This window comes from Mannheimia sp. (assembly GCF_056854775.1).
On the sequence record NZ_JBXGGI010000149.1, the window covers coordinates 1 to 57,671 of the forward strand.

Consider the following 57,671-nt stretch of genomic DNA (forward strand, 5'->3'; position numbering starts at 1 on the left):
ATGGGCGTTTGCGTGGGCAGCTCTACACATCTCAAGCTATCTATTGTTAGAATTAAGCCTTGATGTCAAATTATTTTTTAGCGAGCTTGCCGGTCGCCCATATTTAATTTTAGGAGCAGCTGCTTTTTTCATTCTAAGCATAATGGCAGTAACTTCGCTGCCTATGCTAAAACGAAAATTAGGAACACGCTGGGGGACGATTCACCAGTGGGCTTATCCTGCATTAGTATTGGCAATGATGCATTATTATTGGTCGGTAAAAAGCGTAACATTCGATCCAATTATCATTGGAATCTTAGTACTGTTTATTGTTGCTCATAAAATACAGGCTAAATTTGCAAAAAAATAGCAAAATCACACCGCTTGCAGCAGTCAAACCACATACAAAAAATAATGGCATAAGTTTACTCACTTATGCCATTTTTTATATGCTTCAACCTTTATTAAAAATCCTCAAAATATTGCTGAATAGTTTTGATATCTTTCGTTTGGGTTAAAGCTAATTGCAATAACACACGAGCCTTTTGCGGATTTAACGTGCCGGAAGCAGCAAAGCCATATTTACTGTCATCAACCTCCGCATCACGAGTAGTATAGCCAGTTGGTACACGAGAAGAACGTACCACCGCAACGCCTTTTTTCGCTGCTTCCTCTAATAATGCAAGATTTTCCGCATTCATATTACCATTACCAACACCTGCCACCACAATGCCTTGATAACCCGCATCTAACAAGGCTTTAAGCGGCTCTGTCGGCATATTCGCATAAGCATAAATAATACCGACTTTAGGTAATTCATTTAATTCATTCACATTAAATGGGGTATTAACGGTATGTTTGCTTTCCGGAGAGCGTTCATAGTCTACTTTACTATTATGGACGTAACCTAAAGAACCAAAATTCGGCGAACTAAATGTTTGCACCGCAGTCGTGCTGGTTTTGGTAACATCTCTTGCACCAAGTACCGCATCGTTCATTGCCACTAACACACCACGTCCGGCAGATTTGGGATCTTTTGCCACTACAATTGAATTATACAAATTCAATGGACCATCCGCACTTTTTTCTGTTGCCGGACGCATTGCACCAACTAATACAACAGGTTTCTCACATTTCACCGTCATATCAAGAAAATAAGCGGTTTCTTCCATTGTGTCTGTGCCGTGTGTAATGACAAAGCCATCTGTTGCTGCACATTGTTGATTAATCGCTTTAACCAGTTTTAACCACACGCTATCCGACATATCTTGTGAGCCAATTTTCACAATCTGCTCACCTTTGATATTCGCCAATGTTTTCATTTCTGGTACAGCTTCAATTAAGGTTTCAATATTCAATTGCCCCGCTTGATATGCACTGCTATTCGCATTCTGCTGACTACCGGCAATAGTTCCGCCTGTCGCTAAAATAGTGATATTAGGTAATTCTGCCGCATTGGCTGTTACAAATAAGCCACCTAACATTGCTGCTAATGCTAATTTTTTGAATTTCATATAAAGCTCCTTAATTAAAAAAACTAAAGAGATCATACCGATAAATCAGTGTAAATAATTTGATCTGGTACATAAAATAGGGGATTAATTGCTGGGTAGAAATAGGTTACATTTGGTTTTTTTGACTCATAGAATATCTTTATTTCTTGCAGACACCTGGACAATCATCATTTCTCAACAAAGAGAGCAAAAATACAAGCGGTCAATTTAAATTTATTTTTTGCAAACTTGAAAGGATAGCACTTATTCCATCAAGGAGACTTTTCGATTATTTTGATAAACTTCATTCTATAATGTAATTCAAGGTTATAAAAATAATAAATGAAACTCTACAAAACCAAACCTCTTACTAGTAATACTCCTCTTTTTTGTCCTAAAGAATGGATGAACAACCATAATGAAAATGGAATGCTGTTAAGACTAATAGCTAATATGCGATTATTAGGTGAGTTTTTAAGAAAAACCCATCCTACATTTTTTAGTATCTCTGACTATAAGGGAGTTTTAGCAACTATACTTATCCCTTCTAAAGAACTGCATCAAAACTTAAATAAGCCGGGTGATATTGATATGCTAATAATTCCTTATACTGAGGATAATATTATATTTTCAGAATCTCTTGCTGTAGAAGCTAAAGTCATAAGAGCATCATACGAACAGCAAGGAAAATCGCCCAAGAAATTCGGTTTTACTCAAGCTCAGGGGCTATATGATAGGTTTCCCATATGTAGTAGTTTGCCATTTTATTGTGTCAGATATTAGTCCTTCACACACTTGGGAAAAAATGCTAGTTGGTACCGTAGGAAATAATGATACTATTCATTCACTTAGAGAGTGTTTTATCGATAGGCTACCACTTTCATTAATTGAAAGAGCACAAGGTAGATTACTAAATAATAGAAAGAACCCTCATATTGGTGTATGTAGTTGCTATATGAATTCCGATTATCATTCTAATGATGAGCTTTTTATGCCTGATGGTTATCCTTGTACCAAGAATGTGAGTAATTTAGAATTTATTACTTATATAGAAGAATATTATAGAAAAAATTGGAGAAGATTTTTTAATATACTTAAAAATAAACCTCAGGAATAAAAATGTCTATCCTATATACCGTTGCAAAACTCACAAAATAAGCCCCATCGCTATTTCTCATTTTGTATTTTCTACTCATAGAATACCTTCAACTAAAACATAATAAGCTGAATTTACTCAAAATCTCACAGCAGACAAGCAATAAATCACAAATTTTCGACAGAGATCGCAAAAATACAAGCGGTCAATTTCACCTCATTTTTTGCAAATAAGAAAGATAGCGCTCGTCTCCGACGAGTGCTGTAATTTAATAGAAGGAAAGTTACGTTTAACAGAGAAGAAAAAGGCACTCGTCAGAGACGAGTGCTATCGGGGAAAAGAATATTCATCTCAAATAAATTGGTGTGGTTTAAAACTACTTTAAAATAAAAAGAAAAAGGCACTCACCAAAGTGCCTGTACCATAAGGAAAAGAGACTAAATTAAAGGTTGAAATTCAGTACCATTATTAAAGCTTAAATTACTGCCTGTAGGAAATTTACCTGTCAATAGACATTTTAATCTATATTGTAAAGGAGCATCTTTATTCACGATATCAACTTCTAATGAAATTGCATTTGGATCTTGAACTAGTAATTTTGCTACTGTTTCAGATAAATACCGAGGACAATAACCAATAATTTCTTTTGGATCCTTAGTCCTAATTAAAACAGCATTTGGATCAAATTCATTTTGCGGATCTAAACAGAAATATAATTTTTCTTTTGGCGCTAATTGGGAAATCTTTTCTAATTGATAATGTGTTAACCAGCTTAAGCTATGAATAAAAAATGAATGACTAAATTCTCCATTCTCTTTTGTCTCAACTTTACCAAAAGTTTGTAAAGTATCTGTAATCCTTTGTCCTCCAGACACGGACAAAATATCTAATGGATTAGCTTTTTGGTTTAATCCCAGCCATTCAATAAATTGAGAATATTCTGGTCTTTTCTCATATAAAATTCTATTCTTAAATAGAGGATATAATTCTTGTGATTCATACTCTTGATATAAATCTTCCATACCATTAAAAGGCCTAAAGTTAGTATCCTCAAGCACACCATTAGTATATTTAAATGAGTAAAGATTGGTTTGATCATTATAAGAAAGGATACCAATAACATGCCATGTATTACACGGTAAGCTTTTCTTATATGCAAGATAAACTGATTTAGTTGACATTTTCTAAGATCCGTTTTTTATTTTATAAAATCATTTTACACACAAAATTTTTGGTTTTAGTGTCCATTATTTCATCTTTAATTTTATCTAAAATATTGTGTATAACGCTTTCGGAAAGAGAAATAATTTTTCCTATCCAGTATTTTTTTACTTCATCAGATTGAAATGATAAAGCGAGCTTAAAAGCATCAATAGTTAGTAATGGTTTATTATCTTTTTCATTTTTAAAAATTTCTGAGCGTGCTTTAGCTACAAATGTAGATAATTGCTGCCCTCTATCCTTACTCGTGAGTAATATTTCCCTTCTTTCTGGGGTTAATTCTCTACCTAGACTAGCAGCATGATCATATGTTTCACATAAATAATATAATTTTGTTTCATCATGATATAGTACAGCCCAATTTTCATGATGACGATCTTGATTACTAATTAACGCATCTAAAAGTAAGTAACCGCAAAAAACATCAAATGATGAAAAATTTTTGGGGAATCCCCATTCATCTTTTATATGAACATTATCTAGGCTTGACTTAATCATTGAAATTGTGTGATTTTTTCTCTAGAATTTGTGCTTATCTCTGGAGTTGGATATATACCAGGAAAACATCTGTACAGAAATTCATTACCCATGATCATCGTAAATCCATTCTGTACTAAATTATCAGACACAACAGCCATACGTGGAGGTTCTGACTCTGTCTTGCTCTTACAAGGTAATATCTCATATTGAGCACAAGGAATTCCAAGCTCTTGGCAAATTTTGCAAGCTATATATTCAGACCAATGTTCCCCTGTATTTGCTCTAGATATTTTTAATAGATATTGTTCGGAAGGCTCATCAGGAATCGTAAACCACATTTTTTCTTTAGTCCCTAAAGGCTCTAGTGCCACATAATTTAGAACTTTGTCTGTAAATCGACTAACTGCCACTAATATTCCCTAAATGTAGTTTAATGACTTGTACAACTATAGATTAACATAAATTGATTGTCATAAATAAGTATAACTTGAGAAATTTAGAGTGTTTTATACATTATTCATAAAAAAACACTTACCTAGAGGTAAGTGTTTTTTTAACTTAGATTAAATTGCCACTCTTGCACTTCTAAACAATCTCATCCAAGCCCCATCCTCAGTCCAATCTTCCGGACACCAAGAGTTGCTGACCGCACGGAACACACGTTCTGGGTGTGGCATCATAATTGCCACACGGCCATCTGTGTTACCGATAGCAGTGATACCAAACGCCGAGCCGTTCGGGTTGGCTGGGTATTGTTCGGTTGGGTTGAGGTGGCTATCCACATATTGTGCAATCACGAGATTTTGCTGTTGCAAGTTCGCTAATTGCTGTGGATTTTTGAACTCAACCTGTCCTTCGCCGTGTGAAACCGCAATCGGCATATGGCTGCCTGACATTCCGTTGAACCAAAGTGAGTTGGTGTCGTTGATTTTCACCATCGCGGCACGGGCTTCAAAACGTTCGGATTTGTTACGAACGAAACGTGGCCAGTTTTCTGTACCTGGAATTATCTCTGCAAGGTTCGATACCATTTGGCAACCGTTACACACCCCTAATGCTAACGTGTTCGGGTTGGCGAAGAATTGGCTGAATTGATCACGCAACATTGGGTTGAATAGGATCGATTTCGCCCAGCCGCCGCCTGCACCGAGTACGTCGCCGTAGGAGAAACCACCACAAGCGACCATTGCGTTGAAGTCGTTTAGGTTACGTCTGCCAGCGATTAAGTCGGACATATGCACGTCAATCGCATTGAAACCGGCACGGTCGAACGCTGCCGCCATTTCGTAGTGGCTATTTACGCCTTGCTCACGCAAGATTGCAATGCTTGGTTTCGCCCCTTTGTTGATAAACGGTGCGGCGATGTCTTCATTCACATCGTAGGTTAAAAATGCAGATAAGCCTTTGTTTTCCACATCTTTTTTCGCGGCGAACTCTTGGTCTGCACACTCTGGGTTGTCACGCAAACGCTGCATTTGGTGGGTTAGTTCCGCCCAAATGCCACGCAATTCGGAGCGTTTTTCGCTTAACAGTTTGCGAGAGCCTCGGCTGATTTCAAAGCGGTTGTCGGCATTCACCGCACCTAATTCTTTGGTTACGTGAATCAAGTTGTGAGCTTTTAACACCTCACGCACCGCATTGAGTTCGCTGTCAGCGACTTGGATTACTGCACCTAACTCTTCATTGAATAGCACCGCTAAATCATTGTCGCCAAGAGCGGAAATATCCACATCTACACCGCAGTTGCCGGCAAATGCCATTTCTGCAAGAGTTGTGATTAAACCACCGTCTGAACGGTCGTGGTAGGCTAATAATTTATCTTCTGCCACTAAGGCTTGCATTGCGTTGAAGAAATCTTTTAAGGTTTGAACGTTTACTACATCCGCAGGTTTGTCGCCTAGTTGTTTATAAACCTGTGCTAATGCTGTTGCCCCTAAGCGGTTGTTGCCTTCGCCTAAGTCAATTAAGAGTAAGCGTGAGGCTCCTTTGTCGGTACGAAGTTGTGGCGTAACCGTTTTACGTACATCTTCCACACGGGCAAATGCTGAAATCACGAGGGAAAGTGGAGCGGTAACCGTTTTCTTCTCACCGTTTTCTTCCCAAGTCGTTTTCATTGACATTGAGTCTTTACCCACTGGAATAGTAATGCCAAGTGCAGGGCAAAGCTCTTCGCCCACCGCTTTCACCGCTTCGTATAAGCCTGCGTCTTCGCCCTCGTGTCCTGCTGCCGACATCCAGTTCGCAGATAGTTTAATGCGTTTAATGTCGCCGATGTTGGTTGCAGCGATGTTGGTAATGCTTTCCGCCACCGCTAAGCGAGCCGATGCTCCGAAGTCTAGTAGTGCAACCGGTGCACGTTCGCCCATTGACATCGCTTCACCGTGATAGCTATCAAGCGATGCAGTTGTTACCGCACAGTCCGCTACGGGAATTTGCCACGGACCGACCATCTGATCACGAGCCACCATACCGGTTACCGAGCGGTCGCCAATCGTAATTAAGAAGGTTTTTTCGGCAACCACAGGCAAGCGTAATACACGGTGTAATGCTTCTTTCAGGTCGATACCATCCATTGCAAGCGGTGCATTTTCAACGGTTTTTTGCGAAACCTCACGGTGCATTTTCGGGGTTTTGCCGAGTAACACGTTCATCGGTAAATCAATCGGATCATTGCCAAAATGCTCATCGTGTAGGGTTAAATGTTTCTCTTCGGTCGCCTCACCAATCACCGCAAACGGGGCACGCTCACGCTCACAAAGTGCGGTGAAAAGTTCGAGTTTTTCAGGGGCAACCGCTAACACATAACGCTCTTGCGATTCGTTACACCAAATTTCGAGTGGCGACATCCCTTTTTCATCGCACAGGATTTTGCGTAAGTCGAACTTACCGCCACGCTCGCCATCGTGTACCAGCTCAGGCATTGCGTTAGATAAACCGCCTGCACCTACGTCGTGAATAAATAAAATCGGGTTCTCATCGCCCATTTGCCAACAACGGTCGATCACCTCTTGGCAACGGCGTTCCATTTCCGGGTTTTCACGCTGTACAGAAGCGAAGTCTAAATCTTCTTTCGATTTACCCGATGCCATTGACGATGCCGCACCGCCGCCCAAGCCGATATTCATCGCCGGGCCACCAAGCACGATTAACTTCGCCCCCACAGGGATTTCGCCTTTTTGCACGTGTTCAGCACGAATGTTACCGATACCGCCTGCCAACATAATCGGCTTGTGGTAGCCACGCACTTCCTCGCCTGCAAAGCTATTTACTTTTTCCTCGTAAGTACGGAAATAGCCAAGCAACGCTGGGCGACCAAATTCGTTGTTAAAGGCAGCACCACCGAGTGGGCCTTCGATCATAATATCGAGTGCTGACGCAATACGGCTCGGTTTAGACAGTGGATTTTCCCAAGGCTGTTCAAAGTTTGGAATCACAAGGTTAGATACCGAAAAGCCTGTCAAGCCCGCTTTCGGCTTCGCCCCACGTCCTGTCGCTCCTTCATCACGAATCTCACCGCCTGAACCGGTCGCCGCCCCCGGGAATGGCGAAATGGCGGTTGGGTGGTTGTGGGTTTCCACTTTCATCAAAATGTGGGCTTGTTCTTGGTGGGCGCGGTATTGACCGTCTTGATCCGGGAACCAGCGACCAACGGTTGAGCCTTCCATTACCGCTGCATTGTCTTTATAGGCAGAAAGCACATAGTCAGGGGTTTTCTCGAAGGTGTTTTTAATCATTTTGAACAGGGATTTTTCCTGTTTCACGCCGTCAATCGTCCAGTCTGCGTTGAAAATTTTGTGGCGGCAGTGTTCCGAGTTCGCCTGAGCAAACATATATAGCTCAATGTCGTTCGGGTTACGCCCTAGTGCGGTGAAATTTTCCACCAAATAATCAATTTCATCTTCCGCCAACGCCAAGCCTAAATTGACGTTTGCTTCTTCTAACGCTTTGCGACCGCCGCCTAAAATATCCACGCTGGTGAATGGTTTTGGTTCTTGTTGTTTGAATAACACCGCTGCATCATCTGCATTGCGAATCACAGTCTCCATCATACGGTCGTGTAACAAGGTAGCAAGTTTGCTTTCTTCTTCAGCGGTTAAGCCTCGCTCAAATTCAAAATAGTAAGCTAAACCACGCTCCACACGGGCAATATTTTCTAAGCCACAGTTATGGGCGATGTCGGTTGCTTTTGATGACCACGAAGAAATCGTGCCTAAACGAGGAATCACGATAAAGGTTTCACCAACAGGCTCGTGCTCCGCAAGGGTTGGACCGTAGTGTAATAACTGAACTACTTTATCTTCTTGCTCTGCCGAGAGTGGTGCGGTTAAATCTGCAAAATGCAGATATTCTGCGTAAATCGATTTCACCGGCAGATTGGCGGCGACAAATTTTTGTTGAAGTTGATTTAAACGAAATTCTGAAAGGGCAGGCGAGCCACGAAAGATTTGCATAGTCATTGGTGAGATTTTCCTATCTAAAATGAAAATTTGTGTTGATTATAATTCATTACGCAAACGGTTGCTAGCATTGAAAAATAAGGGAAAGCAATCTTTAATGGAAAATATTCGATAGGATTGAATAAATTTATTCATTAGTACTGAATAAATTTGTTCGTTAGTATCAAACAAATCTGTTTAATACAGATAAGTTATCAATAGCTGTGAATTTGCAAAAAAACTGGAAAATTTGACCGCTTGTAATATAAAAAATGCCCGATTGAGAATGTTAGTTCAATCGGGCACTTTAGTCTAATTTAAGAATTAGAACGTGTAGTTCACACCTGCACGGAATTCACGTCCACGAGCTGATAATTGACCACGCTGACCGTGTGCGTTGTATTTTTTATTCGCCACGTTATCCACTGCGAAGTTTACATTCACGCTATCATCTTTAAGTGGTTTCCAGTTTAAGGTGATATCAGTTACATTGTAGCTGTCTTTACCCGTGCCTGTATTTGTTTGTAATGTTCCGCCTGTAACGAAGAAATTATCTTCAGGTTTCACTTTCTCAACAATACGGTGGTGTACGCCAACTTCTAAATTTGGTTGTTCAAAGCGATAGCTTAAAGAAGCTGTCCAAGTACGACCGATAGCTGATGCGTATTCCGGGTTACTGCTTAACAATGCAGTTTCAGCTAACTGACCTTGATTATTACGTTGCATCACGGTTTGTGTGTAGAAACGAGGTTTGCTATGAGCAACACCAACACGAGCCGTAAAGCCGTTATTGTGGTAGCCTGCATTTAACTCATAACCACGATTTTTAATTTTACCGCCATTCACAATCGCTTGTGCTGCATTACCGTGGTTATCACGACCATTTGTTGTACCTAAAGCATCTTTGATATGTTGCCAGAAGTAGCTACCGTCAAAGCTAAATGTGCCGTCATTATAGTTGAAGCCGATTTCAGTATTGCGAGCTTTTTCTGCTTTGGTGTTATCACCAATTGTTACCATACCACGCTTACCGTGTGCCATTAACGCATCGTGCAGACGAGGGCTACGAGTTGCATAGTTGTGGCTTGCACTTAAGCTTAAGTGTTCAATTGGCTCATAGATAAGACCAACGCTTGGGCTGAATGCACCATTACTACGCTCTTTACCATCCATTGCTTTGAATTTGAAGTGGTCGTAACGTACACCGGTAGTTAAAGTTACTTTATCTACTGGAGCAGTAATTGCTTCAACATACACGCCGGTATCGGTTTTCTCTTGGTTTTTCACAAGAGGGTTAAATTTAGTGTGTGGTTTAGCTTCTTGGTGGCGATAGTTCACACCGTATTTTAATAATACATTTTCGTGAATGGCAGAATCAAAGTTTACATTCGCACCGTGAGTAACAACTTTAGTTTTCGTTGCATAATCTACATTACCTGCGTAGCCGTTACCTTTTTCGTGTTCAGACCAACGACCTTGCACTAATTGATAAACGTTAGCTGTCGCTTCTTGAGCAAAGCCTAAGTTTTTACCAGTCCATTCTAAGTTAGTTCTTTGAACTGTAATTCTACGGTTAGCTGGAGCTTGGCGTTCTACAGTTAAGCGGTTGTACGGAGAAACCTTTGTGCCGTTAGGTGCTACATCAAATTCTTCACGCACTAAACGCTGACCTTCATTTCGCTCACTTGAATGGCTTAATACAAAACGGTGATCTCCCAATGTTGCACCTAATTTAGCTAAGAAGCTGGTTTTATCCAATGCACTATACGGAACACGGTTTGTGCCGAATTGGTTTACGTAATCTTTACCGCCTTTATAGTCGCGATCTCTCACAAGATTACCTGAAACTAAAGCATCAAAGATTTCACCTTTACCATATAAGGTTGCATTGAAATTGTGAGCGTGGTTTGTGCTGAAGCCAGTACCTAATTTTGCACCGAAGTTTTTATCGCTGTTTTTTAATAAATCTAATGCATCAACGGTTTTAGCAATTACTGCACCATTAGTTTGACCAATACCGGCTGAAGCACTGCCTGCACCTTTTTGTACAGAAACAATTTTCACCAATGCCGGATCTAACATATGACGACCTTGGTGATACAAAATTTGGCTATCTGAGTAAGTGTTATCTACTTTTACATCAATTGAGTTTTGACCCATACCACGAATATAGAGATATTGTGATGTACCGTTACCACCACCTAAGCTAATTGCCGGCTCATCTTTTAATAAACCACGCAAGTCTGTTTGTGTGCTCTCATCTTTTTTCTGTGTTGTTACCACATTGCTTTGCACTTTTAAGCCTTGATTGTCAGTTACAGTAACAGTATCTAATGCTACTGTATCTGTTGAAGCAGTTTGAGCCATTGCATTTGCAGCAAGTACGCTCAATACTGCAGCTGAAACAGGAAGTAATTTAAATTTTTTCATTCGAAACATTTCCTTAGGTAAGTTATTTAAGAGGATTACCAAATTTTGATATTAAAAACAATTCTCAACATCAAACAAAGCGAATTTTACAGAGATAAAAATGGTTGTCAATTAGTCTGAAATGAAATTTCACAAAATATATTACAAATTTTACAAAAAGTTCCCTAAATTTAACCGCTTGCAACACAAAATGTGATCGCCTTCTAAAAATCAAATTTGCTTGCTCGACAGCAACGCTACAAGCGGTTAAATTTGGAGAAAAATTTACAAAAAGGATAGATTATGCAGCTGCGACACAAACAGATAATGGAATATATAGAACAGTTTGATGAAGCTAACGTTCAAGAATTGGCGGAACATTGTGGGGTTTCTATTGAAACTATCCGCCGAGATTTAAATAAGCTAGATAAAGATGGATTATTACATCGCACTCACGGCGGAGCGGTAAGCCACAAAAAGCGAGATATTGGTCGCTCATTTACCACCCGACAACGACTGAACAGTGAGGCGAAACGCAGTATCGCAGAAAATGTGTTGGAATATTTACAACCAGAATCGGTGATTGCTTTAGATGCCAGCTCAACCTCTTGGAATGTGGCACAGCGTATTCCAAATATTCCCTGCACCGTTGTCAGCAGTTCAATGCGGATTATCTACAGCCTTTCACACAAACCGCACATTAAAACGATTGCCACCGGTGGTATTTATTCCGAAAAATACGATGCCTTCTATGGTCCATTATCCGAGCAGTTACTGACCCGTTTAAAAATTGATTTGGCAATTCTTTCTTGTACAGGCATTGCAGACGGTGCGATTTGGGAGTCTAACGAAATTAATATTTCCCTTAAACGTAAATTAATTGCGAACAGTAAACAGGTTTTTTTATTAGCCGATCACAGTAAATTTGAGCGTAAAGACTTGTTTCGTATCGAAGATTTATCTTGCATTGATAAATTATTTATCAACCAACCCCCACCGGACTTTCTCAAAAATTATTGCTTAGCACATCAAATTGAAATCATTATTTAGTGTTTTTTGCCCGAATTTGCCCGATTTTTTCAGAAATAAAACAAAATCGGGCATTCTTTTTTCACTCATTTTTACCAAAATCCCCCATTTTTTGTGATCGCACTCACAAAATTTAAACTAAATTCGCATTTTTCTTCATAACTCATATTGCGTATGCATAATAAATTCAATCACGAATTTTTTTAACCAATCGGGAGAACTATTTATGACAACGTTGAAATCTACCCCTGTAAAAATTGGTATCCGCCCAACCATTGACGGTCGCCGTTTAGGAGTGCGTGAATCACTTGAAGATCAAACAATGAATATGGCAAAAGCCGTTGCACAATTAATTCAATCTGAAGTCCGCCACCCAAATGGCGATTTCGTTGAATGTGTGATTGCTGATTCCACCATCGGTGGCGTTGCCGAAGCTGCAGCTTGTGCCGAAAAATTCAAACGTGAAAATGTCGGAGCGGTGATTACCGTAACCCCTTGCTGGTGCTACGGTTCTGAAACCATTGATATGGACCCACATATGCCGAAAGCGATTTGGGGCTTTAACGGCACAGAACGCCCGGGTGCAGTGTATTTAGCGGCAGCCTTAGCAGGTCATAGCCAATTAGGTTTACCGGCATTCTCTATTTATGGCACAGAAGTGCAAGAAGCGGGCGACCAATCCATTCCGGCTGATGTGCGTGAAAAATTATTGCGTTTTGCTCGTGCAGGCTTAGCGGTGGCAACCCTGCGTGGCAAATCTTATTTATCTATCGGTTCAGTTTCAATGGGGATTGCCGGTTCAATCGTAAACCAACAGTTCTTCCAAGAATATTTAGGTATGCGTAATGAATATGTAGATATGACGGAAATTAAACGCCGTTTAGATCGTAACATCTACGATGAGGCAGAATTTAAATTAGCGATGGAATGGGTAAAAACCTATTGCAAAGAAGGTGTTGATGTGAATGCACCGGAAAACCAACGTAGCCCAGAAGAACGTGCCAAACTTTGGGAAGATGTGGTGAAAATGACCATCATCGCCCGTGATTTAATGGTCGGCAACCCACGTTTAGCAGAATTAGGTTATGGCGAAGAGGCATTAGGTCATAATGCGATTGCAGCCGGTTTCCAAGGACAACGCCAATGGACAGACCATTTACCAAACGGCGATTTCTTAGAGGCAACACTCAACTCAACCTATGACTGGAACGGTGTGCGAGCACCATACATTATGGCAACCGAAAACGACAGCTTAAATGGCGTGAATATGTTGTTCGGTAACTTATTAACCGGTCAAGCCCAAGTGTTTGCGGATGTGCGTACTTACTGGAGCGAAGATTCTGTTGAGCGTGTTACCGGCTGGCGTCCGGAAAGTGGCTTTATCCACTTAATCAACTCAGGTTCAGCAGCATTAGATGGCACAGGTCAGCATACCGATAAAGACGGCAAGCCTGTTATCAAGCCGGTTTGGGAAGTCACAGAAGAAGACGGCAAACGCTGTTTAGAAAACACCCGTTGGTGTCCAGCAGTGCACGAATATTTCCGTGGCGGCGGTTTATCTTCTCAATTCTTAACCAAAGGCGGAATGCCGTTTACGATGCACCGCATCAACCTCATCAAAGGCATCGGCCCTGTATTACAAATTGCGGAAGGTTGGTCAATCGACTTACCGGAACACGTTCACGATACCTTAAACAAACGCACCAACGAAACGTGGCCAACCACTTGGTTCGTGCCTCGCTTAACAGGTAAAGGTGCATTCGCAGACGTGTATAGCGTGATGGCAAACTGGGGGGCAAACCACTGTGTAGCCACTTTCGGTCACGTGGGGGCAGATTTAATCACCCTTGCATCAATGTTACGCATTCCGGTTTGTATGCATAACGTGGAAGATAAAGATGTGTTCCGCCCAAGTGCGTGGAACGGTTTCGGTCAAGACAAAGAAGGTCAAGACTACCGTGCGTGTGCAAACTTCGGACCTCTTTATAAATAATATGACTCATGTAGGGACGCACTGCGTGCGTCCATTATCACAAGCGGTTATTTTTTCTTATATTTTTGCGGACGCACACAGTGCGTCCCTACAAGGAAATAACAAGGGGAAAATCTATGTCTATTGCCCTTATTTTTGACTGTGGCGCAACAAATCTTCGCACTATTGCAATCGACCAAACAGGTCAAATTGTGGCGGCACATCACTTACCGAATAATACGCAACCGGGTGCGGAAAATCCTGAATTCCATATTTGGGATATTGAAGAAATCTGGTCAAAACTGATGACCTGTGCCAAACAAACGCTCTCTCAACTTTCAGAACAACAACGAAAAGAGATTGTTGGGATTTCAGTTACCACCTTTGGCGTGGACGGTACACTTTTCGATAAAGCCGGCAATCAACTTTATCCGATTATTTCTTGGAAATGTCCGAGAACTCTGTCGATTATGGAAAATATCGCTAACGATATTGATGTGGAGGCACTATATCACCGTAACGGGGTTGGACATTACAGCTTTAATACCTTATTCAAACTGTTATGGCTTAAACAAAATAAACCAGAAATTTACGCCCAAGCAGACAGTTTCTTATTCATTTCTTCTATCTTAACGTATCGCTTAACAGGTGTAAAAAGCACAGACCGCACAATGGCAGGAACCTCAATGATGACAAACATTGAAAGCGATCATTGGGATAAAGAAGTCTTGGATTTACTGGGTTTAAACGAAAACCAATTCCCACCGATGAAAAGTGCGGGAGAGGTTGTGGGAACATTAAAAGGAGACATTTCCCACGAGCTTGGTTTAAGCGGTCAAATTCCTGTGATTTCTTGCGGACACGATACCCAATTCGCCATCTTTGGCTCAGGTGCAGGTTACAACCAGCCTGTACTGAGTTCAGGCACTTGGGAAATTTTAATGGTTCGTACCCCACAAGCGAAACCGGAATGGCAATTCGTTCAAAACGGTTTAACCATTGAATTTGACAGCCAAGCTGGCTACTTCAACCCGGGCGTGCAATGGGTTGCCTCTGGCGTGATGGAATGGTTTGGTAAACGTTTCTTCTCTGATGTGGCAGGTACACCAAACTACTACGCCACAATGATTAACGAGGCTAGCGAAGTGCCAGCCGGTTCAAACGGCGTGAAATTAGTGGGTAACTTTGACGGTACAACCGGACAGACAGGCTCGATTATCGGCTTATCTATGCACACCGCACGTGGCGAAATTTACCGTGCAGGTTTGGAATATATGGCGTATCGCTTAAAAGCAGGGCTAGATGTGTTGCAACAAGTTGGCAACTTCAATGCGGAGCGTTTAATTTGCGTGGGTGGCGGTTCTAAAAATGCGTTATGGAACCAAATCCGAGCCGATGTTTTAAATTGCCCGATTGATGTGGTGGATTTCCCTGAAAGTACCGTGTTGGGTGCAGCAATGTTTACCTTTGCCGGTGCGGGAGTGTTTAAAAATCCAAATGCCGCACAACAAGCAATGAAACCGAATGTAAAACGGGTTGAGCCATCAGAGAACAGCAATTTTTATAAATAGGAGTTTGAAATGTTAAAAGGTATCCACCCGGCAATTTCTCCGGAATTACTAAAAACTTTAGCGGAAATGGGGCACGGCGATGAATTAGTGCTTTCAGATGCTCATTTCCCTGCTCACTCGATTCATCACAAAGTGATTCGTGCAGACGGTTTAAGTGTTGAGACTCTATTAGAAGGCATTTCCGCTCTGTTTGAATTTGACCAATATGTAGAAGCCCCACTTGCGATGATGCAAGCCGTGCCGGGCGATTCTCTCGACCCAAGCGTGGAAGAGCGTTATCTCGCTGCGATTAAAAAAGTAAATGGTGTAGCACCGAAAGTCGAACGAGTGGAACGTTTCGCTTTCTACGACAGAGCTAAAACCGCTTATGCTGTGGTAATCACAGGCGAATTAGCGAAATACGGCAACATTATTATTAAAAAAGGTGTAACGCCAGTGCCTTAATCGCCCACTACAAGCGGTTCAAAAGACAAAATTTTTTACAAATTAAAAGGAGTTTATTATGAACAGACAGCAACTCTCAAGACAAATCATTGATACCTGTCTTGAAATGACCAGACTGGGATTAAACCAAGGGACAGCAGGTAATGTCAGCGTACGTTATCAAGACGGAATGCTTATTACCCCAACCGGCACCCCTTATGAAGAAATGACTGAAGATTCTATCGTGTTCGTTGATGCCAACGGTAAACACGAAGAGGGCAAACTACCTTCAAGCGAATGGCAATTCCACTTGGCAGTGTATGAAGCCCGCCCCGAATTAAATGCAGTGGTCCACAACCACGCGAAAAACTGTGCGGCAGTGTCTATTTTCGGTGAACCGATTCCGGCAATCCACTATATGATTGCTTGCACCGGCACAGACCATATTCCTTGCGTACCTTATGCCCCATTCGGCACAAACGAATTGGCAGGTTATGTGCGTGAAGGCATCAAAGGCAGCAAAGCAATTTTACTTGCCCACCACGGTTTAATTACTGCAGACAAAACCCTTGATAAAGCTTTAGGTGTGGCACATGAAGTGGAAGTGATCGCCGAATGGTATTTAAAACTTCTTGCTACCGGCAAGCCAATTCCAACCTTAAACAAAGCACAGATGGATATCGTATTAGAAAAATTTAAATCCTACGGCTCTTGGGTTGAAGGCGAAGACTAAGACTAAAACAACAAGCGGTTCTTTTTTGAAAGAAATTTACAAACGGAGTGCAGTATGTCAAACGAAGTAATACTGACGATGAAAAACATCAGCAAATCTTTTGCCGGTGTGAATGCATTAAAAAATGTTGAACTCACCTTGCGTAAGGGCGAAGTTCACGCCCTAATGGGGGAAAACGGTGCAGGCAAATCGACATTAATGAAATGTATGATTGGTGTGCATAAAGCGGATCAAGGCGAAATTGTGTATAAAGGCAAACCTGTTCAATTTGAATCGGTTTTAGAGGCACAAAAAGCCGGTATCAGTATGATTTTCCAAGAGCTGAACCTCATTCCACATTTAACCGTGGCAGAAAACATTTTCTTTGCCCGTGAGCCTTTAAAACACGGCTTGGTCGATAAAGAGAAAATGATTGAGGAATCGGCAAAATTATTGGCATTATTTGATATTGATGTGGACCCGACTGATGAAGTGAGAATGTTATCAGTGGCAAAACAACAAATGGTGGAAATTGCCAAAGCCCTCTCTTTCGATGTTGAAATTCTGATTATGGATGAGCCAACCTCAGCCTTAACAGAAAAAGAGATCGATAAACTCTTTGAATTAGTGGATAAGCTACGTTCTAAAGGCGTGAGTATTGTTTACATTTCTCACCGTATGGAAGAACTTAAACGCATCTGTAACCACATTACGATTTTCCGTGACGGAACTTATGTATCTAACCATAAATTTGATGAAATCACGATGGATGAAATCATCACTAAAATGGTAGGTCGTTCATTGGATAACCACTTCCCACCAAAAACTGCTGTCGTAACTGATGAAATTATTCTTTCGGTAATGAACGCAGAACGCCACGGCGTGTTTGAGCCGCTTAACTTTGACTTGCGTAAAGGTGAGATTTTAGGTTTCACAGGCTTAGTGGGGGCAAAACGTACTGAATTAGCTCGTGCGATTTTCGGTGCAGACCCACTTGATGGCGGTGAAATTTTTATTCACGACCAAAAAGTGAGTATTAAAGACCCAAGCGATGCGATTCAAGCAGGTATCGCCTACTTATCTGAAGACCGTAAACTTAACGGTGTAGCAGTAAGAATGTCAATTCGTGAAAATATCACTATGGCATCGATGGATAAAGTCTCTAACGGACTTGGTGTAATTTCCTACGAAGAGGAAGAAAAAGCCTCAAATACCTTTATCGACAAAATGGAAATCAAAACACCAACCATTGAACAAAAAGTACAAAACTTAAGTGGTGGTAACCAACAAAAAGTAGTTATCGGCAAATGGTTGTTCCGTGAAGCGAAAGTGATGATCTTCGATGAACCAACCCGTGGTATCGACGTTGGGGCGAAATACGCTATCTATCAGCTCCTTGATGAGTTAGCGGCAAGCGGTGTCGGGGTAATTGTGATTTCATCAGAATTACCGGAAGTATTAGGTATTTCAGACCGTATCATCGTGATGCGTGAAGGCAGAATGACCGGTATGCTTGAAACCAAGAAAACCAACCAAGAAGAAATTATGCATTATGCAACAGGTGTGAAAAATATGTTTGCTAAAGAATATGGGGTGGCAAAATGAGTGAAAAACAAAAAGAAATGTTACGCAAAATGGCAGCATTAGCAGGTTTAGTTCTGTTAATCATCTTCTTCAGCGTAACCAATGAATACTTCTTTACCTCTAACAACATTATGACGGTAGGTTTACAAACCTCTACCATCGCCTTAATCGGTATCGGGGCAACCTGCGTAATCTTAACCGGCGGGATTGACTTAAGTACCGGTTCAGTTGTAGCACTTTCCGGTGTCGCAGCGGCAATGATCGTAAACGCAGGCGTACCGGTACCACTTGGTATGATTTTCGGGATTATCGTAGGCGGTATCTGCGGTTTAATCAACGGCGTATTAGTCACTCGTATGAAACTCCCGCCATTTATCGCAACCCTTGGTATGATGATGGTGGCTCGTGGTTTAGCGCTTTATGTCACCAACGCAGCGCCTGTATCAGGTATGCCGGAATCCTTTGCTAACTTAGGTAACGGTGCGTTATTTAAAATTGTTGAAGAAGGAGCAAACGGCTTACCGAAAGTGGTGTTTGCCGGTATTCCATACCCTGTAATCATCATGATCTTCATTACCATCTTGTTCACTTTCGCTTTAGCTAAATTGAAAGTTGGACGTTACTTATACGCAATTGGTTCTAACGAAGAAGCAGCTCGCTTATCCGGTATCAAAACCAATATCGTAAAACTTTATGCCTATACTGCCAGTGGTTTACTCTCTGGTTTAACAGGTGTAATTCTAGCCTCTCGCTTAGTAACTGCACAGCCAAACGGTGGTGTATCTTACGAGCTGGATGCTATCGCCAGTGCTGTTGTTGGGGGTACATCACTTTCAGGTGGTATCGGTACAATCCCTGGCACACTGATTGGGTCATTCATTATCGGTGTACTCCGTAATGGTTTGAATATGAATGGCGTCTCTTCATTTGTTCAAATGATTGTCATCGGGCTTGTGATTATCGTAGCGGTTTCTCTTGACCAACTACGTCAATCTAAAAAAGCCGGTAAAAAATAATCAACTCTCATAGGAGAATTTAAAATGAAAAAAACCGCATTATTCACTGCAACTATCTTAGGTTTATCAACCCTATTTGCAGGCTCAGCGTGGGCAAAATCCGATGAAATCGCTGTAATCGTAAAATCAGCTAACTCTACCTTCTGGCAAAACGTACGTAAAGGTGCGGAAGTTGCAGGTAAAGATATTGGTGGACAATACAAAGTGACTTTCCAAGGTCCTGAAGCTGAAACTGCGATTGACGCCCAAGTAAATATGGTGGACAACGCTGTAAACCGTGGTGTAGCAGGTATCGTACTTGCCGCATCTGACCCGGTGGCATTAGTACCGGCTGTGAAAAAAGCTTATGAAAGCGGCATTCCAGTGGTATTAATTGACTCAGGTATCAACAGTGACGGCAAATACTACCAATCATTCCTAGCGACCGATAACCGTGCGGCAGGTAAATTAGCAGCTGAAAAATTATTGGCAAAAGTGAAAGGTGGCAAAGTGGCAGTCATGAGCTTCACCCAAGGTGCAGCGTCTGCGATTGAGCGTACCGGTGGCTTTGTTGATGAAATCAAAGCGAAAGCAGATTACAAAATCGTCGGCCCATACTACTCAGACTCTGATATGACCAAAGCATTGAACCAAACTGAAGACGTTTTAGGTTCTAACCCAGACATCGCAGCGATCTTCGGTGCGAACGAACCAACCGCAGTCGGTATGGCACGTGCAGTGAAACAAAAAGGTTTCGCAGGCAAAATCGTTGCTGTTGGCTTTGACGGTAACTCAGACTTACAAAACTTCGTACGTGATGGGACTTTAGACGGCATCGTGGTGCAATCTTCTTACCAAATGGGCTACAAAGGCGTGGACACCATCGGTAAATTGATTAAAGGCGAGAAAGTTGAAAAAGTGATCGATACCGGGGTGGTGTATGTCACGAAAGAAAACATTGATAGCGAAGAAGCGAAAGGTGTTCTTTACTAAACACCAAGTTAAACAGGGTGGGGCAACCCACCCTTTAACCAAAAAGGAAAACTCTATGTCAAACTCTCTTACCGATAAAGCTCTTGTTGTGATTGCAGCCCTTGGTGGCAAAGAAAATATTGTTGATGTTTACGCCTGTATCACACGCTTGCGTGTTGAAGTCAAAAATACCCAAATCGTAGAATGGGACAAAATCAAATCGGTGGGTGCTTTAGGTGTAGTTACTTCAGGCTCCGTGATTCAATCCATCTTTGGTAGTGAAGCAGAACACTATCGTGATGAAATAAAACGTATTTTAAATATTTAGTTTTAACTGCTATTCCTAATGCATTATCAGCCGAATTTATTATTACAAGCGGTGAAATTTTTATAAAAATTTGCAAAAAATCGCCATAATTTTACCGCTTGCAAGTTAACCGAATTGTTTAACTTTTAAGAAGGAAAATATTATGTCAAATCGTCTGATCCTTAACGAAACCAGCTATCACGGTAAAGGAGCAATTCAACACATTGTTCACGAAGTGAAAAGTCGCAGTTTCAATAAAGCTCTTGTCGTTACAGACAAAGATCTTATCAAGTTTAATGTTGCACAAAAAGTAACTGACTTACTTGATGCAGAAAATCTACCTTATGAAATTTTTGATGAAGTGAAAGCCAACCCGGCAGTTGATGTGATCAAAGCTGGCGTAGAAAAATTTAAAGCCTCCGGTGCAGACTATTTAATCGCTATCGGTGGTGGCTCACCAATTGATAGTGCGAAAGCGATTGGTATCATCATTAATAACCCTGAATTTAGCGATGTGCTTTCACTCGAAGGCGTTGCCCCAACCCACCAAAAATGTGTACCGATTATCGCAGTGCCAACCACCGCAGGTACTGCAGCGGAAGTAACCATCAACTACGTTATCACAGACGAAGAGAAAAAACGTAAATTCGTGTGTGTGGACGTACACGATGTACCGGCAGTGGCATTAGTCGATCCGGATATGATGGAATCTATGCCGAAAAGCCTTGCAGCAGCAACCGGTATGGATGCACTTACCCACGCCATCGAAGGCTATATCACCAAAGCCGCTTGGGAATTAACGGACGCCCTACACTTAAAAGCGATTGAACTTATCAGCCGTTCACTACGCGGTGCGGTAGAGAAAAATCCAAAAGATATTGAAGGAATGGCTCTCGGTCAATATGTGGCAGGTATGGGGTTCTCAAATGTGGGCTTAGGCGTAGTGCATAGTATGGCACACCCACTTTCAGCTTACTACGACACCCCACACGGTATTGCGAATGCGGTGCTATTACCGTATGTAATGGAATTTAACAAAAACTACACCGGCGAAAAATACCGTGAAATTGCCCGAGCAATGGGCGTCAAAGGTGTTGATGAAATGAGCCAAGAAGAATATCGTAATGCTGCGATCAAAGCGGTTCAACAACTTTCACAAGATGTGGGGATTCCACCAAAACTTCACCAAATTGGCGTGAAAGAAGAAGACTTACCGGCACTATCGGTAGATGCTTTCAATGATGTCTGCACCGGTGGTAACCCTCGTGATTGCACCCCTGAAGAATTGTTAGAAGTGTATAAAATTGCATTCTAATTTTCTACACAGCAAACAAAATCTAGTTTATAAAAATGCCCGATTTTTTCAATTTTATGGAAAAATCGGGCATTTTTATTGGTTTTTAATCAGAAATAAATGTGATCTTATTCACATTTATTTATCAAGCTTAACATAAAAACAACAATTCATTTGCAAAACTTGACCAATTAGCAAATGATAAGTATGAATTTTCCATAGCGGATATAAAAGGAGCAAATGATGGTAAAACAGTATCAAATGTACATTAACGGTGAATTCGTCCCAGCATTAGACGGACGCACATTAGCGGTTTACAACCCAGCAACCGAACAAGCAATTTCCGAAGTACCACGCGGTGGTGAAGAAGACGCTAAAATTGCCATTGATGCAGCCGAAGCCGCACAAGAAGCGTGGGAACGTTTACCGGCTGTACAACGTGGGCAATATCTGCGCAAAATTGCGGTAGGCATTCGTGAGCGCGCCGATGAAATCGCTCGCACCATTTCCGAAGAGATGGGGAAAACCCTTTCTCTCGCCACTATTGAAGTGCATTTCACGGCCGACTATTTAGATTATATGGCAGAGTGGGCTCGCCGTTATGAAGGCGAAATTATCCAAAGTGACCGCCCGAACGAACATATTTTCCTCTACAAAAAAGCGATTGGTGTGACCACCGGTATTCTGCCGTGGAACTTCCCGTTCTTCCTTATTGCGCGTAAAGCTGCTCCTGCATTGGTAACAGGTAACACTATCGTGATTAAACCAAGTGAAGATGCACCAAACAATGCGATTTTATTCTCTGAAATCGTGCATCAAATCGGCTTACCGAAAGGCGTATTTAATGTCGTCACTGGCTACGGCAACGAAGTTGGCCCAGAGCTTTCTGGCAATGAAAAAGTGGGCATGGTGTCATTCACCGGTAGCCAATTCGCTGGTCACAAAGTAATGGAAGCGGCGAGCAAAAACATCATCAAAGTGAATTTAGAATTAGGCGGTAAAGCCCCTGCGATTGTATTGGATGATGCGGATTTAGACCTTGCTGCGACTGCGGTGGTGAACTCTCGTGTGATCAACTCAGGACAGGTATGTAACTGTGCAGAGCGTATTTACGTGCACAGCTCTATCAAAGAGCAGTTCGTACAAAAACTCGTTGAGCGAATGAAGGCGGTCAAATACGGCAACCCGTTAGAGCGCGATGATATTGATATGGGCCCGATGGTGAATGAAAAAGGCTTACACAAAGTGCAAGAAATGGTGAGTCACGCGATTCATCAAGGCGGTAACTTAGTATTAGGCGGTAAAGCGGTGGAAGGCACCGGTTACTATTTTGAACCGACGATCATCGATAATGTGGACAACACCATGGATATTATGCGCCACGAGATTTTCGGGCCGGTTATTCCAGTTGCCACCTTTGAAACCATTGATGAGGCGATTAAACTCGCCAACGACTGCGAATACGGCTTAACCTCTTCGGTTTACACCCAAAACATTAACAAAGCAATGAAAGTGATCTCTCGCCTGAAATTCGGTGAAACCTATGTAAACCGTGAAAACTTTGAAGCAATGCAAGGCTACCACGCTGGCTGGCGTAAATCGGGTATTGGCGGTGCAGACGGTAAACACGGCTTAGAAGAGTACCTCCAAACTCAAGTGGTTTACTTACAGTTTGATGATAAAGTCTAATTTTTAAGATAAAAATTCAAAACCCCACTCATTTTTGAGCGGGGTTATTTTTAATCAATTTTGTATCCAAATTGAAAACAATAAGAATGAAATGTTATTCAATAGTTAAATAATTATTTATGATTACCTCATCTTGATTATTTAATTTGCTATTTGAATTAATTAGGTGCAAAATGCTCTTGCCATTGTGAAATAACGTTTCATAAAATGGAGTAACACAATAATTCTTTCAAATTAGGATTTCATTATGAGTATTTTCCAACAAACAAACCCAAACCGTCGCCGTTATGGTTTAGCTGTATTTATCGGTATTATTGCAGGTATTATCTCAGCATTTGTAAAATGGGGAGCAGAGCATCCATTCCCACCGCGTAGCCCGATTGATTTATTCACCGCAGCTTGTCCACAACCTGTTTTAGATGCAATGAATGCCGCAGCAGATCAAGTTGCCGCCAAAACAATTGCATTACAAGAGTGTTCACGTGCGTTTTTAAACCCACCGGCGGTGTTCTTGCGTGATTATATCGGCATCGACCCTTACAACACCGTTGCCTTTACCTTTGCAGATCACCCATTCAACTCAATCGGTGTAACTCATATGATCTTCTCTTTAGTATTTGCGATTGGTTACTGTATCGTTGCGGAAATTTTCCCAAAAATTAAATTCTGGCAAGGTATTGGTGCAGGTATTATTGCAAACATCTGTGTTCACTACATCACATTCCCTGCTTTAGGATTAACACCACCTGTTGCTGAATGGCCTTTATACGAACACATTTCAGAATTAGTAGGTCATATTTTCTGGTTCTGGACCATTGAGGTTATCCGCCGTGATTTGCGTAACCGCATTACACGTGAACCTGATGCAGAAGTGCCGTTAGATCAACCTTTCCGTTAATCAACTACAAGCGGTAATATTTGCTTAAAAATTTGCAAACGAAAAAGAGCATTGCTTTAAAACAATGCTCTTTCTTTTATAAGAAAAACACCCCAATTTGGAACAGTTTTTCAATTTCGTCTATTTGTTTCTTATCGTTTACAAAAATAATAACTCGGTCGTTTTCTTGAATGACGGTAGATTTGTGGGCAATAATAACTTCTTCGCCTCGCACTACCGCACCTACAATTGCACCTTGTGGCAGTTTTATTTCTCGGATTTGTCTGCCTACCACTTTTGAAGAGCTTTCATCGCCGTGAGCGATGATTTCTACCGCACCGGCAACACCTAATTTTAACGAGGAAACTTGTAAAATGTCGCCCTTTCTAACATAACTTGCTAACTCTGAAATAGTAGCTTGTTGAGGAGAGATTGCAATATCAATAGTACCACCTTGAATAAGGTGTAGATAAGCCGAACGCTGCACTAAAATAATCACTTTTTTTGCACCTAGCCGTTTTGCCAGTAGTGCGGACATAATATTGGCTTCGTCATCGCTCGTTACCGCAAGGAATAAGTCGATATTTTCGATATGCTCTTCAAACAGCAATTCTTCATCAGAAGCATCACCAGTTAAAACAAGTGTGTTGGAGAGTTTCTCAGCTAACTTTTCGGCTAGTTTTGGATTGCGTTCAATAATTTTAACTCGATATTGATCTTCCAAATCTCGTGCCAGAGACGAACCAATACTCCCACCACCTACAATCATAATGCGTTTATGGGGCTTATCTAGGCGTTGTAATTCCCCCATTACCGCTCGGATATGTTGAGTGGCACAGATGAAAAAGACTTCATCGCCTGCTTCAATAATGGTTGAACCTTGTGGCACAATTGCTTTATCTTGTCGGAAAATCGCCACAATACGAGCTTCAATGTGTGGGAGATGATCTCGCAATGCGGAAATCGGGTAGCCCACTAGCGGTCCACCATAATAGGCTTTTACGTTTACAATACTCACTAATTCATTGGCAAATTGGGTAATTTGCAATGCTCCCGGATAGTGAATAAGGCGTAGAATATCTTCTTTTACTAAAATTTCCGGAGCGATAATATGATCAATTGGCAACACATCATTATTAAATAGTCGCTCTCTTTCTCTCACATAATCGGCATTACGAATACGAGCAATTTTGGTCGGAACATTAAATAGCGTATAGGCAATTTGGCAAGCAATCATATTTACTTCATCGCTACTGGTAACGGCAACTAATAAATCTGCATCATTTGCTCCCGCATCTCGGAGTGTTCGAGGAGAGGCAAATTCACCACGAATAACTTGTAAATCGTGCTTATCTTTTAACTTGTCTAAGCGTGCAGGATCGTTGTCGATTAAAACAATATCGTTATCTTCACTCACTAAATTTTCTGCCAGTGTAGAGCCTGCTTGTCCTGCACCTAAAATGATAATTTTCATTTAATTTGCCACTTTTTGTAATTTTGCGTAGAAGAAACCATCGCCACCATTTTGGTGTGGAAAAAACTGCTTTTCCAATACTTTTTCACCGTTAAAATCCATTTCCATTAATTTTGCATTTGGCGTTTCTTGTACAAATCGTTGAATTTGTTCGCTATTTTCTTCAGGTAATACCGAACAAGTTGCATAAAGCAAAATACCGTTGGGTTTCAGTCTATCCCATAATGCTCTTAAAATATTACCTTGTAATTGTGCCAGCTCCGGAATGTCGCTTTCTTGGCGTAGCCATTTAATATCAGGGTGGCGACGAATAACCCCTGTTGCGGAACAAGGGGCATCTAATAAAATACGGTCGAACATTACATCACCGTCTAACCATTCTTGAGGCTTTGAAGCATCACCACAAATCACAGTTGCACTTTGCTGAAGTCTGACTAAATTTTCTCGCACTCGGTTTAAACGGCTTTCTTCAATATCTAATGCGATAACTTTTGCATTCGGTGCTTTTTCTAAAATATGAGTGGTTTTTCCGCCCGGAGCAGCACAGGCATCTAAAATAGTTTCACCATTTTCTGCTCCCAACAATTCTGCCGACCATTGTGCGTGAGCGTCTTGCACCGTTGCCCAACCTTGCTCGAAATTGTGTAGTTGATTTACGCTAACCGGCTTATCTAATAGCAAGGCACAATGAGGGGAACAAGCGGTCAGATTTGCTGAATTTTTTGCAACTACATCGCCAAGTAATACGGCATAGTCTTTTGCTTTGATATGTTGCTGATTGACCCTAATCCACATTGGTGGACGTTGGTTGTTTGCCTCCACAATTTCTCGCCAATTTGGATAGACCTTTTTGAGTTTGTTCACCAGCCATTCAGGGTGTAACGTTTGCCAATGTTTATCTACCTTTGCCAACATTTCGTCCTGCTCTCGCAAGAAACGACGAAGCACACCGTTGGTTAAGGCTCGGAAGCTATCTAATTTTAGCGATTTGGTTGCATTAACTACTTCATCAACCGCTGCGTGGGCGGGCACTCGCATATAAAGCAATTGATATAACCCGACCAGCAATAAGCAATGTACTAAACGGGTTTTGTCTTTTAGGGGTTTTTCTACCAATAATTTGATGATCGATTCAAGGCGAGGCAACACTCTGCACACCCCAAAAGTAATTTCTTGTACCAAAGGTAAATCTTTTGGGTCAAGCTGTTTTTGAGCTTCAGGAATAAGGGTTGAGAGCGATTTCCCTTGATCTAAAACTTGTAAAATAATAGTTGCACTCACTGCTCGAGAAGAAAGTGCTTTTGTAGATTGTTTTTTCATAAATAAAAATGCCATTCGACAGAATGGCACTATTGTAACTGAATGCGAGATTATCTTAAAACTAAAATTGGCTTGTTTGTATTACGAGCAACTTTTACCGTATTAGAGCTTAATCCTTTTGCTTCCGGCTTACTACTTGCAAGCATTAGGATTAAATCAACCGCTTTCTCATCAGCAATACGGCAAATTTCTTCGTAAATTGTGCCATACGCAACAATGTGCTGCACTTTTGAACCTTCAGGAAAATATGCCTCCGTAAACTCGTGCAATTTCTGATTTGCTTCCTCAACAACCGCTTTATCAAAGTTTTTTGGTAAAAACGCTGAAATGAGACTGTTATCCACAGGTTCAATAATAGAAGCCACACGATAAACTGCATTTGGATTATTTGCAGTCATTTTTAACGCAGTATCTACCACATATTTCGCACTTTTAAGATCTGCTAAATCAATAGCTATCAGTATTTTGTTATACATAATAAATCCTATAGGGAGGGAATGCCCTCCCATTTACTTATGATTTTTTCACACGACGACGTTGGTTTAGCACCACGCCAAACACCACTAACAAGGCTGGAATGAAAATCCAATCTTTCGATGGTGCATCTTGTGGAACTGCAACATAGTGAATAGTTTGATCCCAGTTTAAGCCTGCTTTAGCCGCTGGGGAATCAATCTCAACCATATCAATCACCACTTTTGGTGTTTCTACGCCATCAACTTCGATTTTTTCATCAGTTTGAATAAGCGTTAAACCTAAGTTTTTCAAACGTTCTTCGCCGGTTAAACCTTCCGGTACAGGTAATTGAGCGTAGAACTCAATTTCTTTACCGTAAGGGTTCAAACCTTCCACTTTTAAAGTAACGCTTTGACCCACTTTGCTCTCAAGTAATTGTTCTTCAAACTGCACCGGCTCAATATAGCGTTCTGACGGATAAATTCTATCCATAAAGAAGCCCGGACGGAACAAGGCAAATGCCGCAACTACAAGCAACACCGTTTCCCACCATTTGTTTTTGGTAACAATATATTGCATTGTTGCAGAGGTAAAGGCGAGAACCCCAACGGTTGCAGTAATAAAGACTACCCAGCCGTGCCCCGGATAACGCAGATCAATTAATAATAAGTCGGTATTAAAAATAAATAAGAACGGTAAAATTGCTGTTCTTAAGCTATATTTAAACGCAACCATACCTGTATTAATCGGGCTACCGCCTGAAATTGCCGCTGCTGCGAAAGAAGCTAAACCAACAGGTGGGGTAACGTCAGCCATAATCCCGAAATAGAACACAAATAAATGCACAGCAATCAATGGCACAATTAAACCGTTTTGGCGACCAACTTCCACAATCACCGTTGCCATTAATGATGACACCACAATGTAGTTTGCTGTAGTTGGTAAGCCCATACCTAAAATCAAGCTGAAGATAGCAACTAAAATCAACATTAGTACAATGTTGCCCATTGATAGTAACTCAATCACACTTGAGAGCTGCACACCGAAACCTGTTAATGCAACAACCCCCACAATAATACCTGCGGTTGCAGTTGCAAGGGCAATACCCGTCATATTACGACCGCCAGCCTCAAGGCTATCTACCACATCTCGAATACCTTGCTTGATAATCTCTTTCGTTACCGTCTCCTTACGGAAGAAATTGAGTAACGGACGTTGGGTTAATTGAATGAAAATTAATGTAATTGTTCCCCAGAATGCAGATAAACCCGGCGAAAGCATTTCCACCATTAAGCACCAAAGCAACACAACAACAGGAATGAGGTAATGTAAGCCTGCATTTACGGTTGGTTTTCTTTTTGGTAGAGAGACAATCTCTGAATTTGGATCGTCCGCTTCTAAATCAGGGTAGTTTGCTACACGGCGAATTGCCAGTAAATACCACAAGCCTAAGAAGACGCAAACGATAATGAAGGCATAATCTTCAGCAACATTACGAATCCAACCTAAACCGTAGTAAACCCCGATAGCCAGACCAACAATCACTAAAATTGAAGCAACAGTTCTTAACAAGAAAACTAAAATCGGGCTTGGTTCTTCCGCTCTTGGTAAGCCTTGTAAATTCATCTTACAAGCTTCTAAATGCACGATATAAACCAATGCGATATAAGAAATCAATGCCGGTAAGAAGGCGTGCGTAATCAATTGACTATATGGCATATTCACATATTCAATCATCAAAAATGCCGCTGCTCCCATTACCGGTGGCATAATCTGTCCGTTCACGGAAGATGCCACTTCCACCGCACCCGCTTTTTCTTTAGTAAAACCAACACGTTTCATCATTGGAATAGTGAACGTACCTGTGGTTACCACATTCGCAATTGATGAACCTGAAATTAATCCTGTTAATGCAGAAGAGACTACCGCTGCTTTTGCAGGACCACCACGCAAATGCCCTAAATAAGCAAAAGCGGTCTTAATGAAATAGTTACCTGCACCGGCTTTGTCTAACAATGCACCAAACAACACAAACAAGAACACATATTTCGTTGAAACACCGAGTGCAACACCAAACACCCCTTCGGTGGTAATCCATTGTTGGTTAATAATTTGGGAAAGTGAACCTGAGCGATGGCTTACAATCCAATCAGCAGGGAAATATTGCCCGAAGAAGTTATAAATCAGGAACACAATCGCAATAATAACAAGCGGCAAGCCTAAGCTACGACGAGTAGCTTCAAGCACTAATAAAATCCCTAAGCAACCTGCGATAATATCTTGTGTATTAGGTGCACCAAAGCGTTTTACCAAGCCTTCATAGAAGAAAATATAGTACAACGCCAAGCAAGCTCCGACTATCGCAAACACCCAATCAATCTTTGGAATACGATGTTTTGGCGAAGTTGCAAAGGCAGGATAAGACAGGAAAGCCAAGAACATCGCAAAGGCTAAGTGGATAGAACGAGCTTTGGTGTCATCTACCACCACATTCAAGTTAATACCTGCTTGGGTAAGCCATTCTTGGAAAACAAATGGCAATGGAGAAGCGTAGTAAATTTGGAAGATAGACCAAAGAATAGCGACATACACAATGGCTTTTTTCGCCAAACCGGACGGAGTTCGACCACCTGTATCGTTTGAAGCGACCATATCTTGTAGGTCATCATAATCAGCTTTAGATTCAACCGACATAATAATTCCTCAAAAAGACAAGCGGTCATATTTGATAAAAAATTTGCAAATTTTCTCGAAAAAACCACCGCTTGCTAAACAAAATACTATGGATAACTTATAGATCAAAAGGAAAAATCGATAAATTATCAACAGCCTTATAAACGCAAAAAACCAGCACGCCAAAAAACGTGCTGATTACGCATAAATCTAAGATAAAAGCGGACTATTTAATCCAACCTTTCTCTTTGTAGTAACGCACAGCCCCTTCGTGTAACGGAGCAGAAAGTGCATTTTTAATCATTTCTTCTTGTTTTAAATTTTCAAACGCCGGGTGTAAACGTTTGAAACGGTCGAAGTTATCAAATACCGCTTTAGTTACGTTATACACTTTATCTGAATCAACATCGGCAGAAGTTACTAAGGTTGCATACACACCGAAGGTTTCTGTTGGTTCATCAGAACCTTTATATAAACCGCCCGGAATAGTTGCTTTTGCATAGTATGAGTGATCTGCCACTAATTTATCGATTTCAGGACCGGTTACCGGTACTAATTTTGCATCACAAGATGCTGCTGCTTCTTTTAACGCACCGTTCGGATGACCTACATTATAAGTGATTGCATCTAAGTTGTTATCACACATTACCGATGCCATTTCAGCCGGTTTTAACTCAGAAGCCACTTTAAAATCTTTATCCGTCCAACCTTTTGCAGCTAAGATAACATTCATTGTTGCACGAGTGCCGGAACCAGGATCACCCACGTTTACACGTTTTGCTTTTAAATCATCGAAAGATTTGATATTCGCATCAGTACGAGCCATTACGGTGAATGGTTCAGGGTGAAGTGAGAAAATAGCACGGATCTTATCGTTTTTCTTACCTTCAAATGAGCTTGAGCCATTATATGCGTGATATTGCCAGTCTGATTGTGCAATACCCATATCCATTTCTTTCGCTGCAATTGAGTTTAGGTTTGCAACCGAAGCTCCGGTTGAAGGTGCATTACATTTTAAACCTGTTTTCGCTGAATCACGGTTTACTAATTGGCAGATTGATTGACCTACAACATAATAAACCCCGGTTTGACCACCTGTACCGATAGTTACGAACGTTTCAGCCGCTTGAACTGAAGCAGTTCCCATCACAAGGCTTGCAAGGAAAGAAAGTTTGACTAATTTTTTCATTTTTTAGCTCCTAAATATTAAGAGGGAAAATAAGAATTTTTGTTTTTGAGCCACCGCTCCAAACACCATAAGAGATACGAAACTTCTTTGAGTTGCATTTGCCTCTTGGATTTTGAGTTTTAACATAGATTTTTAAATTAGTAAATTTATTTTTAATAATAAAAAATTCTATTCTGAATTAATTTGATGCAAAAGTTTCACAATCTCGTAACAAATGTACATCACCTTTGCGTCTCAAAAAACCGGAACGGTCGAAATATTCAATTAACTGAACTGTTAATTTTCGCCCATAACCTAACTCATCACGCAATTGATTCACCGAAATCGAGCCATTTTCCGCTATAAATTTCTTAATCAATGCGGCAAATTCGCTAATTTGCTCACTTAATAAGAAGCGGTCTTTCACAATCGGGATCAAATAACCTAACTTTCCTGCTTTATACAGAAGATTACGCATTTGGGTTTCATCAATAGAGAGCGAGCTCGCAATATCTCGCACCCAAAGTGCTTGATTAGTTGCTTCAAAAAGCGGTCGAATTTGTTGCCAAATTTGCAATTCGCTCGCATTAAACTCAATGCGATGTTCAGGCAAGTGCAACCAACCTCGGCTATTTGCCAAGACTTTTTGCTCCACCAAATCATCAATAAATTGATTAGCCAAATGTTCAGGCAAATCCAATAACGCAATGCGATATAAACGGGCTTTGGTTACACCGATTTGATCTTGGTGCTGCTGATGATATTCCGCCATTTTTTCCAACACTCGTTGCTGAGCTTGGGCTTTAAAATCGGCATTGAATAACCATTTTGAAGAAACATCAAAGCCAAGTTTTGCAATATCTTCAGCAAAACATTGCTCCGCCCATAATAGTAACGGCAAATCCATTGCTCTGTTTTGCAGATAAAGATCAATGCGTGCTGAAAAATCATTACAAGCGGTCGTTTTTGCTAAATTTTTTACCAATGCTAAACGCTCATCCGTGCGTTTATGGCGTTTCGGCGAGTGGATTTCCAACACTTCCGCCCCCGCTAAAGTTTGGCTGTCATCGCCACTGCGGATAATCAACTTATCATTTACCGCAATATGCAATGGCTCGTCTAAAATCACTTCTGCAAAATATTGCTGATTTTTGACCGCTTGTTTGCCCTCAAGCAAATTGAGTTTGCCTGTAATATGCGAGGCGAAGTGGTACAAATGGACAATGCTATTCTCTTTTAAGGCTTGATTTGCCGTAAGTAAAACCGTAATACGGTCGGTGGCAAATCTCGGCTCAAGCTCGGTAATCCAATCGCCACGCTTGATTTCTTCTTTTTCCACGTTTGCAATATTTAACGCCAAACGTTGCCCTGCTACTCCCATTTCCGAAGGTGTATTTTGGGCGTGAATGGCTTTCACACGCACTTTTTTACCGTTCGACAAAAACAACTCAGAGCCAACGCTAACTTTGCCTGCCACCGTTGTACCTGTTACCACCAAGCCCGCTCCTTTCACATTAAATACACGGTCAATCGCATAACGGAACGGCTTATTTATTTGGTGATTTTGCTGATTAAGCTGAATTAAATGAGCTTTTAATTCTTCAATACCTTGCAATGTTTTGGCTGAGGTAACAAAAGTTTTCGCCTCCGCTAAAAACGGGTAAACGGTTTTCACTTGTTCGATTAGCCGGCTAATTTGCGATGCGTCAACTCTGTCCGCTTTGGTAAGCACAATCATAATATGCTGGAAATTCAGCAAACGCAAAATTTCCAGATGTTCTTCTGTTTGTGGTTTAATGCCTTCTTCGGCAGAAATAACCAATAATGCGTGGTTAATACCGCCCAAACCTGCCAACATATTGGATAAAAAACGCTGATGCCCCGGCACATCAATGAAGCCTAAAATATCGTTATCTATCGGCAAGTAAGCATAGCCTAAATCAATGGTCAGCCCCCGTTTTTGTTCTTCGGGAAGATGGGTTGTATCTGTGCCGGTTAAGGCTTGTAAAAGAGAGGTTTTGCCGTGATCGACGTGCCCTGCGGTTACAAAAATCATTCTTTCTCCAACATTGTTAGTAATTGTTCAAACTCCGCCACCGATCTTAAATCCAACCAAAATTTCTGTGCTGAAAATCTGCCGATAATCGGGCTTGGGAAGGTTTTAAATTGTTTTTCCAATGCGAGTAAATCGCTCTGTTTTTCGGCGGAAATGGTTACCGCTACCGAAGGTAAGGTTTCAGACGGTAACGCACCACTGCCGATTTGTGCGATGCTGGGTTCAATTTGCAAAGTATAAGTGGAATTTAACCGCTTGCTTAATGCGGCTTTTAGTCGTTCGGCTTTATGTTGTAGTACTTCGACCGATTGGGTGAGTAAGTTTAAAGTCGGTAAATCTTGTGTGATTTTGTCAGGGAATAAATAGTGGCGAAGTGTTGCTTCAAGAGCGGATAAAATTACTTTATCGCAACGTAGCACCCGTTTTAATGGGTGTTGTTGCAACTGTTCAATCATCGCTTTGCTCCCCACAATAATACCGGCTTGTGGACCACCTAATAATTTATCACCCGAAAATGAAATCAAACTCACACCCGCTGCCACTTTTTGTTGCACCATTGGTTCAGCAGGTAGATTTAACGCTCGCATATCGGTTAGCGAGCCGCTGCCTAAATCGCTAATTACAGGCAAGTTAAACTCTTTGCCTAATGCAACCAATTCTTCTTCCGACACCGAGCTGGTAAAGCCTTCAATGTGGTAATTACTGGTGTGGACTTTCATTAAAAAGGCGGTATTTTCGGTGATCGCATTACGATAATCTTTCAAATGGGTACGGTTGGTTGTACCAACTTCCACCAACTTACAGCCCGCTTGAGCCATAATATCAGGAATGCGAAATGCTCCACCAATTTCCACCAATTCGCCACGAGAAACAATCACCTCTTTACCTTGAGCAAAAGTGGCAAGCATTAACAACACCGCTGCGGCATTATTATTTACTACGCAAGCCGCCTCAGCACCCGTAAGCTTTTGCATTAATTCAGAAATATAATTATCACGGTGCGAGCGTTTGCCCTCCGAAATATCAAACTCTAACGCCACATTATTTCGCATTGCGTTGGTGGCTGCTTCAACCGCTTTTTCTGACCATAATCCACGCCCCAAATTTGTATGCAGCACCGTGCCGGTAAGGTTAAAGACGGTTTGAATTTTTACTTCACTCAATGCTTGAAGTTGATTTGCCAAGCAAGCAAAAAATTCATTTTCATCAGTAATAAAAGAGGGAACAGCGTGATGATTGACAATAAATTGCCGAGCCTGTTCAATCAGTAGGCGTGATTGTTCCACCACCGCAGAATGTGTAAATTTTTGGCATAATTCGACCGCTTGCGGTTGCTTTAAGAGATGGTCTATGGACGGAATTTGGCGAAATAGTTGCTGCATAATAGGTTTCTTTAAGAGAATAATTTGGATAATTCTAATAAATAAAGTAGAATATTGCCACATATTCGGAAGTGCGTCATCTCCGGTGAGGTGGCAGGATTTCAAATCCTGTTGAGGACGCCAGCGTTCTCGGGTGGGTTCGACTCCCATTCACTTCCGCCAAATTCTAAAAGCCGTTAGCAATAACGGCTTTTTCGTTTTTACACATCACATAGCTAAATTTTTATCAAAAATGCGACCTATCTCACATTTTTTCACTTTTCTATTTGTAGTAAATATTTATTAAAGTATAATTATTTGGAGTATTTCTTCACACCAAAATCTAGTCCATTGACTACCTTTTGAAATCTAAAAAAGGAAACGTTATGTCAAAACTATCTCGTGATACTATTTTAAACAAAATTCAAAACGGGCTGATTGCCTCTTGCCAACCGGTGGACGATGGTCCGATGGATAAACCCGAAATTGTTGCTGCAATGGCAGCCGCCTCTGTGATTGGGGGTGCAAAAGGCATCCGCATTGAGGGTGTGGATAATTTAAAAGCCACCCGTCCTGTGATTAATGTGCCAATTATCGGTATTGTAAAACGTGATTTACCCGATTCGCCAGTTCGTATTACTCCATTCTTAGAAGATATTGATGCTCTCGCTGATGCCGGTGCCGATATTATTGCCGTGGATGGTACGTTCCGTACTCGCCCTGTGAGTATTGAAGATGCAGTAAAACGCATTCACGAAAAAGGCTGTTTAGCGATGGCAGACTGCTCAAACCTAGAAGAAGGCTTACATTGCCAACAGTTAGGTTTTGATATTGTAGGCAGTACAATGTCGGGCTACACAGGCGGACCAATTCCTGACGAGCCGGATTATCAATTAGTAAAAGATTTAAAAGCTGCAGGTTGTAATGTGATGGCGGAAGGTCGTTACAACACTCCGGAACTAGCCAAAGTCGCGATTGAAATCGGTGCCGATTATGTAACGGTGGGTTCAGCTTTAACACGCCTAGAGCATATCGTCAGTTGGTTTGCAGATTCGGTGAAATCTGCTCAAAAATAGAGGTAACGTATGCGTTGTTTAGCTATAGATATTGGTGGTACGAAAATTGCGACGGCGATTGTTCACAACAATCAAGTGGAACAACGTAAGCAAATTCAAACCCCAACCGATAGACCTCAAGAAGATCAGGCGGAAAGTTTACACCAAGCTATTTCAGAGATTATGCAAGGCTACCAAGGGCAATTTGATTTTATTGCGGTTGCCTCAACCGGCATTATCAACCAAGGGGTTTTAACCGCCCTAAACCCTAAAAACTTGGGCGGATTGGCAGAATTCCCACTGAAAGAGAGCATCGCTCACCACACCGATAAGCCGATTGGTTTATTAAATGATGTACAAGCAGCGGTATGTGCGGAATATTTATTTGAGAACGCACAAGCGGTCAAAAACTTTGTATTTATTACCGTTTCCACCGGCGTAGGCGGCGGTATTATTTTAAACGGCGAGTTACAAACCGGTCCGAACGGCATTGCCGGTCATATCGGACACACGCTTGCTGATCCAAACGGTCCTGTTTGCGGTTGTGGTCGAGTGGGTTGTGTTGAAGCCATTGCTGCCGGCAGAGCGATTGAGGCAGTTTCCAGCAAATGGGCGGAGCCTTGCTCACCTAAGGAAGTATTCGAACGCTTTAGACAAGGTAATCAACAAGCGGTCGAATTAGTAGAAAAATCTGCAAAAGCCATTGCTAATTTAATTGCAGATTTAAAAATCAGTTTAGATATACAAAAAGTGGTTTTAGGTGGTAGTGTGGGCTTGGCGGAAGGGTATTTGCCGCTTGTTCAACGCTACTTATCAGAAATGCCTACTGTTTATCAGTGTGCATTAGAAAATGCAAAATCTGGACAAGATGCCGGCTTAATCGGTGCAGCATATTGGGCGGAAAATCGCATTAAACAAGGATTAACTCTTTAACCAAACTCTTATTTTGGAGATTCAAATGAAAAATTTAAAAGGTATTTTTAGTGCGTTACTCGTTTCTTTTAACGAAGACGGCACGATCAACGAGAAAGGTTTACGTCAAATCGTCCGCTACAACATCGACAAGATGAAAGTGGACGGTTTATATGTGGGCGGCTCAACCGGTGAAAACTTTATGCTTTCAACCGAAGAGAAAAAAGAAATTTTCCGTATTGCGAAAGATGAAGCGAAAGACGAAATTGCATTAATCGCTCAAGTGGGTAGCGTAAACTTAAAAGAAGCGGTAGAGCTCGGTAAATACGCAACCGAATTAGGCTACGACAGCCTATCAGCGGTAACACCGTTCTACTACAAATTCAGCTTTGCGGAAATCAAAAACTTCTACGAAACCATTATTCGTGAAACCGGCAACAAAATGATTGTTTATTCCATCCCGTTCTTAACAGGGGTAAACATCGGTGTGAGCCAATTCGCAGAATTATTTGAAAATGAAAAAATCATCGGTGTGAAATTCACCGCTGGCGATTTCTATCTATTAGAGCGTCTGCGTAAAGCGTTCCCTAACCACTTAATCTATGCAGGTTTCGATGAAATGATGTTACCAGCAACCGTATTAGGTGTAGACGGTGCAATCGGCTCAACCTTCAACGTAAACGGTATCCGTGCGCGTCAAATCTTTGAATTAGCACGTGAAGGTAAAATCAAAGAAGCATTTGAAATCCAAAACGTAACCAACGATTTAATCGAAGGCATTTTAGGCAACGGTTTATATCAAACCATCAAAGGCTTATTGGAAGAAGAAGGTGTTGAAGCTGGTTACTGCCGTGAGCCAATGACGAAAGAACTCAACGCACAACAAAAAGCAGTTGTGAAAGAGTTAAAAGCGAAATTCCTATAATTTCTTATAAAACTACAATAAAGCAATAAAACTTTGCACCTTGATGTAACCAACTACTCAAGGTGCTTTTTTATATTTGCAAAGCCTCCCATCTTCGCTAGAATACTCCAACTATTTCTAACAAGAGATTTACTATGACATCAATTTGCATTATTACCGGCAGTACCTTAGGCGGAGCGGAATATGTTGCCGATCACCTTAATGATGTATTAAGCAGCCAAGGTTTTGAGGTGGAGTTATTTAACCAAGCGACCCTTGCCGATATTGAAGGGAAATCGCATTTAATTGTGGTAACTTCTACCCACGGAGCAGGAGAGCTACCGGATAATATCCAACCGCTTTTTAATGATTTAGCCGCAAGCTCTGCCGATTTCAGTGCAATGAAATTTGGTGTGATTGGCTTAGGCAGTTCCGATTACGACACTTTCTGCAATGCGGTCAATATTGTCGAAAATGCGTTGAAAGCTAAAGGTGCAAACCAAGTGTGCGAATCGCTACGCATTGATGTGGTGAATAATTTTGACCACGATGCAAGTGCTGAAGAGTGGTTACCTAATTTTTTGGAAAAACTATAAAGGCTGCCAAATGAACAAAGCAAAATGGATTAAAGTTGCCATTATTTTAGTTTATCTGTTTAGTCCGGTGGATATTTTACCTGAGGCGATTTTAGGTCCGCTTGGCTTAGTGGATGATGCCGCCGCAATTTTATTACTGATTCAAACCCTTCTGAAAAAATAACTTGCAAAAAATTGATAAAAAAAGACCGCTTGTAGAGGTTACAAGCGGTCTTTTTTCGCTAGAATTTTGCCAATTATGCTTTCACGTTTTCTTTTAAGAAATCAAGTAAGCTCTCTTTGGCTATCATCTGTTTCTCACCGTTGCGGCGGTTTTTGTATTCAATCTCGCCATTTTCAAGGTTTTTCTCGCCAATTACTACCATATGTGGCACACCGATTAATTCCATATCCGCAAACATCACACCCGGGCGTTCTTTACGATCATCAAAAATCACATCAACACCTTGTGCTTTTAAGGTTGAATATAACTCTTCTGCAAAGGCTTGAACGCTTTCTGATTTGTGCATATTCATTGGCACAATTGCTACCGTAAATGGTGCAATTTCATCGCTTGGCCAGATAATACCACGCTCATCGTGATGTTGCTCAATCGCAGCCGCAACCACACGGGTTACACCGATACCGTAACAACCCATTGTCATCACTAGCGGTTTACCGTCTTCGCCTTGAACGGTTGCTTTCATCGCTTCGGAATATTTTTTCCCTAATTGGAAAATATGCCCTACTTCGATACCACGCTTGATTTGAAGCGTACCTTTACCGTCCGGGCTTGGGTCGCCTTCCACTACATTTCGCAAGTCAAACGTTTCCAGCATTGCCACATCACGTTCCCAGTTCACGTTGAAGTAGTGTTTACCATCAATGTTTGCACCACAACCGAAATCTGACATCAACGCTACAGAGCGGTCGATAATCGCCGGAATTGGTAAGTTAATTACGCCTAATGAACCCACGCTCGCCCCGATTTTGGCTTTAATCTCCGCTTCATCAGCAAATTCAAGAGGGTCTGCCACTAACGGATGTTTTTGGGCTTTGATTTCGTTTAAATCGTGGTCGCCACGAATCACTAATGCGATTAATGGTTGTTCTTCGGTTGAACCTTTTACGATCAAGGTTTTCACCGTTTTTTCAATCGCTAAACCGTGATTTTCCACTAACTCATTGATTGTTTTTGCATTTGGCGTATCCACTAATTCCATTGCCGCCGTTGGTGCTTGGCGTTCACCCACCGCAACCGCTTCCGCCAATTCAATATTTGCCGCAAAATCTGACTCAGTTGAGAACACCACATCATCTTCGCCACTTGAAGCTAACACTTGGAACTCGTGCGAAGCCGAGCCACCAATTGAACCGGTATCCGCTTGCACCGCACGAAAATCTAAGCCAAGACGGGTAAAGATGTTGCTGTAAACTTGGTACATCACATCATAGGTTTCTTGTAGGCTCTCTTTGTCTGTGTGGAAAGAGTAAGCATCTTTCATCACAAACTCACGAGAACGCATTACGCCGAAACGAGGGCGAACTTCATCACGGAATTTGGTTTGGATTTGGTAAAGATTCAGCGGAAGTTGTTTGTATGAAGAAACTTCTCGGCGAACTAAATCGGTAATCACTTCTTCGTGTGTTGGACCAAGCACGAAATCACGCTCACCACGATCTTTAAAACGTAGCAATTCCGGACCATAATCGTTCCAACGACCGGATTCCACCCACAATTCCGCAGGCTGAACCACCGGCATTAATACCTCAATCGCCCCGCCTTTGTTCATTTCTTCACGAATGATATTTTCCACTTTTTTCAACACACGAATCCCGGTTGGCAACCAGTTATATAAACCGGAAGCCATCGGGCGAATCATACCCGCACGCAACATTAATTGGTGGCTGACGACTTGTGCATCGTTCGGGGTTTCTTTCAGGGTTGAAAATAAATACTGACTTGTACGCATTGTTATTCCTATTTCTCTTAAATATTAAAATCTCAAAAATCTGCTTATTTTAAAACAAAAGCGGTCAAATTTCCGATCTTTTTTGCAATTTGCAAAATTTTTCGGAAATTTAACCGCTTGTTGTGTATCGCGTTAAAAAAATGTTAGGATAAGGAAAACTTGATAAAGGAGATCAACTATGGCTAGAATATTTTTATTAATTGCACTGGTTTTAGTAGCATTTATTGGCGGTAATTATCTGATCGGCAATAACGATAAGAAAGAAGAAAAAGTAGAAACGGTTGAACCGGCAAAAACGGAAGCTCAACAACCATCTCAACAAGTTGCAGAGCAACACAAAGAGTTGGAGGTGAAAAAACCTGAGCCTCTTCCGCCTGTTACAAAAGAAGAAGCGGCAGCTCAAGCAAAAGATTCTGAACCAACACCAGCACCGAGTGAGCAACAAGCATTACCGGAAGAACAATCACTTGAAGGTCAGCAACAGCAGCAACCTGTTGATGTTCCACAAGCTAATCAAGCTCAACCAGAGCCAAAAACATTAGCCAATGAGCAAAAACCAGAAGCTCACGCAAAAATGCTTGAGCACAATCCAACCTCAGCATCAACAGGCGTAACACCTGAGACTAAACCAGCCGTTCAGCAAACCACCCCTGAAGAATTATCTAAAGCCGTGGGTCAAGAAGAACCTGCTCCGCATAAAGAGCAAGCCTTACCGGAAGAGCAATCTTTAGAAGGTCATCGAGAGCAAAAAGCGGAACAACAACCAGAAACTAATAAGCAGTAATTCTTTCTAACAAAAAACACCTTCATTGAAGGTGTTTTTTTGTTATTACCCTAAGAGTTTATTCATTCGTTTAATAAATGCCGTTGGGTTTTCCAGCGTGCCTCGTTCGGAGAGTAATGCCTGCTCAAACAGTAATTCAATCCACTCATTAAACTCATCATCACTTGCAATATCCGCTACTTTTTTCACCATAGTATGATCCGGGTTTAGCTCGAAAGTATATTTTACTTCCGGTGCTTGTTGCCCCATTGCAGCAAAGAGTTTTGCCATTTGGGTGGTCATTTCGTCGCTATCGGTGGAAACCACAGCAGGGGTATCAGTTAAGCGATGAGTGAGCACTACATTTTTAACCCGTTCACCAAAGTAGCCCTTTGCTCGTTCTAAGAATGAGCCAAATTCTGCCTCTTGGGCTTTTTGGGTTTCTTCTTCCGCTTTGTCGGCAAGGTCGCCTAAGTCTAAATCCGACTTGGTAATGCTTTGCAATGGTTTACCGTCAAATTCGGTAAGATGACTGATTAACCACTCATCAATGCGGTCAGAAAGCAGTAATACTTCAATGCCTTTTTTGTTAAATAGCTCTAAATGCGGACTGTTTTTGGCAGCACTATAGCTGTCGGCAGTTAAGAAGTAGATCGCTTTCTGCCCCTCTTTCATTCTTGCAATATAATCGGCAAAACTGACCGCTTGTTCGCTACTGTCTGAGTGCGTTGAAGCAAAACGGAGCAAGCCTGCCACCTGTTGCTTGTTGGCAAAATCTTCGCCCACGCCTTCTTTCAGCACTAAACCGAACGCTTGCCAGAATTGAGCATATTTTTCCGCATCGTCTTTCGCTAGTTTTTCCAGTAATTGCAATGCACGCTTAGTCAGAGCAGAACGGAGCGATTGGGTTACTCGGTTTTCTTGCAGAATTTCACGACTGACGTTGAGTGGCAAATCGTTAGTGTCTAATAGACCACGCATAAAACGCAGGTAGTTCGGCATAAACACTTCTGCATCATCCATAATAAATACACGCTGAACGTAGAGTTTCAAGCCGTGTTTCTGCTCACGTTGGAATAAATCCCACGGAGCTTTGCTCGGCACATAGAGCAAGCTGGTGTACTCTTGTTTACCTTCAACTTTGTTATGCGACCAGAGCAACGGATCGGCAAAATCGTGGCTGATGTGCTTGTAGAACTCTTTATATTCTTCGTCTGAAATCTCATTTTTCGATCTCGTCCAAAGGGCTTGAGCTTTGTTAATTTTTTCCCATTTTTGACCGCTTGTTTTACCTTCGTCATCGTATTCGTTGGTCTGAATTTCCACCGCTAAGCCGATATGGTCGGAGTATTTACCGATAATCTCACGCAAACGCCATTCATTTAAAAATGCCTTTTCTTCTTCACGCAAGTGTAGAATGATTTCCGTGCCACGATCAGCTTTCTCAAAATCAGCAATGGTATATTCCCCTTCGCCTGCCGATTCCCAAATCACGCCTTGTTCGGCTGGCACGCCAGCAGCACGGGTTTTGACGGTAACTTTATCCGCTACAATAAATGAAGAATAGAAGCCCACGCCAAATTGACCGATCAGCTGACTATCTTTGGCTTGTTCTGTGCCGAGTGAGGCTAAAAATTCTTTTGTGCCTGATTTCGCAATCGTGCCTAAATGGTCAATTACCTGCTCACGAGTCATACCGATACCGTTATCGGCAATGGTAATAGTGCCAAGCGTTTCATCAATCGACACACGCACACGCAACTCACCATCGCCTTCATATAGAGCCGGCTCGGAAAGGGCTTTGAAACGGAGTTTATCCGCCGCATCACTCGCATTTGAGATCAGCTCACGCAGGAAAATTTCTTTGTTAGAGTAGAGAGAATGGATCATCAGCTGTAAAAGCTGTTTTACTTCCGACTGGAAGCCACGGGTTTCTTGATTTGCCATTGTGTATTCCTTTTTCATCTAAAAACAGAAACTAAATGGGGCAAGCGGTCAAATTTTCAAGATTTTTTGCAAAAAATGGGAGAAAAAATACCGCTTGTCTGTAAGAAAAATGATTAAAAAATAGAGAAAACGTTATTTTCCCCTTATACTTGTTTCCAATAATGGTTATTTGAATAAATATAATGAGCGAACAATTATTAGACGGTGTCCCTCTAACCGCTCTTTCGGGCGTAGGGGCTGCAATCGCAGAAAAACTAGGGCGTATCGGCATTAATAATGTGCAGGATTTGTTATTTCATCTGCCGATGAGATATGAAGATCGTACTCGCATTACGCCGATTGCCGATGTTCGCCCTGAAAGTTACTGCACCATTGAGGGTTATGTACAACTCACTGAAGTGCAATTCGGGCGTAGACCGATTTTATCCGTTACGCTTTCTGACGGCACGAGCAAAATTATGCTCAAATTCTTTAATTTCAATGCAGGAATGAAAAACAGCCTTGCTACAGGCGTTCGGGTAAAAGCCTTTGGCGAAGTGAAACGTGGGCGTTTTATGGCGGAAATTCATCACCCCGAATATCAAATTATCCGTAATAATCAACCGCTTGAACTAGCGGAAACGCTCACGCCGATTTATTCCACCACCGAAGGCTTAAAACAAGCATCATTACGCAAAATGACCGAGCAAGCCTTAGCGGTATTAAACAATGTGAAAGTGGCAGAATTATTGCCCGATGAATACAATCCACATAAATATAGCTTAAAAGAGGCGTTGCAGTTGTTGCACCGTCCGCCACCAACTATTTCGGCAGAAATTCTAGAAAAAGGCGAACATCCCGCCCAAAAACGATTGATTTTTGAGGAATTGCTTGCCCATAATTTAGCGATGCAGCAACTTCGTTTAGGGGTCAAACAGCAGTTCGCCGAGCCACTAACCTATAAAACAGATTTGAAAGATCGCTTTTTAGCAAGCCTACCATTCCAACCAACCAACGCCCAAAGCCGAGTTACGACGGATATTGAGCAAGATTTAGCACGTCCAAACCCAATGATGCGGTTAGTACAAGGTGATGTGGGGTCAGGAAAAACGCTGGTTGCAGCTTTGGCTGCTCTGTTAGCGATTGATAATGGCAAGCAAGTTGCTCTGATGGCACCGACTGAAATCTTAGCCGAGCAGCACGCTAATAACTTTGCCAACTGGCTTAAACCCTTTGGCATTGAAGTGGGTTGGCTTGCCGGTAAAGTGAAAGGTAAAGCTCGCACCGCTCAAATTGAGGCGATAAAAAACGGCGAGGTGCAGATGATCATCGGCACGCACGCTCTGTTCCAAGAGGCGGTAGAATTCCATCATCTAGCCTTAGTGATTATTGATGAACAACACCGTTTTGGCGTGCATCAACGCTTAACACTGCGTGAAAAAGGGGCGAAAAATGCTAACGGGCAGGACATTTATCCGCACCAACTGATTATGACTGCCACCCCAATTCCAAGAACGCTGGCAATGACGGTTTATGCGGATTTAGACACCTCCATTATTGACGAGCTCCCACCGGGGCGAACCCCTATTACCACCGTGGTGATTTCGGAAGACAGACGAGCAGAAATTGTGCAACGGGTTTATCAAGCCTGTAAAAACGAAAACCGCCAAGCCTATTGGGTGTGTACCTTAATTGATGAATCGGAAGTGTTAGAGGCTCAAGCCGCAGCAGCGATTGCCGAAGATTTGCAACGAGCCTTACCTGATTTGCGTATCGGTTTAGTACACGGTCGAATGAAACCGCAAGAAAAGCAAGCCATTATGGCATCATTCAAAGCGGCAGAGTTGGATTTACTCGTGGCAACCACCGTGATTGAAGTGGGCGTGGACGTGCCAAATGCCAGCCTGATGATTATTGAAAATTCAGAGCGTTTGGGCTTGGCTCAGCTTCACCAATTACGTGGACGAGTAGGGCGAGGAGCAACCGCCTCACATTGCGTGTTGATGTACAAACCGCCTCTCGGCAAAATTTCCAGCAAGCGTTTACAGGTAATGCGAGATAGCCAAGACGGTTTTTTCATTGCAGAAAAAGATTTGGAAATTCGAGGCACAGGGGAAATTCTCGGTACAAAACAGACCGGAATGGCTGAATTTAAGGTGGCGGATTTAATGCGAGACCGCAAAATGATTCCGCTTGTGCAACACTACGCTAAGCAAATTATTGTGGAAAATCCACCGCTTGCACAGGCATTAATTAAGCGTTGGTTAGATGATAAAGCGGAATATACCAACGCTTAACAAGTTGATGATTAGGTTAGCCGAGATTTTTGATAGAATCGATTACCAAATTCCAAAAACGGTCTTTATCTAATTTTTTCGCTACCCAAGTATTGCACGGTTTCGGCGGGTAGCGGAAATCTGCGACCGTCATTCCAAGCGTGTGCGTGCCGGTTAATTCAATATTGACCGGTACTTGTTCCACTTCAATCAAGGTTGGGTCAATCACATAAGCTACCGCACAAGCATCGTGCACCGGTGGGGCATCAAAGTTTTGCACTTGTTTATACTTTTTGGAGAAGAATGCTAAAAGCTCAACTACAAACTGTCCCGGTTTGCTGTTTAAGGCTTTGAAACGTTCTACTACATCAGGGGTTGCAAGTGCTTGGTGAGTTAAATCTAAGCCAACCATCGTTACTTTCCAGCCCGCATTAAATACTATGTGAGCGGCTTCTGGGTCAATCTTGATATTAAACTCCGCCACTGCACTCCAGTTACCTGTGTGATAACCACCGCCCATCAGCACCACTTCTTTCACTCGCTCAATAATGCGAGGCTCTAATCGAGCAGCTAACGCAATATTGGTTAAACCGCCGGTTGGCACTAAGGTGATGGTTTTTTCAGGGTGCGACATCACTAAATCAATAATTAATTGAGCGGCGTGTTTTTCGGAAAATTGCTGAGTAGGTTCAGGTAGTTTAGGACCATCCATTCCTGAATCACCGTGAATATCAGGGGCATTTTCCACCTCACGCACAAGTGGACGAGGGCAACCTTTCGCAAAAGGAATATTGCGGATATTCGCAATTTCCGCCACCGCTAACGCATTACGAGACACTTTCTCTAATGTTTGATTGCCTACAACTGTAGTAACAGCGAGTAAATCAATATTCGGATTTCCCCAAGCTAACATCATCGCAATTGCATCATCGTGCCCCGGGTCGCAATCTAAAATAATTTTTTGAGCCATTAGTTTCTCCTTTATAAAAAAATGAGAGGGAATAACCCTCTCTTAGTAAAAATCAGCAATCTTGTTTGCCGTATTGTTCTTGACGTAGTAATGCACGCACACTTGCATCAAATTGGCTTAGTACTTCTTCGGCATTTGCTGCATCAGTACCTCGAGCATCTAAGTAGAACTTAATTTTTGGTTCAGTACCTGAAGGACGGGCAATTAAACGGCTGCCATTTTCTAAAATGAATACTAAAATATCATTTTGACGTGGCGTTTTTGTATGATCGATAAATTCAACGACTTTAAATCCACCGATGTCTGCCGGCGGATTATTGCGTAAAGCGGTCATTAATTTACCGATTTCTGCTAAATCGCAAACTCTAATAGAAATTTGACCGCTTACATAAGCCCCAAATTCTTTCACAAATTCTGCGGTGTAATCTGCCAGTGTTTTACCCTCTTTTTTCAAGCTGCAAACTAAATCTAAGAACATAATTGCCGCTGAAATACCGTCTTTATCACGCACTTTGTCCGGATCAACCAAATAGCCTAACGCTTCTTCAAAGCCAAATAAGAGGTTTTCAACTTTGCCGATATATTTAAAGCCGGTAAGCGTTTCTTCTGACTCTAACCCATATTTTTTTGCAATTTCCGCTAATGCAGGGGAAGATACAAGTGAACAAGCTAGTACGCCTTTTTTGCCCTGTGCGCGGTACTGTTTCGCTAAATACCAACCTAAGAAACAACCAATCACGTTGCCGTGAAGAGGTTTCCAATTACCTTGAGCATCCGGTACAGCAACCGCTAAACGGTCAGCATCGGGGTCATTTGCAATAATGAATTCTGCATTTTTCGCTTTCGCTAATTCAATGGCTAAGTCCAATGCCCCTTTCTCTTCCGGGTTTGGGAAATTTACCGTTGGAAATGAGCCGTCCGGCTGAATTTGTGCTTCTACTAAATGTGGTTGCGGTAATCCTGCTTTGGCTAAGGTTTTGCTTAATACCTCATAGCCTACGCCGTGCATTGCGGTATAAACATAGTTGATCTCCGCTTTTGGCTGTTTTGCAAGCGAGGCAGTTTTTTCAATATATTTATTTACCACTTCATCATCTAACACGGTGAAATCTTGGCTGCGAGGTAAATCAGAAATGCTACCGCTTGCGACTTTGTCGATTAACGCTGCGATCTCTTTATCCGCTGGGGAAACAATTTGTCCACCACCGTTGGCTTTACCTAAGTAAACCTTGTAACCGTTATCTTCAGGTGGATTGTGGCTCGCAGTAACCATTACACCGGCTGTAGTGTCAAAATATTGAATGGCAAAGGCAAGCACAGGTGTAGGTAATTTACGAGGTAACAAGTAAGTTTTAATACCCGCCGCTGCCATAATTTCTGCGGTATCGCGAGCAAACACATCAGAATTTTTACGACCATCGTAACCAATCACAATAGAAGGGGATTTATCATAACCTTTCACAAATTCTGCTAATCCACCAGCCGCTTGTGCAACCAATACACGGTTCATACCTTGAGAGCCTGCTTGTAATCTGCCTCGCAAACCTGCCGTACCGAATTGTAAACGTCCATCAAAACGAGCTTCTAACTCTTCTTTAGCTTTTTCATCAGATTGAGCTGCTTGAATGAGTTGTTCTAATTCCGCACGAGTTTCAGCATCAGGGTCTTGTGCTAACCAGTTTTGAGCAACTTGAAAAATAGTCATTTTTTACTCCTTTATAATTTAAAATTTGACTTAGACTAACGCAAAGAACCTTTATTTTAAAGGACTTATTTGCTTTTTTGTGATCGAGTTATCAAATAAAACTCAGGCAAACGTTTACTTTTTTATCTAATATAAAATCGGACACAAAAATGAAATTTGTGAGAAATCTCACAAAATATGATTAACTCAATTGACAAAGTTTATAAACACGACAAAAATGTCTACCTCTTTTTCATTACATTATACTAAGGTTTAGTTATGTTTTGGTCTTTCTTATCAGCCTTGATAATCGGCGGATTACTTGGTTTTATTTTTCAACGCACCCGCTTCTGCTTAACAGGCGGATTTCGTGATATGTATCTCCTCAAAAATAATCGTATGTTTTATGCTTTGCTAATCGCAATTTCGGTGCAAAGTATAGGCGTAGTTTCCTTAATGGAATTGGGTTATATCACTTTACCTTATAAAGATTTCTCACTCCCAACCACTATTATCGGTTCATTAATTTTTGGTATGAGTATTATCTTAGCAACTGGCTGTGCTACCGGTACTTGGTATCACGCAGGTGAAGGGTTAATTAGTGCTTGGATTGCATTATTGATGTATATGATTAGTGCTGCTGCGATGCGATTTGGTGCATTAAGTGATTTTACAAAATCAATGATGCAATACGGCAAAATAGAGGAAAACTTAGCTGTTTTATTAAATATATCTATATGGTGGTTAATCGGGATACTTATTACTATTACTGGCTTTTTAGTTTATCGAACATTGTCAAAACCAACACTTAAAGTTGCTTCTTTACCACCTAAATGGACCGGTATTCGCCACTATTTATTCGAAAAACGTTACCACCCATTTTTTGCTGCTGTATTAATTGGATTATTAGCTTTTGCCGCTTGGGGAGTAAATGCTCTGTATGGGAAATCAGCCGGATTAGGTATCACAGGTCCATCGGCTAATATCATTCGATATACTGTTACCGGAGATGCTAAGTTAATAAACTGGGGAGTATTCCTTGTATTAGGCATTATGCTTGGTTCTTACATTGCAGCCAAAGGGAGTAAAGAGTTTAAATGGCGGATGCCTGATCTAGCAACTTGTCGGAACAGTGTCATCGGCGGATTATTAATGGGAATAGGAGCTTCACTTGCCGGTGGTTGTACGATTGGCAATGGTTTAACGGCAACAGCAATAATGAGTGCCAAAGGCTGGATTTCACTGTTTTTTATTATGCTAGGAGTATGGATTATGACTTATTTCATCCATATCCGACCGACTAAACAACCTCAATAAGGAGAAAATATGCGTTACGAGCTTGATACTCAAGGGCATCTATGCCCTTATCCATTAATGGAAGCTAAAAAGAAAATTGTTGATTTAAATATTGGCGACGAGTTGGCTATCCAATTTACTTGTGCTGAAGCTACAGAAAATTTACCTCGCTGGGCTGCTGAGAATAATTATCCTGTTACTCATTTCGCTCAAATTGGTGATGCCGCTTGGGAAATTGTTATCCAAAAAGCTTAAAAAGAACAAGCGGTCATATTTCACAAGTTTTTTGCAAAAAACTCTCAAAATATAACCGCTTGTAGCTAAACTAAAATAGTCTCAATTTAGAATCCGGCATCTTTTTCTAACTGTTCAACTAACGCATCCGGTAAACCTAGTGCATTCGCTAAGTTTGCTAAGAAAATGATTTCTTTACGCTCTAAGTTTGTACATACTGCACGAGCAGCAAGGTAAACTTGAGTCGCAAGAGCTTGATCATTACCTACTTGACGAGCAATTTCTTCTACGCTTGCAGGACTATTCATTTCTTGACTAATCCACGATAATACTTCCGGATCTTGTGATACTTGTGCAACAATTGCGGCTTTTTCATCTTCAGTAATTGCACCATCTGCTGCCGCTGCGGCAATCATTGCTTGTAAAATCACTTTACTTGCTTCATTCGCATCAACTTCTTCAAAATTATCTTGGCTTAATTGAGACGCTGACGCATTTTGTTCTTGATATCTTTGATATGCTTGATAAGCCAAACTACCTAGTGCGGCTAAAGAACCTAATTTCGCTAAACCTGAGCCGCCTTTGCGTCCAAATAACATTGAAATAAGACCTAGAGCAGCAGCACCACCACCTACTTTGGCGATTTGGTCATTTGTCGTATTACCTTTGATTAATCCGTTAGTTGCTGCATCTTTTGCCGTATTTAACACTTGGTTTAAAATTTTATTGAAATCCATTTTTCGTTCCCCTGTAGGTAAGTTAGTCGTTGGTGAATAGAATTCATTTACTTAGTCTTTTTGATTTAAAAAGAGTTCAATTCAATATTAAAGATAATGACCACAACAATGTTTAAATTTTTTGCCCGATCCGCATACACAATTTTGCTTTTGACTTGGTAAAGGAACAGTAGGGTCTACAAAGAACCATTTACTCTCTATTTTGACAAAAAGCGATAATTCGTGATGTGCTTGTTTTCCCTCTTCTGTATCAAAAAATGCCTTAAATTCAACCTGGCTATGTATTTTTGAAAGGTTAGGTAAATGTTTAATGATTTCTAAACCAGCCCATTTTGTATTTTCTCCCCACGTTTTCATTGCTGCTTGGTCAAGATATTTTTGCTGGTTTGGAACTGTAGTTTCAACAATATAGGGAATATTAACTAGCGTATAAGCTGAGTAACGAGAACGCATAAGTTGTTCTGCTGTTTGTGGTATTTCAGCTTTTAAATGAAAAGGCTCACAACATTCGGTATATTTTTTGCCTGATTGGCAGTTACAAGCGGTCATTTTTTCTCACTTTTTTACATATCAAAATGGAGTAAAATTTTACTGTAGAAATACGAAAAAAGGAATTTAATCTAAAAAAACGTTACATACCCTATGTGGATAACTTATGAAAAAAGATTGAATTATTTGGGAATTACACTGTTAAAAGTTTCTTTATTTTAGCTTCTGTGGATAACTTTAGATTTTATCCACAGGTTAGATCTTCTTTTAGTGAGATCTATTCACGACCATTTTTGAATTTAACTTGTTGTTTTTCCTGTAAAAGATCTTTTACTCACATAAAGTAGCGGATCTAATAAGATTAACAATAAAGATCTTTATATAGATCTATATTATCTTTAGCAAAGGAACTTTGGATCTTGTTCAATTTAAATTTTATTTCCCTGATGATCCCTTTTTAAGCTAAAATACAAGTTTATTTTTGCACAGTATTTTTGAGAGAAAAGGCGATATATGATTTATAACCAAATTTACGATGTGATTGTCGTAGGTGGCGGACACGCGGGAACTGAGGCTGCACTTGCTCCCGCCCGTATGGGGTTAAAAACCCTACTTTTAACACATAATGTAGATACTTTAGGGCAAATGTCTTGTAATCCTGCCATTGGGGGGATTGGTAAAGGGCATTTAGTGAAAGAGATTGATGCAATGGGCGGTTTAATGGCGATAGCTACCGACTTTGCAGGGATCCAATTTCGTACATTAAATAGCTCAAAAGGCCCAGCGGTACGTGCTACCCGTGCTCAAGCTGACCGTGTGCTTTACCGTAATGCAGTGCGTACAGCATTAGAAAATCAACCCAATTTAGATATTTTCCAACAAGAAATCGTGGATATTTTAGTGGAAAATAACCGTGCGGTCGGTGCGGTAACAAAAATGGGGCTAATTTTTAAATCTCGTTCTGTGGTTTTAACGGCTGGCACATTCCTTGCAGGTAAGATCCATATTGGTTTAGATAATTATGCAGGTGGTCGAGCAGGTGATCCGGCTGCTACGATGCTTGCCGATCGCTTGCGTGATCTGAATTTGCGTGTTGATCGCTTAAAAACAGGCACACCGCCACGTTTAGATGCTCGTACCATTAATTTTGATGTTTTGGCAAAACAGCACGGTGATGATGTGCTACCGGTAATGTCATTTATGGGATCAGTGGAACAGCACCCTCGTCAAATTCCTTGCTACATTACCCATACAAATGAACAAACTCACGATGTAATCCGTTCTAATTTGGATCGCAGCCCGATGTACACAGGGATTATCGAAGGAATTGGCCCACGCTACTGCCCGTCTATTGAAGATAAAGTGATGCGTTTTGCCGATCGTAATTCTCACCAGATCTACCTTGAACCGGAAGGTTTAAACACGATCGAAGTTTACCCGAACGGCATTTCAACCAGTTTACCGTTTGATGTGCAAATGGGCATCGTAAACTCGATGAAAGGTTTGGAAAACACCCGTATTATCAAACCGGGTTATGCGATTGAATACGACTATTTTGACCCTCGTGATTTAAAACCAACCCTTGAAACCAAAGCGATTGATGGCTTATTCTTTGCGGGGCAAATCAATGGTACAACAGGCTACGAAGAAGCCGCAGCACAAGGTTTATTAGCAGGGATTAATGCGGCATTACAGGTGCAGGGTAAAGAGGCTTGGTTCCCAACCCGTGATCAGGCTTACACCGGCGTATTGGTGGACGATCTCTGCACGCTTGGCACAAAAGAGCCATACCGAGTATTCACTTCTCGTGCTGAATACCGTCTATTATTGCGTGAAGATAATGCCGATATTCGTTTAACGCCGATTGCTCACCAGCTAGGTTTAATTGACGAAGCTCGTTGGGTGCGTTTCAACCAAAAAATGGAAGCGATTGAACAAGAACGTACACGCTTAAAACAGACGTGGGCTCATTTACAAATGCCAAATTTAGATGAACTCAATGCGTTATTAAGCACGCCACTTGCCCGTGAAGCAAGCGGTGAAGATTTAATCCGCCGCCCAGAGATGAGCTACGAAAAACTCACTCAAATCGCCCCATTTGCTCCAGCTATTGAAGATAAACAAGCCGCTGAGCAGGTAGAAATTGCGATTAAATACCAAGGCTACATAGAGCATCAATACAACGAAATTGAACGCCACAAACGCCACGAAAACACCCAAATTCCACCGGAGTTTGACTACAACAAAGTGGACAGCTTATCCAATGAAGTGCGAGCTAAATTAATGCAATATCGCCCGGTTTCTATCGGTCAAGCAAGCCGTATTTCCGGCATCACTCCGGCAGCGATTTCTATTCTTCTTGTGAATTTAAAAAAACAGGGAATGTTAAAACGCGGTGAGCTGTAATAATATAAACCTCGGTTTACCGAGGTTTTATTTTAGGAATTTGCAAAATGTTAGAAAAATTAGACCGCTTGTTAGCTCAAGCAAACATAAATCTACCCGATCAACAAAAAGCACAGTTAGTGGGTTTTGTGCGATTATTGGATAAATGGAATAAAGCTTATAACCTGACTTCCGTTCGTAACCCTGATGAAATGTTGGTGAAACATATTATGGATAGCCTTGTCGTGAGCCAACATTTACAGGGCGAAAAGTTTATTGACGTGGGAACAGGTCCGGGTTTGCCGGGGATTCCGTTGGCGATTATTAATCCTGATAAACAATTTGTTTTATTGGATAGTTTGGGTAAACGCATCACTTTTATCAAAAATGTGTTGCGTGAGTTGGGAATTCAAAATGTCATCCCTGTTCTGAGCCGTGTGGAGGAATATCAAGAGCAACAATTTGACGGTGTTCTCAGTCGAGCCTTTGCCTCCCTTGATGATATGGTAAATTGGTGCTATCACTTGCCGAATGAAAACGGAAAATTTTATGCGTTAAAAGGCGTGTATGATGAAACTGAAGCGCAAGCGGTGAAAAAGACTATTGAATTGGTAGATGTGATTGAATTACAAGTGCCGGAGTTGATCGGTGAAAGACATTTAGTGGTGTTGAAATTATCAAAATTGCCGTGCCAGATGGCAAAAAAACATTAAATGCTATAGATAATTTAGCTGGCGGAGCTCACCATAGTGCTTTCAGTTTGGATATTGATGCAGAAATGTTACGCACATTCGCTGAATATTTCGGTATTGAGTTTATTCATATTAATGAAAATACGGAGTTACCGCAGCTTAAAAATGAATTACGTTGGAATGATTTAGCTTATAAATTTTCTAGATAAGTAATGATTGATAATAAGCGGTTGTTTTTGGCTTATTTTTTACAAAGTTCTCAAAAGAATATTGTAATATGTTTGTAACAAAATGACCGCATTTACTTCCCTTATTCCCTTCAAATCAACCTTGTCTTTCTATATATTCCCCGATCAAATTTTTTACATTTTTGTAAAAATCGGAGTTTTTTTTCAAAAATGTGAAGAATGACTCATTTTATGAAGTTTTAGGTTGCAACTCTTAATTTGTAAAGTATAATTTCTCGTTGGATTTCCATTGATTCAACAGTGGCTAATTATTAGCCTGTTTGTTAAGGTAAACTTGTTCAAAAAGGGTAAAATGTGTCTGCTGTAATCAATAAAGCAAAATCACAATATCGCAGAGCGTTGGGAATTGAAGCGGGAGCTATTTTAGTTTTAGCTTTTATTCTTTTTTTGTGTAAAGGGAATATTGCTGTTTCCTTTCTTGCCGGAGGCATCTCTAGTTTTGTGCCTCACTGTGTTTTTGTGTATTGGGTTTTCTTTAGAAATTCTGCAAAAGATCGGACAAAAATGACCGCTTTCTATTGGGGAGAAGGGTTTAAATGGTTAGTTGCAATCATTTTAATGATAGTGAGTTTTACCTTAATTCCGCATTTCCAATTTTTAGTATTTTTTGTAGGTTATTTTTTAGCACTGTTTTTAAACATTGCATTGCCGATGTTCTTGAGTCGGAAATCAACATAGTTTTTTAATTTTGAAAGGATAAATTATGGCTGGGTCTACCGCAGAATATATCACTCACCATTTGACGTTTTTAACGACAGGTGAGGGATTTTGGAATGTGCATTTAGATACCTTATTTTTCTCATTGGTAGCAGGTGCTATTTTCCTTTATTTTTTCCGCAAAGCAGCAAAAAATGCAACAACAGGCGTGCCGGGTAAGTGGCAATGTTTTGTTGAGATGATTATTGAATGGGTAAACGGTGTGGTTAAAGAGAACTTTCACGGTCCTCGCCACGAAGTAGGTCCATTAGCATTAACCATCTTTTGCTGGGTATTCATTATGAATGCTATTGACTTGATCCCGGTTGATTATCCACCTCAATTAGCAAGTTTGCTAGGTATTGATTATTTACGTGCAGTACCAACAGCAGATATTAGTGCAACATTGGGTTTATCAATTGGTGTATTCTGCCTAATTATCTACTACACAATCAAATCGAAAGGTTTTGGTGGCTTTGTAAAAGAATATACGTTACACCCTTTTAATCATTGGGCATTTATTCCGGTAAACTTCTTATTAGAAGTGGTTACTTTACTCGCTAAACCAATTTCTCTTGCTTTCCGTTTATTCGGTAATATGTATGCAGGTGAGTTAATCTTTATTTTGATTGCTGTAATGTATATGGCAGAAAGCATAGTACCTCAAATGTTGGGTGTGCCGCTTCAAATTGTTTGGGCTATCTTCCACATTTTAGTTATTACGCTTCAAGCATTCATCTTTATGATGCTGACAATCGTGTATTTAAGTATTGGTTATAATAAAGCCGATCATTAATACAAGCGGTTAAAAAATCTTAATTTTTTACAATTTTAAATTTTGTAGAGTGATTGCTCTGTAAAACAATGAAATGAAAGGCATAAGCCTTTGATATTTAACTAACCTAGCCTTTGGCTAAATTCCTCAACCCTTATGGAGAACATTATGGAAAACGTAATTACCGCAACAATTTTTGGTTCAGTAATTTTATTAGCTTTCGCTGCATTCGGTACTGCGATTGGTTTCGCATTATTAGGTGGTAAATTCTTAGAATCTTCTGCTCGCCAGCCTGAATTAGCAAACAGCTTACAAACTAAAATGTTTATCGTTGCAGGTCTTTTAGATGCTATCTCAATGATCGCTGTGGGTATCGCATTATTATTCATCTTCGCTAACCCATTCATTGGTTTATTAGGCTAATCCCTATAAATAATAGGCGTTACCTTCGGGTAATTTAACTAACTTTATAGGAGGCGTTGTGAATTTAAATGCAACACTAATTGGTCAGCTTATTGCGTTCGCACTCTTTGTTGCGTTCTGTATGAAATATGTATGGCCACCGCTAATTCGAGCGATTGAAGAGCGTCAAGCAAATATTGCTAATGCTTTAGCTTCTGCCGAAAAAGCGAAACAAGAGCAGGCTGATTCTAAAGCTGCGGCAGATCAAGAAATCCTGTTAGCAAAAGAAGAAGCACAAAAAATTATTGATTTGGCAACAAAACGTCGTAATGAAATTTTAGAGTCTGTACAAGCAGAGGCTGAAGTTGAACGTCTACGCATTATTGAACAAGGTTATGCTGAAGTAGAAAGCGAACGTAAACGTGTTCAAGAAGAGCTTCGTCAAAAAGTGGCTGCATTGGCTGTTGCCGGTGCTGAGAAAATTGTCGGTCGTTCAGTGGATGCTGCAGCGAACAACGATATTATTGATAAGCTAGTTGCAGAACTATAAAAAGGTGGGGCAGATGTCAGAATTAAGCACAGTAGCTCGCCCCTATGCTAAAGCGGCTTTCGATTTTGCTTTAGAACAAGGTCAATTGGATAAATGGCAGGAAATGTTGCAATTTTCTGCAGCTGTCGCGAATGATGAGCAAGTAGCTGATTTCATCAGTTCATCACTTGCAAGCGGTCAAATTTCTGATACGTTTATCAATATTTGCGGCGAACAATTAGATCAATATGGGCAAAATTTCATTCGCGTTATGGCTGATAATAAGCGTTTAGCGGTATTACCTGCTGTATTGAATGCATTTTTAGAATTAAGAGCAGAGCACGAATCAATAAAAGATGTTGAGGTTGTTTCTGCAGATAAATTAACAGATGCACAAGAAGCAAAAATTGCCAATGCGATGGAAAAGCGACTCGGAACAAAAGTACGTATTACTTCATCAATTGATAGTTCATTAATTGCGGGTGTAATCATTCGTTATGATGATGTGGTGATTGATGGTAGTAGTCGTGGACAGCTAAACCGCTTGAGTCAAGAGTTGAGCTTGTAAGAGGAATAAAAAATGCAACTAAATTCAACAGAAATTAGTGAATTGATTAAAAAGCGTATTGCCCAATTCAATGTTGTGAGCGAAGCTCAAAGCACAGGGACAATCGTTTCGGTAAGTGACGGGGTTATTCGTATCCACGGCTTATCAGATGTAATGCAAGGCGAAATGATTGCATTACCGGGCAATCGTTATGCGATTGCATTAAACTTAGAAAGAGATTCTGTCGGTGCGGTTGTAATGGGACCTTATGCAGATTTAGCAGAAGGTATGGAAGTACAATGCACAGGTCGTATTTTAGAAGTACCGGTTGGTCGTGGTTTATTAGGTCGTGTAGTTAATACATTAGGTCAGCCAATTGATGGTAAAGGTGAAATTGAAAACGATGGTTTCTCACCAATCGAAGTGATTGCACCGGGTGTTATCGATCGTCAATCAGTAGACCAACCTGTTCAAACCGGTTATAAAGCGGTGGACTCAATGGTTCCGATCGGTCGTGGTCAGCGTGAGCTTATCATCGGCGACCGTCAAACCGGTA

The 57,671-nt window shown here is 41.2% G+C and carries 52 protein-coding genes and 1 tRNA gene (1 of these 53 running past the window's edge); 34 read left to right on the plus strand and 19 right to left on the minus strand.

Annotation, left to right across the window (positions count from 1 at the left end; genetic code table 11):
* On the plus strand, positions 1 to 349 hold a 349-nt coding region (locus tag ACJHV0_RS10300), incomplete at its 5' end, for a ferric reductase-like transmembrane domain-containing protein (protein WP_483134143.1).
* Between the two features lie 94 nt (positions 350 to 443).
* On the opposite strand, the gene ansB is transcribed toward ACJHV0_RS10300, so the two are convergent.
* On the minus strand, positions 444 to 1,493 hold the full coding sequence (ansB, locus tag ACJHV0_RS10305; RefSeq protein WP_483134144.1) for an L-asparaginase 2: 1,050 nt from the start codon (positions 1,491 to 1,493) through the stop codon (positions 444 to 446).
* Positions 1,494 to 1,814: 321 nt separating this feature from the next.
* Between ansB and ACJHV0_RS10310 the strand changes: the two genes are divergently transcribed.
* Entirely contained in the window at positions 1,815 to 2,255 is a 441-nt protein-coding gene (locus ACJHV0_RS10310) for a hypothetical protein (protein WP_483134145.1), read from the plus strand.
* A 22-nt stretch (positions 2,256 to 2,277) separates the two neighbouring features.
* Positions 2,278 to 2,589: a hypothetical protein gene (locus ACJHV0_RS10315; protein ID WP_483134146.1), complete on the plus strand. Its 312-nt coding sequence runs from the start codon at positions 2,278 to 2,280 to the stop codon at positions 2,587 to 2,589.
* 416 nt (positions 2,590 to 3,005) lie between these two features.
* On the opposite strand, the gene ACJHV0_RS10320 is transcribed toward ACJHV0_RS10315, so the two are convergent.
* The 5 genes from ACJHV0_RS10320 to ACJHV0_RS10340 form a co-directional block, all read right to left on the minus strand.
* A complete protein-coding gene (locus ACJHV0_RS10320; protein ID WP_483134147.1) occupies positions 3,006 to 3,749 on the minus strand; it encodes an HIRAN domain-containing protein in 744 nt (247 codons plus the stop codon).
* Positions 3,750 to 3,771: 22 nt separating this feature from the next.
* Entirely contained in the window at positions 3,772 to 4,287 is a 516-nt protein-coding gene (locus tag ACJHV0_RS10325; RefSeq protein ID WP_483134148.1) for a HipA domain-containing protein, read from the minus strand.
* Positions 4,284 to 4,679, minus strand: coding sequence for a hypothetical protein (locus ACJHV0_RS10330; protein ID WP_483134149.1), 396 nt, complete (start codon positions 4,677 to 4,679; stop codon positions 4,284 to 4,286). The genes ACJHV0_RS10325 and ACJHV0_RS10330 overlap by 4 nt, the downstream gene beginning before the upstream one ends.
* 153 nt (positions 4,680 to 4,832) lie before the next feature.
* Positions 4,833 to 8,726, minus strand: coding sequence for a phosphoribosylformylglycinamidine synthase (gene purL / locus ACJHV0_RS10335; protein WP_483134150.1), 3,894 nt, complete (start codon positions 8,724 to 8,726; stop codon positions 4,833 to 4,835).
* 303 nt (positions 8,727 to 9,029) lie between these two features.
* Positions 9,030 to 11,135, minus strand: coding sequence for a TonB-dependent siderophore receptor (locus ACJHV0_RS10340; protein ID WP_483134151.1), 2,106 nt, complete (start codon positions 11,133 to 11,135; stop codon positions 9,030 to 9,032).
* A gap of 282 nt (positions 11,136 to 11,417) precedes the next feature.
* Between ACJHV0_RS10340 and ACJHV0_RS10345 the strand changes: the two genes are divergently transcribed.
* From ACJHV0_RS10345 to ACJHV0_RS10400, 12 genes are all read left to right on the plus strand, one after another.
* Positions 11,418 to 12,164 carry a DeoR/GlpR family DNA-binding transcription regulator gene (locus ACJHV0_RS10345; RefSeq protein ID WP_025234989.1) on the plus strand — a complete coding sequence of 249 codons (747 nt, stop codon included), beginning with the start codon at positions 11,418 to 11,420 and terminating at the stop codon, positions 12,162 to 12,164.
* A gap of 205 nt (positions 12,165 to 12,369) precedes the next feature.
* Entirely contained in the window at positions 12,370 to 14,136 is a 1,767-nt protein-coding gene (gene fucI / locus ACJHV0_RS10350; RefSeq protein WP_025342038.1) for an L-fucose isomerase, read from the plus strand.
* Between the two features lie 116 nt (positions 14,137 to 14,252).
* A complete protein-coding gene (gene fucK / locus ACJHV0_RS10355) occupies positions 14,253 to 15,686 on the plus strand; it encodes an L-fuculokinase (protein ID WP_483134152.1) in 1,434 nt (477 codons plus the stop codon).
* A 9-nt stretch (positions 15,687 to 15,695) separates the two neighbouring features.
* A complete protein-coding gene (gene fucU / locus ACJHV0_RS10360) occupies positions 15,696 to 16,130 on the plus strand; it encodes an L-fucose mutarotase (RefSeq protein WP_483134153.1) in 435 nt (144 codons plus the stop codon).
* Positions 16,131 to 16,188: 58 nt separating this feature from the next.
* Positions 16,189 to 16,842 carry an L-fuculose-phosphate aldolase gene (locus tag ACJHV0_RS10365; protein WP_483134154.1) on the plus strand — a complete coding sequence of 218 codons (654 nt, stop codon included), beginning with the start codon at positions 16,189 to 16,191 and terminating at the stop codon, positions 16,840 to 16,842.
* Positions 16,843 to 16,896: 54 nt separating this feature from the next.
* A complete protein-coding gene (locus tag ACJHV0_RS10370; protein WP_025234984.1) occupies positions 16,897 to 18,426 on the plus strand; it encodes a sugar ABC transporter ATP-binding protein in 1,530 nt (509 codons plus the stop codon).
* Positions 18,423 to 19,421, plus strand: coding sequence for an ABC transporter permease (locus ACJHV0_RS10375; RefSeq protein WP_188157136.1), 999 nt, complete (start codon positions 18,423 to 18,425; stop codon positions 19,419 to 19,421). The genes ACJHV0_RS10370 and ACJHV0_RS10375 overlap by 4 nt, the downstream gene beginning before the upstream one ends.
* Positions 19,422 to 19,445: 24 nt before the next feature.
* Positions 19,446 to 20,393, plus strand: coding sequence for a substrate-binding domain-containing protein (locus tag ACJHV0_RS10380; protein WP_483134155.1), 948 nt, complete (start codon positions 19,446 to 19,448; stop codon positions 20,391 to 20,393).
* A gap of 55 nt (positions 20,394 to 20,448) precedes the next feature.
* Positions 20,449 to 20,700, plus strand: coding sequence for a PTS sugar transporter subunit IIB (locus ACJHV0_RS10385; RefSeq protein WP_283386627.1), 252 nt, complete (start codon positions 20,449 to 20,451; stop codon positions 20,698 to 20,700).
* Between the two features lie 142 nt (positions 20,701 to 20,842).
* On the plus strand, positions 20,843 to 21,994 hold the full coding sequence (gene fucO, locus ACJHV0_RS10390) for a lactaldehyde reductase (protein ID WP_334234549.1): 1,152 nt from the start codon (positions 20,843 to 20,845) through the stop codon (positions 21,992 to 21,994).
* 222 nt (positions 21,995 to 22,216) lie between these two features.
* Positions 22,217 to 23,662 (plus strand): aldehyde dehydrogenase, encoded by a 1,446-nt coding sequence (gene aldA, locus ACJHV0_RS10395; RefSeq protein ID WP_483134176.1) that lies wholly within the window; start codon positions 22,217 to 22,219, stop codon positions 23,660 to 23,662.
* 247 nt (positions 23,663 to 23,909) lie between these two features.
* The gene (locus tag ACJHV0_RS10400; RefSeq protein WP_025234978.1) at positions 23,910 to 24,560 is read left to right on the plus strand and encodes a YagU family protein; all 651 of its coding nucleotides are present in this window, start codon (positions 23,910 to 23,912) and stop codon (positions 24,558 to 24,560) included.
* A 76-nt stretch (positions 24,561 to 24,636) separates the two neighbouring features.
* On the opposite strand, the gene trkA is transcribed toward ACJHV0_RS10400, so the two are convergent.
* The 7 genes from trkA to selA all read right to left on the minus strand — a co-directional run bounded on the left by trkA (position 24,637) and on the right by selA (position 35,068).
* Positions 24,637 to 26,013: a Trk system potassium transporter TrkA gene (trkA, locus tag ACJHV0_RS10405; RefSeq protein ID WP_483134156.1), complete on the minus strand. Its 1,377-nt coding sequence runs from the start codon at positions 26,011 to 26,013 to the stop codon at positions 24,637 to 24,639.
* Complete coding sequence (rsmB, locus tag ACJHV0_RS10410; RefSeq protein ID WP_483134157.1) at positions 26,014 to 27,348, minus strand: 16S rRNA (cytosine(967)-C(5))-methyltransferase RsmB; 1,335 nt, start codon at positions 27,346 to 27,348, stop codon at positions 26,014 to 26,016.
* A gap of 35 nt (positions 27,349 to 27,383) precedes the next feature.
* Positions 27,384 to 27,809 carry a universal stress protein gene (locus tag ACJHV0_RS10415; protein WP_483134158.1) on the minus strand — a complete coding sequence of 142 codons (426 nt, stop codon included), beginning with the start codon at positions 27,807 to 27,809 and terminating at the stop codon, positions 27,384 to 27,386.
* Between the two features lie 37 nt (positions 27,810 to 27,846).
* Complete coding sequence (locus tag ACJHV0_RS10420) at positions 27,847 to 30,483, minus strand: TRAP transporter permease (protein WP_483134159.1); 2,637 nt, start codon at positions 30,481 to 30,483, stop codon at positions 27,847 to 27,849.
* A 205-nt stretch (positions 30,484 to 30,688) separates the two neighbouring features.
* Positions 30,689 to 31,651: a TAXI family TRAP transporter solute-binding subunit gene (locus tag ACJHV0_RS10425; protein ID WP_483134160.1), complete on the minus strand. Its 963-nt coding sequence runs from the start codon at positions 31,649 to 31,651 to the stop codon at positions 30,689 to 30,691.
* Positions 31,652 to 31,829: 178 nt separating this feature from the next.
* Positions 31,830 to 33,686, minus strand: a complete 1,857-nt coding sequence (gene selB, locus ACJHV0_RS10430; protein WP_483134161.1) for a selenocysteine-specific translation elongation factor — start codon at positions 33,684 to 33,686, stop codon at positions 31,830 to 31,832.
* A complete protein-coding gene (gene selA, locus ACJHV0_RS10435; protein ID WP_483134162.1) occupies positions 33,683 to 35,068 on the minus strand; it encodes an L-seryl-tRNA(Sec) selenium transferase in 1,386 nt (461 codons plus the stop codon). Before selA ends, selB begins: the two co-directional genes overlap by 4 nt.
* A 67-nt stretch (positions 35,069 to 35,135) precedes the next feature.
* On the opposite strand from selA, the gene ACJHV0_RS10440 reads away from it, so the two are divergent.
* The 6 genes from ACJHV0_RS10440 (at position 35,136) to ACJHV0_RS10465 (ending at position 38,677) form a co-directional block, all read left to right on the plus strand.
* Positions 35,136 to 35,230: transfer RNA gene (locus tag ACJHV0_RS10440), tRNA-Sec, on the plus strand.
* 203 nt (positions 35,231 to 35,433) lie between these two features.
* Positions 35,434 to 36,123: an N-acetylmannosamine-6-phosphate 2-epimerase gene (locus ACJHV0_RS10445; RefSeq protein ID WP_334234554.1), complete on the plus strand. Its 690-nt coding sequence runs from the start codon at positions 35,434 to 35,436 to the stop codon at positions 36,121 to 36,123.
* A 9-nt stretch (positions 36,124 to 36,132) separates the two neighbouring features.
* Entirely contained in the window at positions 36,133 to 37,035 is a 903-nt protein-coding gene (locus tag ACJHV0_RS10450; protein WP_283386635.1) for an N-acetylmannosamine kinase, read from the plus strand.
* 25 nt (positions 37,036 to 37,060) lie between these two features.
* Entirely contained in the window at positions 37,061 to 37,939 is an 879-nt protein-coding gene (nanA, locus tag ACJHV0_RS10455; protein ID WP_283386636.1) for an N-acetylneuraminate lyase, read from the plus strand.
* Positions 37,940 to 38,073: 134 nt separating this feature from the next.
* Positions 38,074 to 38,514 carry an FMN-binding protein MioC gene (gene mioC, locus ACJHV0_RS10460; RefSeq protein ID WP_483134163.1) on the plus strand — a complete coding sequence of 147 codons (441 nt, stop codon included), beginning with the start codon at positions 38,074 to 38,076 and terminating at the stop codon, positions 38,512 to 38,514.
* A 10-nt stretch (positions 38,515 to 38,524) separates the two neighbouring features.
* Positions 38,525 to 38,677 carry a DUF1232 domain-containing protein gene (locus tag ACJHV0_RS10465; RefSeq protein ID WP_070065725.1) on the plus strand — a complete coding sequence of 51 codons (153 nt, stop codon included), beginning with the start codon at positions 38,525 to 38,527 and terminating at the stop codon, positions 38,675 to 38,677.
* Between the two features lie 73 nt (positions 38,678 to 38,750).
* On the opposite strand, the gene proS is transcribed toward ACJHV0_RS10465, so the two are convergent.
* Positions 38,751 to 40,466, minus strand: a complete 1,716-nt coding sequence (gene proS / locus ACJHV0_RS10470; RefSeq protein WP_483134164.1) for a proline--tRNA ligase — start codon at positions 40,464 to 40,466, stop codon at positions 38,751 to 38,753.
* A gap of 178 nt (positions 40,467 to 40,644) precedes the next feature.
* On the opposite strand from proS, the gene ACJHV0_RS10475 reads away from it, so the two are divergent.
* On the plus strand, positions 40,645 to 41,250 hold the full coding sequence (locus ACJHV0_RS10475; RefSeq protein ID WP_483134165.1) for a hypothetical protein: 606 nt from the start codon (positions 40,645 to 40,647) through the stop codon (positions 41,248 to 41,250).
* A 45-nt stretch (positions 41,251 to 41,295) separates the two neighbouring features.
* On the opposite strand, the gene htpG is transcribed toward ACJHV0_RS10475, so the two are convergent.
* On the minus strand, positions 41,296 to 43,176 hold the full coding sequence (htpG, locus tag ACJHV0_RS10480; RefSeq protein ID WP_483134166.1) for a molecular chaperone HtpG: 1,881 nt from the start codon (positions 43,174 to 43,176) through the stop codon (positions 41,296 to 41,298).
* Positions 43,177 to 43,358: 182 nt separating this feature from the next.
* Here htpG and recG point away from each other — a divergent pair, with 182 nt between their 5' ends.
* Positions 43,359 to 45,452: an ATP-dependent DNA helicase RecG gene (recG, locus tag ACJHV0_RS10485; RefSeq protein WP_483134167.1), complete on the plus strand. Its 2,094-nt coding sequence runs from the start codon at positions 43,359 to 43,361 to the stop codon at positions 45,450 to 45,452.
* Between the two features lie 16 nt (positions 45,453 to 45,468).
* Here recG and uriH read toward each other — a convergent pair whose 3' ends face one another.
* Both uriH and ACJHV0_RS10495 read right to left on the minus strand, forming a co-directional pair.
* On the minus strand, positions 45,469 to 46,401 hold the full coding sequence (gene uriH, locus ACJHV0_RS10490) for a uridine-preferring nucleoside hydrolase UriH (RefSeq protein ID WP_483134168.1): 933 nt from the start codon (positions 46,399 to 46,401) through the stop codon (positions 45,469 to 45,471).
* 52 nt (positions 46,402 to 46,453) lie between these two features.
* Positions 46,454 to 48,106: a phospho-sugar mutase gene (locus tag ACJHV0_RS10495; RefSeq protein ID WP_483134169.1), complete on the minus strand. Its 1,653-nt coding sequence runs from the start codon at positions 48,104 to 48,106 to the stop codon at positions 46,454 to 46,456.
* Between the two features lie 258 nt (positions 48,107 to 48,364).
* On the opposite strand from ACJHV0_RS10495, the gene ACJHV0_RS10500 reads away from it, so the two are divergent.
* Positions 48,365 to 49,402: a YeeE/YedE family protein gene (locus tag ACJHV0_RS10500; protein ID WP_483134170.1), complete on the plus strand. Its 1,038-nt coding sequence runs from the start codon at positions 48,365 to 48,367 to the stop codon at positions 49,400 to 49,402.
* A gap of 9 nt (positions 49,403 to 49,411) precedes the next feature.
* Entirely contained in the window at positions 49,412 to 49,636 is a 225-nt protein-coding gene (locus tag ACJHV0_RS10505) for a sulfurtransferase TusA family protein (protein ID WP_025234956.1), read from the plus strand.
* Between the two features lie 86 nt (positions 49,637 to 49,722).
* On the opposite strand, the gene ACJHV0_RS10510 is transcribed toward ACJHV0_RS10505, so the two are convergent.
* Complete coding sequence (locus ACJHV0_RS10510; protein WP_188157158.1) at positions 49,723 to 50,352, minus strand: tellurite resistance TerB family protein; 630 nt, start codon at positions 50,350 to 50,352, stop codon at positions 49,723 to 49,725.
* 87 nt (positions 50,353 to 50,439) lie between these two features.
* The gene (locus tag ACJHV0_RS10515) at positions 50,440 to 50,901 is read right to left on the minus strand and encodes a YchJ family protein (protein WP_188157159.1); all 462 of its coding nucleotides are present in this window, start codon (positions 50,899 to 50,901) and stop codon (positions 50,440 to 50,442) included.
* 453 nt (positions 50,902 to 51,354) lie between these two features.
* Between ACJHV0_RS10515 and mnmG the strand changes: the two genes are divergently transcribed.
* From mnmG to atpA, 9 genes are all read left to right on the plus strand, one after another.
* The gene (mnmG, locus tag ACJHV0_RS10520; protein WP_483134171.1) at positions 51,355 to 53,247 is read left to right on the plus strand and encodes a tRNA uridine-5-carboxymethylaminomethyl(34) synthesis enzyme MnmG; all 1,893 of its coding nucleotides are present in this window, start codon (positions 51,355 to 51,357) and stop codon (positions 53,245 to 53,247) included.
* Positions 53,248 to 53,294: 47 nt separating this feature from the next.
* Positions 53,295 to 53,939 (plus strand): 16S rRNA (guanine(527)-N(7))-methyltransferase RsmG, encoded by a 645-nt coding sequence (gene rsmG / locus ACJHV0_RS10525; RefSeq protein ID WP_483134172.1) that lies wholly within the window; start codon positions 53,295 to 53,297, stop codon positions 53,937 to 53,939.
* The gene (locus ACJHV0_RS10530; RefSeq protein WP_483134173.1) at positions 53,915 to 54,127 is read left to right on the plus strand and encodes a hypothetical protein; all 213 of its coding nucleotides are present in this window, start codon (positions 53,915 to 53,917) and stop codon (positions 54,125 to 54,127) included. Before rsmG ends, ACJHV0_RS10530 begins: the two co-directional genes overlap by 25 nt.
* Positions 54,128 to 54,460: 333 nt before the next feature.
* Positions 54,461 to 54,844: an ATP synthase subunit I gene (locus tag ACJHV0_RS10535; protein WP_025236989.1), complete on the plus strand. Its 384-nt coding sequence runs from the start codon at positions 54,461 to 54,463 to the stop codon at positions 54,842 to 54,844.
* Positions 54,845 to 54,869: 25 nt separating this feature from the next.
* The gene (gene atpB, locus ACJHV0_RS10540; RefSeq protein ID WP_025236988.1) at positions 54,870 to 55,658 is read left to right on the plus strand and encodes a F0F1 ATP synthase subunit A; all 789 of its coding nucleotides are present in this window, start codon (positions 54,870 to 54,872) and stop codon (positions 55,656 to 55,658) included.
* Positions 55,659 to 55,805: 147 nt separating this feature from the next.
* Positions 55,806 to 56,060, plus strand: coding sequence for a F0F1 ATP synthase subunit C (gene atpE / locus ACJHV0_RS10545; RefSeq protein WP_025236987.1), 255 nt, complete (start codon positions 55,806 to 55,808; stop codon positions 56,058 to 56,060).
* A 58-nt stretch (positions 56,061 to 56,118) separates the two neighbouring features.
* Complete coding sequence (gene atpF, locus ACJHV0_RS10550) at positions 56,119 to 56,589, plus strand: F0F1 ATP synthase subunit B (protein ID WP_025236986.1); 471 nt, start codon at positions 56,119 to 56,121, stop codon at positions 56,587 to 56,589.
* 13 nt (positions 56,590 to 56,602) lie between these two features.
* Positions 56,603 to 57,136 (plus strand): F0F1 ATP synthase subunit delta, encoded by a 534-nt coding sequence (atpH, locus tag ACJHV0_RS10555; protein ID WP_025236985.1) that lies wholly within the window; start codon positions 56,603 to 56,605, stop codon positions 57,134 to 57,136.
* 12 nt (positions 57,137 to 57,148) lie between these two features.
* Positions 57,149 to 57,671 carry the beginning of a F0F1 ATP synthase subunit alpha gene (gene atpA, locus ACJHV0_RS10560; protein ID WP_334248946.1) on the plus strand. The gene runs 1,019 nt beyond the window's last position, so 523 of the gene's 1,542 nt are visible here — the first part of the coding sequence; its start codon is at positions 57,149 to 57,151; the stop codon falls past the right edge of the window.

Bases quoted from the DNA above. Each gene is read 5' to 3' on its own strand.
- ansB (WP_483134144.1), bottom strand. From the start codon at position 1,493: ATGAAATTCAAAAAATTAGCATTAGCAGCAATGTTAGGTGGCTTATTT.
- ACJHV0_RS10310 (WP_483134145.1), top strand. From the start codon at position 1,815: ATGAAACTCTACAAAACCAAACCTCTTACTAGTAATACTCCTCTTTTT.
- ACJHV0_RS10315 (WP_483134146.1), top strand. From the start codon at position 2,278: ATGCTAGTTGGTACCGTAGGAAATAATGATACTATTCATTCACTTAGA.
- ACJHV0_RS10320 (WP_483134147.1), bottom strand. From the start codon at position 3,749: ATGTCAACTAAATCAGTTTATCTTGCATATAAGAAAAGCTTACCGTGT.
- ACJHV0_RS10325 (WP_483134148.1), bottom strand. From the start codon at position 4,287: ATGATTAAGTCAAGCCTAGATAATGTTCATATAAAAGATGAATGGGGA.
- purL (WP_483134150.1), bottom strand. From the start codon at position 8,726: ATGACTATGCAAATCTTTCGTGGCTCGCCTGCCCTTTCAGAATTTCGT.
- ACJHV0_RS10340 (WP_483134151.1), bottom strand. From the start codon at position 11,135: ATGAAAAAATTTAAATTACTTCCTGTTTCAGCTGCAGTATTGAGCGTA.
- ACJHV0_RS10345 (WP_025234989.1), top strand. From the start codon at position 11,418: ATGCAGCTGCGACACAAACAGATAATGGAATATATAGAACAGTTTGAT.
- fucI (WP_025342038.1), top strand. From the start codon at position 12,370: ATGACAACGTTGAAATCTACCCCTGTAAAAATTGGTATCCGCCCAACC.
- fucK (WP_483134152.1), top strand. From the start codon at position 14,253: ATGTCTATTGCCCTTATTTTTGACTGTGGCGCAACAAATCTTCGCACT.
- fucU (WP_483134153.1), top strand. From the start codon at position 15,696: ATGTTAAAAGGTATCCACCCGGCAATTTCTCCGGAATTACTAAAAACT.
- ACJHV0_RS10365 (WP_483134154.1), top strand. From the start codon at position 16,189: ATGAACAGACAGCAACTCTCAAGACAAATCATTGATACCTGTCTTGAA.
- ACJHV0_RS10370 (WP_025234984.1), top strand. From the start codon at position 16,897: ATGTCAAACGAAGTAATACTGACGATGAAAAACATCAGCAAATCTTTT.
- ACJHV0_RS10375 (WP_188157136.1), top strand. From the start codon at position 18,423: ATGAGTGAAAAACAAAAAGAAATGTTACGCAAAATGGCAGCATTAGCA.
- ACJHV0_RS10380 (WP_483134155.1), top strand. From the start codon at position 19,446: ATGAAAAAAACCGCATTATTCACTGCAACTATCTTAGGTTTATCAACC.
- ACJHV0_RS10385 (WP_283386627.1), top strand. From the start codon at position 20,449: ATGTCAAACTCTCTTACCGATAAAGCTCTTGTTGTGATTGCAGCCCTT.
- fucO (WP_334234549.1), top strand. From the start codon at position 20,843: ATGTCAAATCGTCTGATCCTTAACGAAACCAGCTATCACGGTAAAGGA.
- aldA (WP_483134176.1), top strand. From the start codon at position 22,217: ATGGTAAAACAGTATCAAATGTACATTAACGGTGAATTCGTCCCAGCA.
- ACJHV0_RS10400 (WP_025234978.1), top strand. From the start codon at position 23,910: ATGAGTATTTTCCAACAAACAAACCCAAACCGTCGCCGTTATGGTTTA.
- trkA (WP_483134156.1), bottom strand. From the start codon at position 26,013: ATGAAAATTATCATTTTAGGTGCAGGACAAGCAGGCTCTACACTGGCA.
- rsmB (WP_483134157.1), bottom strand. From the start codon at position 27,348: ATGGCATTTTTATTTATGAAAAAACAATCTACAAAAGCACTTTCTTCT.
- ACJHV0_RS10415 (WP_483134158.1), bottom strand. From the start codon at position 27,809: ATGTATAACAAAATACTGATAGCTATTGATTTAGCAGATCTTAAAAGT.
- ACJHV0_RS10420 (WP_483134159.1), bottom strand. From the start codon at position 30,483: ATGTCGGTTGAATCTAAAGCTGATTATGATGACCTACAAGATATGGTC.
- ACJHV0_RS10425 (WP_483134160.1), bottom strand. From the start codon at position 31,651: ATGAAAAAATTAGTCAAACTTTCTTTCCTTGCAAGCCTTGTGATGGGA.
- selB (WP_483134161.1), bottom strand. From the start codon at position 33,686: ATGATTTTTGTAACCGCAGGGCACGTCGATCACGGCAAAACCTCTCTT.
- selA (WP_483134162.1), bottom strand. From the start codon at position 35,068: ATGCAGCAACTATTTCGCCAAATTCCGTCCATAGACCATCTCTTAAAG.
- ACJHV0_RS10445 (WP_334234554.1), top strand. From the start codon at position 35,434: ATGTCAAAACTATCTCGTGATACTATTTTAAACAAAATTCAAAACGGG.
- ACJHV0_RS10450 (WP_283386635.1), top strand. From the start codon at position 36,133: ATGCGTTGTTTAGCTATAGATATTGGTGGTACGAAAATTGCGACGGCG.
- nanA (WP_283386636.1), top strand. From the start codon at position 37,061: ATGAAAAATTTAAAAGGTATTTTTAGTGCGTTACTCGTTTCTTTTAAC.
- mioC (WP_483134163.1), top strand. From the start codon at position 38,074: ATGACATCAATTTGCATTATTACCGGCAGTACCTTAGGCGGAGCGGAA.
- ACJHV0_RS10465 (WP_070065725.1), top strand. From the start codon at position 38,525: ATGAACAAAGCAAAATGGATTAAAGTTGCCATTATTTTAGTTTATCTG.
- proS (WP_483134164.1), bottom strand. From the start codon at position 40,466: ATGCGTACAAGTCAGTATTTATTTTCAACCCTGAAAGAAACCCCGAAC.
- ACJHV0_RS10475 (WP_483134165.1), top strand. From the start codon at position 40,645: ATGGCTAGAATATTTTTATTAATTGCACTGGTTTTAGTAGCATTTATT.
- htpG (WP_483134166.1), bottom strand. From the start codon at position 43,176: ATGGCAAATCAAGAAACCCGTGGCTTCCAGTCGGAAGTAAAACAGCTT.
- recG (WP_483134167.1), top strand. From the start codon at position 43,359: ATGAGCGAACAATTATTAGACGGTGTCCCTCTAACCGCTCTTTCGGGC.
- uriH (WP_483134168.1), bottom strand. From the start codon at position 46,401: ATGGCTCAAAAAATTATTTTAGATTGCGACCCGGGGCACGATGATGCA.
- ACJHV0_RS10495 (WP_483134169.1), bottom strand. From the start codon at position 48,106: ATGACTATTTTTCAAGTTGCTCAAAACTGGTTAGCACAAGACCCTGAT.
- ACJHV0_RS10500 (WP_483134170.1), top strand. From the start codon at position 48,365: ATGTTTTGGTCTTTCTTATCAGCCTTGATAATCGGCGGATTACTTGGT.
- ACJHV0_RS10505 (WP_025234956.1), top strand. From the start codon at position 49,412: ATGCGTTACGAGCTTGATACTCAAGGGCATCTATGCCCTTATCCATTA.
- ACJHV0_RS10510 (WP_188157158.1), bottom strand. From the start codon at position 50,352: ATGGATTTCAATAAAATTTTAAACCAAGTGTTAAATACGGCAAAAGAT.
- ACJHV0_RS10515 (WP_188157159.1), bottom strand. From the start codon at position 50,901: ATGACCGCTTGTAACTGCCAATCAGGCAAAAAATATACCGAATGTTGT.
- mnmG (WP_483134171.1), top strand. From the start codon at position 51,355: ATGATTTATAACCAAATTTACGATGTGATTGTCGTAGGTGGCGGACAC.
- rsmG (WP_483134172.1), top strand. From the start codon at position 53,295: ATGTTAGAAAAATTAGACCGCTTGTTAGCTCAAGCAAACATAAATCTA.
- atpB (WP_025236988.1), top strand. From the start codon at position 54,870: ATGGCTGGGTCTACCGCAGAATATATCACTCACCATTTGACGTTTTTA.
- atpE (WP_025236987.1), top strand. From the start codon at position 55,806: ATGGAAAACGTAATTACCGCAACAATTTTTGGTTCAGTAATTTTATTA.
- atpH (WP_025236985.1), top strand. From the start codon at position 56,603: ATGTCAGAATTAAGCACAGTAGCTCGCCCCTATGCTAAAGCGGCTTTC.